The sequence below is a fragment of the Solirhodobacter olei genome, assembly GCF_004010155.1.
Classification (GTDB): domain Bacteria; phylum Pseudomonadota; class Alphaproteobacteria; order Rhodobacterales; family Rhodobacteraceae; genus Solirhodobacter; species Solirhodobacter olei.
The window spans coordinates 278,136-335,806 of sequence record NZ_RRYH01000003.1 but is presented as its reverse complement, the minus strand read 5'-3'; the positions used below and the strand labels follow the sequence as shown (position 1 = coordinate 335,806).

At 69.2% G+C, this 57,671-nt stretch carries 47 protein-coding genes (2 of these 47 cut by a window edge); 18 read left to right on the top strand and 29 right to left on the bottom strand.

Annotated features, from left to right (window positions below; all coding sequences use genetic code 11):
• Positions 1-1,776: the 5' portion of a bifunctional sugar phosphate isomerase/epimerase/4-hydroxyphenylpyruvate dioxygenase family protein gene (locus tag EIP85_RS03815; RefSeq protein ID WP_127900817.1), read on the bottom strand. The gene continues 111 nt to the left of window position 1, outside the view; 1,776 of the gene's 1,887 nt are visible here — the first part of the coding sequence; its start codon is at positions 1,774-1,776; its stop codon lies off the left edge, out of view.
• 130 nt (positions 1,777-1,906) lie between these two features.
• Here EIP85_RS03815 and EIP85_RS03810 point away from each other — a divergent pair, with 130 nt between their 5' ends.
• On the top strand, positions 1,907-2,578 hold the full coding sequence (locus EIP85_RS03810) for a GntR family transcriptional regulator (RefSeq protein WP_127900816.1): 672 nt from the start codon (positions 1,907-1,909) through the stop codon (positions 2,576-2,578).
• Between the two features lie 129 nt (positions 2,579-2,707).
• On the opposite strand, the gene EIP85_RS03805 is transcribed toward EIP85_RS03810, so the two are convergent.
• From EIP85_RS03805 to uvrA, 3 genes are all read right to left on the bottom strand, one after another.
• Complete coding sequence (locus EIP85_RS03805; protein WP_241559880.1) at positions 2,708-3,811, bottom strand: DUF475 domain-containing protein; 1,104 nt, start codon at positions 3,809-3,811, stop codon at positions 2,708-2,710.
• Positions 3,812-4,135: 324 nt separating this feature from the next.
• Positions 4,136-5,083, bottom strand: coding sequence for a 1-phosphofructokinase family hexose kinase (locus tag EIP85_RS03800; RefSeq protein ID WP_127900814.1), 948 nt, complete (start codon positions 5,081-5,083; stop codon positions 4,136-4,138).
• Between the two features lie 145 nt (positions 5,084-5,228).
• On the bottom strand, positions 5,229-8,105 hold the full coding sequence (uvrA, locus tag EIP85_RS03795) for an excinuclease ABC subunit UvrA (protein ID WP_127900813.1): 2,877 nt from the start codon (positions 8,103-8,105) through the stop codon (positions 5,229-5,231).
• Between the two features lie 266 nt (positions 8,106-8,371).
• Here uvrA and EIP85_RS03790 point away from each other — a divergent pair, with 266 nt between their 5' ends.
• A complete protein-coding gene (locus EIP85_RS03790; protein ID WP_127900812.1) occupies positions 8,372-8,740 on the top strand; it encodes a rhodanese-like domain-containing protein in 369 nt (122 codons plus the stop codon).
• Here EIP85_RS03790 and EIP85_RS03785 read toward each other — a convergent pair.
• The 7 genes from EIP85_RS03785 to EIP85_RS03755 form a co-directional block, all read right to left on the bottom strand.
• Positions 8,737-9,927: an MFS transporter gene (locus EIP85_RS03785; protein WP_127900811.1), complete on the bottom strand. Its 1,191-nt coding sequence runs from the start codon at positions 9,925-9,927 to the stop codon at positions 8,737-8,739. The two genes, EIP85_RS03790 and EIP85_RS03785, sit on opposite strands and share 4 nt — an antisense overlap.
• 40 nt (positions 9,928-9,967) lie before the next feature.
• On the bottom strand, positions 9,968-11,362 hold the full coding sequence (gene lpdA, locus EIP85_RS03780; RefSeq protein WP_127900810.1) for a dihydrolipoyl dehydrogenase: 1,395 nt from the start codon (positions 11,360-11,362) through the stop codon (positions 9,968-9,970).
• Between the two features lie 97 nt (positions 11,363-11,459).
• Positions 11,460-11,966 (bottom strand): GFA family protein, encoded by a 507-nt coding sequence (locus EIP85_RS03775; RefSeq protein ID WP_206615446.1) that lies wholly within the window; start codon positions 11,964-11,966, stop codon positions 11,460-11,462.
• A 57-nt stretch (positions 11,967-12,023) separates the two neighbouring features.
• Positions 12,024-12,596, bottom strand: coding sequence for a DUF924 family protein (locus EIP85_RS03770; RefSeq protein ID WP_127900809.1), 573 nt, complete (start codon positions 12,594-12,596; stop codon positions 12,024-12,026).
• A 60-nt stretch (positions 12,597-12,656) separates the two neighbouring features.
• Positions 12,657-13,934, bottom strand: coding sequence for an MFS transporter (locus EIP85_RS03765; protein WP_127900808.1), 1,278 nt, complete (start codon positions 13,932-13,934; stop codon positions 12,657-12,659).
• A 98-nt stretch (positions 13,935-14,032) separates the two neighbouring features.
• Positions 14,033-15,082, bottom strand: a complete 1,050-nt coding sequence (queA, locus tag EIP85_RS03760) for a tRNA preQ1(34) S-adenosylmethionine ribosyltransferase-isomerase QueA (RefSeq protein ID WP_127900807.1) — start codon at positions 15,080-15,082, stop codon at positions 14,033-14,035.
• On the bottom strand, positions 15,079-18,348 hold the full coding sequence (locus EIP85_RS03755; RefSeq protein WP_127900806.1) for a YhdP family protein: 3,270 nt from the start codon (positions 18,346-18,348) through the stop codon (positions 15,079-15,081). The genes queA and EIP85_RS03755 overlap by 4 nt, the downstream gene beginning before the upstream one ends.
• A 112-nt stretch (positions 18,349-18,460) precedes the next feature.
• Here EIP85_RS03755 and EIP85_RS03750 point away from each other — a divergent pair, with 112 nt between their 5' ends.
• The 4 genes from EIP85_RS03750 to EIP85_RS03735 all read left to right on the top strand — a co-directional run bounded on the left by EIP85_RS03750 (position 18,461) and on the right by EIP85_RS03735 (position 21,724).
• Positions 18,461-18,922, top strand: a complete 462-nt coding sequence (locus EIP85_RS03750) for a peroxiredoxin (protein WP_127900805.1) — start codon at positions 18,461-18,463, stop codon at positions 18,920-18,922.
• Entirely contained in the window at positions 18,919-19,743 is an 825-nt protein-coding gene (locus EIP85_RS03745; protein ID WP_127900804.1) for a ferritin-like domain-containing protein, read from the top strand. The genes EIP85_RS03750 and EIP85_RS03745 overlap by 4 nt, the downstream gene beginning before the upstream one ends.
• Positions 19,744-19,899: 156 nt before the next feature.
• Complete coding sequence (locus tag EIP85_RS03740; protein WP_127900803.1) at positions 19,900-21,243, top strand: DUF5930 domain-containing protein; 1,344 nt, start codon at positions 19,900-19,902, stop codon at positions 21,241-21,243.
• Positions 21,233-21,724, top strand: a complete 492-nt coding sequence (locus EIP85_RS03735) for a bactofilin family protein (protein WP_127900802.1) — start codon at positions 21,233-21,235, stop codon at positions 21,722-21,724. Before EIP85_RS03740 ends, EIP85_RS03735 begins: the two co-directional genes overlap by 11 nt.
• 154 nt (positions 21,725-21,878) lie before the next feature.
• On the opposite strand, the gene EIP85_RS03730 is transcribed toward EIP85_RS03735, so the two are convergent.
• The 9 genes from EIP85_RS03730 to EIP85_RS03690 all read right to left on the bottom strand — a co-directional run bounded on the left by EIP85_RS03730 (position 21,879) and on the right by EIP85_RS03690 (position 31,274).
• Entirely contained in the window at positions 21,879-22,664 is a 786-nt protein-coding gene (locus EIP85_RS03730) for a DUF2189 domain-containing protein (protein ID WP_127900801.1), read from the bottom strand.
• 177 nt (positions 22,665-22,841) lie between these two features.
• Entirely contained in the window at positions 22,842-23,969 is a 1,128-nt protein-coding gene (prfB, locus tag EIP85_RS03725) for a peptide chain release factor 2 (protein WP_127900800.1), read from the bottom strand.
• A 263-nt stretch (positions 23,970-24,232) separates the two neighbouring features.
• Complete coding sequence (locus EIP85_RS03720; protein WP_127900799.1) at positions 24,233-24,955, bottom strand: ABC transporter ATP-binding protein; 723 nt, start codon at positions 24,953-24,955, stop codon at positions 24,233-24,235.
• Positions 24,952-25,701: an ABC transporter ATP-binding protein gene (locus EIP85_RS03715; RefSeq protein WP_127900798.1), complete on the bottom strand. Its 750-nt coding sequence runs from the start codon at positions 25,699-25,701 to the stop codon at positions 24,952-24,954. The genes EIP85_RS03720 and EIP85_RS03715 overlap by 4 nt, the downstream gene beginning before the upstream one ends.
• Entirely contained in the window at positions 25,698-26,654 is a 957-nt protein-coding gene (locus EIP85_RS03710) for a branched-chain amino acid ABC transporter permease (protein ID WP_127900797.1), read from the bottom strand. Before EIP85_RS03710 ends, EIP85_RS03715 begins: the two co-directional genes overlap by 4 nt.
• A gap of 2 nt (positions 26,655-26,656) precedes the next feature.
• Complete coding sequence (locus EIP85_RS03705) at positions 26,657-27,523, bottom strand: branched-chain amino acid ABC transporter permease (RefSeq protein ID WP_127900796.1); 867 nt, start codon at positions 27,521-27,523, stop codon at positions 26,657-26,659.
• 103 nt (positions 27,524-27,626) lie between these two features.
• Positions 27,627-28,895: an ABC transporter substrate-binding protein gene (locus tag EIP85_RS03700; protein WP_127900795.1), complete on the bottom strand. Its 1,269-nt coding sequence runs from the start codon at positions 28,893-28,895 to the stop codon at positions 27,627-27,629.
• A gap of 415 nt (positions 28,896-29,310) precedes the next feature.
• Positions 29,311-30,051: a dienelactone hydrolase family protein gene (locus tag EIP85_RS03695; RefSeq protein ID WP_127900794.1), complete on the bottom strand. Its 741-nt coding sequence runs from the start codon at positions 30,049-30,051 to the stop codon at positions 29,311-29,313.
• A gap of 68 nt (positions 30,052-30,119) precedes the next feature.
• A complete protein-coding gene (locus tag EIP85_RS03690; protein ID WP_241559879.1) occupies positions 30,120-31,274 on the bottom strand; it encodes a glycosyltransferase in 1,155 nt (384 codons plus the stop codon).
• Between the two features lie 210 nt (positions 31,275-31,484).
• On the opposite strand from EIP85_RS03690, the gene EIP85_RS03685 reads away from it, so the two are divergent.
• Entirely contained in the window at positions 31,485-32,960 is a 1,476-nt protein-coding gene (locus EIP85_RS03685) for an ArnT family glycosyltransferase (protein ID WP_127900793.1), read from the top strand.
• Positions 32,961-33,011: 51 nt separating this feature from the next.
• Here EIP85_RS03685 and EIP85_RS03680 read toward each other — a convergent pair whose 3' ends face one another.
• From EIP85_RS03680 to EIP85_RS03660, 5 genes are read right to left on the bottom strand one after another with little or no spacing between them, the layout of a single operon-like run.
• Positions 33,012-33,593, bottom strand: a complete 582-nt coding sequence (locus EIP85_RS03680) for an amino acid synthesis family protein (protein WP_127900792.1) — start codon at positions 33,591-33,593, stop codon at positions 33,012-33,014.
• Complete coding sequence (locus EIP85_RS03675; RefSeq protein WP_127900791.1) at positions 33,586-34,401, bottom strand: UPF0280 family protein; 816 nt, start codon at positions 34,399-34,401, stop codon at positions 33,586-33,588. Before EIP85_RS03675 ends, EIP85_RS03680 begins: the two co-directional genes overlap by 8 nt.
• Positions 34,398-35,876, bottom strand: a complete 1,479-nt coding sequence (locus tag EIP85_RS03670) for a 6-hydroxynicotinate reductase (RefSeq protein WP_127900790.1) — start codon at positions 35,874-35,876, stop codon at positions 34,398-34,400. Before EIP85_RS03670 ends, EIP85_RS03675 begins: the two co-directional genes overlap by 4 nt.
• Complete coding sequence (locus tag EIP85_RS03665) at positions 35,873-38,608, bottom strand: molybdopterin-dependent oxidoreductase (protein ID WP_127900789.1); 2,736 nt, start codon at positions 38,606-38,608, stop codon at positions 35,873-35,875. The genes EIP85_RS03670 and EIP85_RS03665 overlap by 4 nt, the downstream gene beginning before the upstream one ends.
• Positions 38,605-39,438, bottom strand: coding sequence for an FAD binding domain-containing protein (locus EIP85_RS03660; RefSeq protein WP_127900788.1), 834 nt, complete (start codon positions 39,436-39,438; stop codon positions 38,605-38,607). Before EIP85_RS03660 ends, EIP85_RS03665 begins: the two co-directional genes overlap by 4 nt.
• 235 nt (positions 39,439-39,673) lie before the next feature.
• Between EIP85_RS03660 and EIP85_RS03655 the strand changes: the two genes are divergently transcribed.
• From EIP85_RS03655 to EIP85_RS03645, 3 genes are all read left to right on the top strand, one after another.
• Entirely contained in the window at positions 39,674-40,099 is a 426-nt protein-coding gene (locus tag EIP85_RS03655) for a MarR family winged helix-turn-helix transcriptional regulator (protein WP_127900787.1), read from the top strand.
• Between the two features lie 82 nt (positions 40,100-40,181).
• Complete coding sequence (locus EIP85_RS03650; RefSeq protein WP_127900786.1) at positions 40,182-42,227, top strand: hydantoinase/oxoprolinase family protein; 2,046 nt, start codon at positions 40,182-40,184, stop codon at positions 42,225-42,227.
• The gene (locus tag EIP85_RS03645; protein WP_127900785.1) at positions 42,224-43,903 is read left to right on the top strand and encodes a hydantoinase B/oxoprolinase family protein; all 1,680 of its coding nucleotides are present in this window, start codon (positions 42,224-42,226) and stop codon (positions 43,901-43,903) included. Before EIP85_RS03650 ends, EIP85_RS03645 begins: the two co-directional genes overlap by 4 nt.
• 283 nt (positions 43,904-44,186) lie before the next feature.
• On the opposite strand, the gene EIP85_RS03640 is transcribed toward EIP85_RS03645, so the two are convergent.
• Positions 44,187-45,521, bottom strand: coding sequence for an acetyl-CoA hydrolase/transferase family protein (locus EIP85_RS03640; protein ID WP_127900784.1), 1,335 nt, complete (start codon positions 45,519-45,521; stop codon positions 44,187-44,189).
• Between the two features lie 207 nt (positions 45,522-45,728).
• On the opposite strand from EIP85_RS03640, the gene EIP85_RS03635 reads away from it, so the two are divergent.
• The 5 genes from EIP85_RS03635 to EIP85_RS03615 all read left to right on the top strand — a co-directional run bounded on the left by EIP85_RS03635 (position 45,729) and on the right by EIP85_RS03615 (position 51,521).
• Positions 45,729-46,004, top strand: a complete 276-nt coding sequence (locus tag EIP85_RS03635) for a PepSY domain-containing protein (protein WP_127900783.1) — start codon at positions 45,729-45,731, stop codon at positions 46,002-46,004.
• Between the two features lies 1 nt (position 46,005).
• A complete protein-coding gene (locus EIP85_RS03630; protein WP_206615443.1) occupies positions 46,006-46,575 on the top strand; it encodes a cytochrome b/b6 domain-containing protein in 570 nt (189 codons plus the stop codon).
• A gap of 91 nt (positions 46,576-46,666) precedes the next feature.
• Positions 46,667-47,968, top strand: coding sequence for a histidinol dehydrogenase (gene hisD, locus EIP85_RS03625; protein WP_127900782.1), 1,302 nt, complete (start codon positions 46,667-46,669; stop codon positions 47,966-47,968).
• A gap of 271 nt (positions 47,969-48,239) precedes the next feature.
• Positions 48,240-49,874, top strand: a complete 1,635-nt coding sequence (locus EIP85_RS03620; protein ID WP_127900781.1) for an OFA family MFS transporter — start codon at positions 48,240-48,242, stop codon at positions 49,872-49,874.
• A 243-nt stretch (positions 49,875-50,117) separates the two neighbouring features.
• Positions 50,118-51,521, top strand: coding sequence for a cytochrome P450 (locus EIP85_RS03615; RefSeq protein WP_127900780.1), 1,404 nt, complete (start codon positions 50,118-50,120; stop codon positions 51,519-51,521).
• Here the strand turns inward: EIP85_RS03615 and EIP85_RS03610 are convergent.
• Both EIP85_RS03610 and EIP85_RS03605 read right to left on the bottom strand, forming a co-directional pair.
• Positions 51,499-52,320, bottom strand: coding sequence for an SDR family NAD(P)-dependent oxidoreductase (locus EIP85_RS03610; protein ID WP_127900779.1), 822 nt, complete (start codon positions 52,318-52,320; stop codon positions 51,499-51,501). The genes EIP85_RS03615 and EIP85_RS03610 overlap by 23 nt on opposite strands.
• Positions 52,321-52,330: 10 nt before the next feature.
• On the bottom strand, positions 52,331-53,107 hold the full coding sequence (locus EIP85_RS03605) for a hydroxypyruvate isomerase family protein (RefSeq protein WP_127900778.1): 777 nt from the start codon (positions 53,105-53,107) through the stop codon (positions 52,331-52,333).
• Here EIP85_RS03605 and EIP85_RS03600 point away from each other — a divergent pair.
• From EIP85_RS03600 to EIP85_RS03590, 3 genes are all read left to right on the top strand, one after another.
• Positions 53,106-54,083 (top strand): NAD(P)-dependent oxidoreductase, encoded by a 978-nt coding sequence (locus EIP85_RS03600; RefSeq protein WP_338325336.1) that lies wholly within the window; start codon positions 53,106-53,108, stop codon positions 54,081-54,083. The two genes, EIP85_RS03605 and EIP85_RS03600, sit on opposite strands and share 2 nt — an antisense overlap.
• Position 54,084: 1 nt before the next feature.
• Positions 54,085-55,074: a D-erythronate dehydrogenase gene (denD, locus tag EIP85_RS03595; protein WP_127900777.1), complete on the top strand. Its 990-nt coding sequence runs from the start codon at positions 54,085-54,087 to the stop codon at positions 55,072-55,074.
• Positions 55,075-55,325: 251 nt separating this feature from the next.
• The gene (locus EIP85_RS03590; RefSeq protein ID WP_127900776.1) at positions 55,326-56,711 is read left to right on the top strand and encodes a chloride channel protein; all 1,386 of its coding nucleotides are present in this window, start codon (positions 55,326-55,328) and stop codon (positions 56,709-56,711) included.
• 213 nt (positions 56,712-56,924) lie between these two features.
• Here EIP85_RS03590 and EIP85_RS03585 read toward each other — a convergent pair whose 3' ends face one another.
• Positions 56,925-57,671, bottom strand: partial view of a bifunctional metallophosphatase/5'-nucleotidase gene (locus EIP85_RS03585; protein ID WP_164871634.1) — the final stretch only. 780 nt of this gene lie beyond the right edge of the window; only the last 747 of its 1,527 coding nucleotides appear in the window; its start codon lies beyond the right edge, outside the window — the gene reads right to left on this strand; the stop codon is at positions 56,925-56,927.

Here is a 57,671-nt window from a genome sequence, read left to right as displayed (position 1 = left end):
GAAGAAGAACCCCTCGCCCCAGGTCCGGCTGTAAAGCTGGAAATATTCCCCCGCCTCGTCGCGGTCATAAAGGATATGCGCCGCCTTCAACCGCGCTACCAGCTCCGGCGCGAGCCCCAGCCGCGCCCCCAGATCGGCGTAGTAATTGGGCGAGATCTCCAGCGTCTCGAACCCGTTCGCCGCCAGCGCCTCGGCCGTGGCGAAGATGTCGTCGGTGCGGAACGCGATGTGCTGCACCGACGAGCCGAAACTTTCCGCCAGGAAATGCCCGGCAAGGGTGCGGGCGTTCTCCGCCCCGTTCAGCGTCACCCGGAAGGCGCCGTCCGGGCTCTCGATCGCCTGGCTGCGGACAAGGCCCGCCGGGTCGACCACATCCACCATCGGCGTCTTCGCCGTCTCGAAGATCGTGGTGTAGAACAGAAGCCAGGTCAGCATCTCCTCGTAGCGCATCGACTGCGCCACATGGTCGATCTCGACCAGGCCCACGCCGCGGTCTTCCCCCGCCTCGCGCTCGAACTCGATCTCCCAGACCCGGGAAAGGTCGCTGCGCTCATCGATGAAATGCAGCACCGACCCAGACAGCCCCCGGATCGCCGGAATGGCAAGTTGCCCCGGCGCAAGCGGCTGTTCGAACATGTCCGCGCCAAGCGCTCGCGCCCGCTCCAGCACGGCGCCCGCATCCTCCACGCGCAGCCCCATGTCGCAGACATTGGTACCGTGCAGCACGTAGGAGGCATGCGCGAACCCCTCCGTCTCGGTATTCACCACCAGGTGGATCGCGCCCTGGGTCCAAAGCTCCACCGACTTCGACACATGCCGCCCCGAGCGCCGGAACCCCAAGCCGCTGAGCATCCGCGCCAGCCCCTCCGCCTCCGCCGCCTCCGTGGCGAACTCGACGAATTCCACGCCCTGGACCGGCACCCGGTCGGGCATTTCGGGCAGGCTCAAAGCCGAGGCCGGCTCCTCCCGCCGTACCCGGTCAGCCAGCGCGATCAGCGAGCGTCGCCCATCCACCGCGATCGAGCGGGTCGAGGCGCCGCGGAACTGGTCGTTGAAGATCTCCAGGCTCAGCGTCCCGTCATAGCCCGTCGCCGCCACCGCCCGCATGAAGCCGGTGACGTCCAGATCGCCCTGCCCCGGCATGTTCCGGAAATGCCGCGACCAGTAGAGCAGGTCCATGTCGATCCGCGGCGCGTCGGCAAGCTGGACGAAGAAGATCCGGTCAGCCGGGATGCGCCGGATCGTCTCCGGGTCGATCTTGCGCGCCAGCGTGTGGAAACTGTCGAGGATCAGCCCGACATTGGCGTGATCCGCCCGCCGCACCACCTCCCAGGCGTCGCGGTGGTCGTTGACGTGCCGCCCCCAGGCCAGCGCCTCGTAGCCCACGCGGATGCCGCGCGCCGCGGCGCGCTCGCCCAGCTCCCGGAAATCCGCGGCCGCACGGTCGATGCCCCCCAGCGCCTCCGGAGAGACATTGGAGCAGACCAGCACCAGGTTCGCCCCCAGCTCTCCCATCAGGTCGAACTTCCGCTCCGCCCGCTCGAAGGCCCGCGCCCGCGCCTCGCCCGGCATCCCCTCGAAATCCCGGAACGGCTGGAACAGCGAAATCTCCAGCCCATGATCCCGCACCATCGCGCCGACCTCGCGCGGAGAGGCGTCGAAGGCCACGAAATCGGTCTCGAAGATCTCGATCCCGTCGAAGCCCGCGGCGGCGATTGCCTGCAGTTTGTCGCTCAGATCGCCCGAAAGCGACACGGTGGCTATGGAGGTCTTCATCGGGGCTCCCAGGATCGTTTTTCAGCCGCGAGGCCCGGCGCTGCGACGGATCGGCGCTCGCCAAGGCTGCCGGGCTCGGCTATGATCCCGAGACTATCATATGATGAAATCAAAAAGGAATGAGATTGTCATGAATCTCATCGACGCGAGCGCGAACCTTTCGGGCGAAATCCACGACCGGCTCCGCCGCGACATCATCTTCGGGCGTTTGGGTCCCGGCGAGCGGCTGAAGCTGGAGGGGCTGCGCGGCCGCTACGGGGTTTCCGTCTCCACCCTGCGCGAGACGCTCAGCCGCCTCGCCTCTGAGGGGTTCGTGCTCGCCGAGGGCCAGAGGGGATTCGAGGTCGCCCCGATCTCCGCCGCGAACCTGCGCGAAATCGCGACGCTGCGGGCGCTGCTCGAATGCCATGCGCTGGAACTGTCCTTCGCCGCCGGCGGCATCGACTGGGAGGCCGGCGTCGTCGCCGCGCATCACAAACTCGCGCAGATGGAGGCGCGTATGGCCACCGGCGATGACACCATCAAGGAAGAATGGAAGCGCTACGACTGGGAATTCCACCGCGCCCTGATCGCGGCCTGCGGCTCGCCGGAGCTGGTCGCGGTCCACAGCTCGGTCTTCGACAAGTACCTGCGTTACCAGATGCTCTGCCTCACCCATCGCGGAGAGATCGCCGCCGGCGAGCATCAGGCGCTGAAGGAGGCCGCGCTCGCTCGCGACGCCACCCGGGCCCGCGCGATCCTGACCGGGCATATCGAGGGCGGCGTCCAGCACTGCCTCGCCGTTGGCGGGCTGGAGATCTGACGACCCGACGGGTGCGCAGGGACTGCGCCCCCAGGTCCCGCGCGGAACCTTAGCCTTTGCAAAGGATGACCGTCGCCCCTCCGCGGATGGCCACTGTCCCGGCGGCGCCGTGCGCCCCGGGTCCGGGCCTCAGGATCCGTTGGACTGATCGGCGGCCCCGGCCTCGCACGCCCGCTCGCGCCCGCGCCGCCTGTGCCGGTCCTCTTCGCGCCGGTTGTGCCGAACCGAGGACCAGAGCGCCGCCGCGATCAGCAGCACGCCGACCCCGCCCGTCGCCATCTCCGACACGTCGATCTGCGTCTCCACGAACAGGATCACCGACAGGACGAGGATCGAATAGAAGGCCCCGTGCTCCAGATACCGGAACTGCGACAGCGCGCCCTTCTCCACCAGCATCACCGTCATCGACCGCACATACATCGCCCCGATCCCCAGCCCGATGGCGATCAGGAACAGGTCATGCGTCATCGCGAAGGCGCCCACAACTCCGTCGAAGGAAAAGCTCGCATCCAGCACCTCGAGGTAAAGGAACGCCCCGAGCCCGCCCATCGCCGCCATCCGCTGCGCGCCCTTCGGCCCGTCCAGTGCCTTCCCGATCTGGCGGACGACCGTGTAGCAGGCCAGCCCCGCGATGGAGCCCATCATGTAGCCGTCCACCCGGTCGCTCGGCAGCATCGAGGCGAAGCCGAGGATGACGATCAGCACGAAGGCCACCTCCAGCCCCTGAAGCGCGGCGCAGGCGCGCAGCCGGCACTCCAGCCGGGCGAACCAGTCGACCTCTTTTTGCTCGTCGATGAAATAATGCAGCGCCACCATCATCAGGAAGCTGCCGCCGAAGGCCGCGATCTGAAGATGCGCGCCCCTCAGCACATCCGCGTAATGGTCCGGCGCGAAGATCGCCATGTGCAGCGCCGTCAGCGGCCCGATCCCCGCCGCCACCGCGACGATGGCCAGCGGCAGGATCAGCCGCATCCCGAAGACGGCGATCAGGATGCCCCACGTCAGGAACCGCTTGCGCCAGATCGGGGCCATCCCGGTCAGCACATTGGCATTCACGATCGCATTGTCGAAGGAAAGCGAAATCTCCAGCACCGCCAGCGCGATGCCGACCACCAGGAAGCTCAGCCCGTCGTCCAGATGACCCTCGGACGCATACCCGATCCAGAACGAGGCGATGAGCCCCAGGACGGTCACGGCCAGCGCGCCTTTGAGGTATCCGAAGGTCGACGTCACATCATCCCCTGCTGCATCCCCTGAGGTCAGGGCCATCGCCGCTGCGACGGCTCTTGCTCCCTGCGGAAGCGCCCAAGGGGGAGGTAGGCATGCAACCGCCCTGCCGCAAGGCGCATTTCCCGATTGTCGGACAGATCTGTGGCACGGGTCCCACATATCGGACCGCGCGCGGGCGGATCCGCAATTCGAAACGCGGCCCGGAACGCGGTCGGATACGGTGACAAAGCGGTGCTTTTGCGGTATCCGCTTTTTCCTTCCTTTCCTAGCACTTGCCGGACGACCTTCAGATCTGCGCGCCGGCCGCCTCCGGCACCGCGCACCGCCTCAGACCGCCTGGGCCGGGCACTCCGGCAGAAGCCGCGCCACGTCCTCTGCCCGGCAGAGCCGCGTGGCCTCCGTCATCACCGCCGCCGCCGCCGCCGCATTGCCCATGCGAAGCGCCATTTCCAGCCCCTCGCCGCGTGCCACCGCCAGCGTGAAGGCCCCGACGAAACTGTCCCCGGCGCCGACCTTGCTGACCACCTCGACCTTGGCCGAGCGGGCATGGATCCGCCCCCCGGCCGAGGCCAGAACCGCCCCGTCGGCGCCGCGCGCGAGGATCACCACCTCGGCCACGCCGCGGGTTACCAGCTCCTCGGCGTAGGCGGCGCTTTCGGCAACGGTATCAAGCGGATAGCCGGCAAGGTCCGCGGCTTCCTCATCGTCCATCCTCAGGCACCAGGGCGCCGCGCCGCCGCCGCGCGCCAGCGCCCGCAGCGGCGCGCCGGAGGTGTCGACGATCAGCCGCGCCCGCCCCTGCAGCCGCGCCGCAAGCCGGGCCGGAAAGTCCTCGGGCACGCCCGGCGGCTGGCTGCCCGAAAGCACGACCAGCCCGCCCCCGGTCCCCGCCGCCCCGGCGATCGAGGCCAGCGCCTGGGCAACATCGGCCGGCCGCCATTCCGGCCCTGGCAGCACGAAGCGGAACTGCTCGCCGGTGCTGCGGTCGGCCACCGCGAGGCTCTGCCGCGTCTCCCCCGGCGCGGGCAGCGCAACGGTCGCAATTCCCTGCGTATTCAAGAGGGTAAGAAGCCTCTCCCCGGTCCCGCCCCCGACCGCGACCATGGCCCGGCTGGTCCCGCCCAGGAACCCGATCGCGCGCGAGACATTGGTCCCGCCGCCGCCCGGGTCGATCTCGGGCACGGCGCAGCGCAGCTTCGGCCCGGCCACCACGGCCGCGACCGAGGTCGTCAGGTCGATCGTCGGATTGAGCGTCACGGTGAGGATATCGAGCACGGATCGAGCCCCCTGGCCCCCTGGATTGCCCGGAAAACCTCTCCCATTCCCGGGGCGGATTCAATCCGCCTGCGGCGATTTAACCGCCCCGCCCCGGGGGCCGCGTCAGCGCCGGCACGCGGGGCTCGATGCCCCGCGCGCCGGCTTATTCCGCCGCCGCGCGCTTGGGCGAAAGCATCGGTTTCAGGTAGCGCCCGGTATGGCTTTCCTCGACCTCCGCCACCTCTTCCGGCGTGCCGGTGGCGACAATCCTGCCGCCGCCATCGCCCCCCTCCGGGCCGATGTCGATGATCCAGTCGGCGGTCTTGATGACGTCGAGGTTATGCTCGATCACCAGCACCGTATTTCCCTGCGCCACCAATTCATGCAGCACTTCCAGAAGCTTGCGGACATCCTCGAAATGCAGCCCCGTGGTCGGCTCGTCGAGGATATATAGCGTCCGCCCCGTCGCCCGCCGGGCCAGCTCCTTCGACAGCTTCACCCGCTGCGCCTCGCCGCCCGAGAGCGTCGTCGCCTGCTGGCCGACCTTGATATAGCCAAGGCCCACCTGCACCAGCGCGTCCATCTTCTCGCGGATCGAGGGCACGGCCTGGAAGAACGCCTGCGCGTCCTCCACGGTCATGTCCAGCACGTCGGCGATCGACTTGCCCTTGAACTTGATCTCCAGAGTCTCGCGGTTGTAGCGGTGGCCCTTGCAGGTCTCGCAGGTGACGTAGACATCCGGCAGGAAATGCATCTCGATCTTGATGACGCCGTCACCCTGGCAGGCCTCGCAGCGCCCGCCCTTCACGTTGAAGCTGAACCGGCCCGGCTTGTAACCCCGCGCCTTGGCTTCCGGCAGGCCCGCGAACCAATCGCGGATCGGCCCGAAGGCGCCGGTATAGGTCGCCGGGTTTGATCGCGGCGTCCGCCCGATCGGGCGCTGGTCGATGTCGATGACCTTGTCGAGATGCTCGAACCCCTTGATCGTCTCGCAGGGCGCCGGCGTCTCATGCGCGCCGTTCAGCCGGATCGCGGCGTTCTTGTAGAGCGTCTCGATGATCAGCGTCGACTTGCCGCCACCCGAGACGCCGGAGACGCAGACGAACTTGCCAAGCGGAACTTCGGCCGTCATCTCCTTGAGATTGTTGCCGGTTGCCTTGACCACGGTCAGCTTCCTGCCATTGCCCTTGCGCCGCTCCGCAGGCACCGCGATCTCCCGCGCGCCGGACAGGTACTGGCCCGTCAGGCTCGCCGGGTCGGCGGCGATCTCCTCCGGCGTGCCGTGGCTGACGACCTTGCCGCCATGCACCCCGGCCCCCGGTCCGATGTCGAAGACATAATCCGCGGTGCGGATCGCATCCTCGTCATGCTCCACCACCAGCACCGTGTTGCCCTGGTCGCGCAGGTTCTTCAGCGTGGTCAGAAGCCGATCGTTGTCGCGCTGGTGCAGCCCGATCGAGGGCTCGTCGAGCACGTAAAGCACCCCCGTCAGCCCCGAACCGATCTGGCTCGCCAGCCGGATCCGCTGGCTTTCCCCGCCCGAAAGCGTGCCGGCATTCCGGCTCATCGTCAGGTATTCCAGCCCGACGTTGTTGAGGAACCCCAGCCGCTCGCGGATCTCCTTCAGGATCGCCCGCGCGATCTCGTTCTTCTGCTTGGTAAGCGCGGCCGGGACCGTCTCGACCCAGGCATAGGCCTCCTTGATCGACATCTCGACGACCTGGCCGACATGGAGCCCGCCGATCTTGACCGCCAGCGCCTCGGCCTTCAGCCGGTAGCCGTGGCAGGTGCCGCAGGGCCGCGTGTTCTGGTAGCGTTCGAACTCCTCGCGGACCCAGGCGGAATCCGTCTCGCGGTATCGCCGCTCCATGTTCGGCACGACGCCCTCGAACACGCGCGAGACCTGGTAGACCCGCCCGCCCTCGTCGTAGCGGAACTCGATCTCTTCCTCGCCCGAGCCGTAGAGGAAGACCTGCTGCACCTTCTCCGGCAGATCCTTCCAGGCCGCGCGCTTGTCGAAGCCGTAATGGCGCGCAAGCGAGTCGATGGTCTGGGTGAAATAGGGGCTCTTGCCCTTCCGCCAGGGCGCGATCGCCCCCTTGCCGAGGCTCAGCGCCGCGTCCGGCACCACGAGGCGTTCGTCGAAGAACAACTCGACGCCCAGGCCGTCGCAGGCCGGGCAGGCCCCGAAGGGCGCGTTGAAGGAGAATAGCCGCGGCTCTATCTCCGGGATGGTGAAACCGGAGACCGGGCAGGCGAATTTCTCCGAAAACGTGATCCGCTCCGGCTCGGGCTGGCTGCCGTCCTCGGCCGGGCCGGGCGCCGTCTCCAGCACCGCAATCCCGTCGGCATGGTCGAGCGCGGTACGCAAGCTGTCGGCCAGCCGCGTCTCGATCCCCTCGCGCACCACGATCCGGTCCACCACCACGTCGATGTCATGGCGGAACTTCTTGTCCAGCGTCGGCGGCTCGTCCAGCTCGTAGAATTGCCCGTCCACCTTCACGCGCTGGAAGCCTTCCTTGCGCAATTCCAGGAATTCCTTGCGGTATTCCCCCTTCCGGTCGCGCACGATCGGGGCGAGCAGATAGGCGCGCGTGCCCTCTTCCATGCCCATGATCCGGTCGACCATGTCCTGCACCTGCTGCGCCTCGATCGGCAGGCCGGTGGCGGGGCTGAAGGGCGTGCCGACGCGGGCGAAGAGAAGCCGCATGTAGTCGTAGATCTCGGTCACCGTGCCGACCGTGGACCGCGGGTTCTTCGAGGTGGTTTTCTGCTCGATCGAGATCGCCGGCGACAGGCCGGAGATATGGTCCACCTCCGGCTTCTGCATCATGTTGAGGAACTGGCGCGCATAGGCCGACAGGCTCTCGACATAGCGGCGCTGTCCCTCGGCATAGATCGTGTCGAAGGCGAGCGAGGACTTGCCGGAGCCCGAAAGCCCCGTCAGCACCACCAGCTGGTCGCGCGGAATGTCCACGTCGATGTGCTTGAGGTTGTGCTCGCGCGCGCCGCGGACCTCGATGAACTTCTGCTCGGCCATGCCGGACCCCCGGGTTCCATCCGGCAAGACATAGGCGATGCCGGATGAGTCTCCAATCGAAAAACGTGAACTTAAGGTGAACAAAGCACCGCTTCGCGTATTTTCCGCTCACCCGCCGGTCCCGCCCTGCCCGCGCCGTGTCGCACCGATCACACATTCCACATTGTGAATATAAATTTACCCGCGGCGGTCCTGCCCCCCTTGATCCTCCCCTCCCGGCACGCCACCTTCCGCGCACCCCGACCCCGCTGCGAAAGGCATGCCCCATGTTCGGCTTCTTCAAATCCTCCGGCCCCGCCGTTCAGAAGATCGATCCGGCAGAGGCCGTGGCCCGCGCCCGGAAGGGAGAGCTGCTGGTGATCGACGTGCGCGACATCGGCGAGCTGCGCGCCACTGGCAAGGCCAAGGACGCGCTGCACATCCCGATGATGCTGCTTCGCACCAAGGCAGACCCGCAAAGCGACGAACGTGACAAGCGCCTCTCGGTCGAGAAGCCGGTGGCGCTCTACTGCGCCTCGGGCGGGCGCTCGCAGGCGGCGGCGAAGCAGATGCTCGCGATGGGCTATACCGAGGTCTACAACATCGGCGGCCTGGGCGACTGGCGCGCCGGCGGTGGGTTGGTGAACCCGGTCTAGACCGCGCTCCGGCGCCGCCGCGCCGCCATCCAGGCGTGCATGGCGATCCCGGCCACGCAGAGCGGCGCGACGAAGACCACCGCGCCGTTGATCCCCAGCCCGGCGATCAGCGCGGCAAGGATCGGCGTGCCGCTCGCCGTGCCCAGATTGCCCAGCTGCGCCACCGCCCCGGCGGCCCGTGCCCGGTCCTCGGGCGCGGCGTTCAGCTCGGGGATCGCCGCGAAGCTCGCCCCCTGAACCAGGCCCAGCGCCGCGCCAAGAACGAGGATCGCGCCGAAGGCGACCCCCGGTTCGCCCCAGAACACCCGCATCGCCAGCACCGCGAGAAGGCCAAGCGCAAAGCCCCCCTGCACCACGCGGACCGCCCCCACCCGCCGGATCAGCCAGACGCCCAGGCTCAGCGAGGCGATGATGCTGACCAGCGGCAGGGCGAAGGCCACCGCCTCCCGCCCGGCCCCGGCCAGCGGCGGCAGCAGGGTAAGAAGCGCCACGTAAGTCACTGTGTAGAAGACGAAACCCGCCGCGGGTGCCGCGACCGAGGGCGAACGGTAGATCGCCGCATGCAGCCCCGGCAGTTCCACCAGCCGCAACGCCCGTCCGCCGCGGGCATCAGCGGGCAGCATCGGCCAAAGGAGCATCGCGAAAAACGTCAGCCAGCCGGCATGCGCCAACAGCAGCGCCTGTAGCCCACCCAGCGCGAGGATCCCCGGCACCACCAGCGCTGTCAGCGCGAAGGAGACCCCGAAGAAGGTCGCCCACAGCGACATCGCCAGCCCCTGCCAGCGAAGCGGCGCGATCTGCGCGATCAGCACCGGCCCGGCGACGACGATGGCGAGCTGCGAAAGCCCTTCGGCCGCGCGCAGCGCCATCATCACCGGATAGGGCGGAAGGAACGCCTCCAGCGCCGACAGCACCGCGCCCAGAAGCAGCCCGGCGATCAGCGTGCGTCGAAGCCCCGCGCGCTCGACCAGCAGCCCCGCGGTGGTGCCAAGCGCCAGCCCGACGAGGCCGACGATCGAGACCATGAAGCCCATCGCCACCGGCCCCTGCCCCGGATAGGCCGCCGCGAAGCGGCCATAGGCCAGGCTGATCTTGCCGAACTGCGCGGCGGCACCCAGGCCGGCGGCCCAGATCGCGAGGATTTGCAGCGCCGGCAGAAGGCGCCTCTGGGCGGGTTCGGCCGGCATGGTCCCCTGCTCGGGTCTGGGTTTGGGTCTGGGTCTGGCGTCAGAAATGGATGGCGCGGCCGTAGGCGTCCAGCACGGCCTCGTGCATCATCTCCGAAAGCGTCGGATGCGGGAAGACGGTCTCCATCAGCTCGGCTTCCGTCGTCTCCAGCGTGCGGCCGACGATATAGCCCTGGATCAGCTCGGTCACTTCCGCGCCGACCATGTGAGCGCCCAGCAGCTCGCCCGTCTTGGCGTCGAAGACGGTCTTTACCATCCCCTCCGGCTCGCCCAGCGCGATCGCCTTGCCGTTGCCGATGAAGGGGAAGCGGCCGACGTTGATCTCGTAGCCCGCCTCCTTTGCCTTCGCCTCGGTCAGCCCGACAGAGGCGACCTGCGGATAGCAATAGGTGCAGCCGGCGATGGAGCCCGGGCGAACGGCATGCGGATGACCGCCTGCGACCAGCTCGGCCACCATGACGCCCTCGTGGCTGGCCTTGTGCGCCAGCCAGGGCGCGCCCGCGATATCGCCGATGGCATAGAGGCCGGGCACGCCGGTCCGGCAGTACTCGTCCACCACGACATGAGTGCGGTCGACCTTCACGCCGACCTTTTCCAGCCCCAGCCCCTCGACATTGCCGACGATCCCCACGGCAGAGATCACCGTGTCGAATTCCTTGGTCTCGGTCTTGCCGCCGGTCTCGATATGGGCCGTCACCTTGTCGGCCGCGCGGTCGAGCTTCTTGACGGTCGCCTTCTCGAGGATCGTCATCCCCTGCTTGACGAACTGCTTCTTGGCGAAGGCGGAGATTTCGGCATCCTCCACCGGCAGGATCCGGTCCATCACCTCGACCACCGTCGTCTCGGCGCCCAGCGTGTTGAAGAAGCTCGCGAATTCGATGCCGATCGCGCCCGATCCGATCACAAGCAGCTTCTTGGGCATATGCGGCGGCTGCAGCGCGTGCTTGTAGGACCAGACACGCTTGCCGTCGGCCTCGAGCCCCGGCAGGTCGCGGGCCCGCGCCCCGGTCGCCAGCACCACGGATTTGGCGGTCAGCTCCTCGGTGCCCTTCTCGGTTTTCACCGTCACCGCGGTCGGCGAGGTCAGCGTCGCCTCGCCCATCACCACCGTGACCTTGTTCTTCTTCAGCAGATGCCCGACCCCGCCCGAAAGCTGCTTGGCCACGCCGCGCGAACGTTTCACCACCGCGTCGATGTCGTAGCCGATGTTCTCCGCCTTCAGGCCAAAGTCCTTGGCCCGCTCCATCAGGTGGAACACTTCGGCCGACCGCAGCAGGGCCTTCGTCGGGATGCAGCCCCAGTTGAGGCAGATGCCGCCCAGATGCTCGCGTTCCACCACGGCGACGTTCAGCCCAAGCTGGGCGCCACGGATGGCGCAGACGTAGCCACCGGGGCCCGCCCCGATCACGATCATGTCGAAAGCCTTCGCCGGCATCGCATCCTCCCCTTCGGAAAAAGTAGTTGACCTTTAAACTAGTTCCCCTTGACGAGCAATGAAGCCTGCGCCGCAGGGCCCTTCGCTGAATGCATGGCTAGTCCGCCCCCGGTGGCCAGGCCTCGCCGACGATCCGCGCCCGGTCGAAGACATGCGGCGCGGAGGGCGTGCCGTCGGCTGCCGCCGCATGTTCCCCGAAGGCGTTGATGCCCGGCAGGATCGCCGAATCCGGCCGGGCCACGTCGAGATAGATCTGCTTGGAGCTCGCCGGATCCAGCCGGATCCAGGACGGATCATCGAAAGTGCCGGCATAGAGACCCGCAAAGCCCGGGAAGCGCTCGAAGGTCATGTAGAGCTTGGTGCCGCAGTCGGGGCAGAAATGGATGTGGACCAGCTTGCCACTGCCTTCCGAACGGTGGTCGTACACCTTGGGCTCCCCCCGCGTCACCGTCAGCGCGGACAGCTCGAAATTGGCGTTCGTCATCGGTCCGCCCCCGGTTGCCCGCTGGCAGAACCGGCAGTGGCAGATGGTGACGCGAACAGGCTCGCCCCGGGTCTCGTACCGGATCGCGCCGCACAGACAGCCGCCCTCGTGAGTGCTCATTGCCCCTCCTTGCCCTGCCGGGAGTGCTACCACGGCCGGCGCCGCGGCATCAGATGCTCAGCCGCCCAAATGCTTCACGATCGCGCCGTAGCCCCCGTCGTCCAGAAACGACGCCTCTTCCTCCGTCGTATCCCGGTCGAGCGCACCATTGCGGTGCGGGAAGCGGCCGAAGCGGCGGATGACCTCGCGATGGGCGCGGGCGTGCAGGTGGTTGTGATCGCCCGTCTCCGGCATCCGCTCCGCCATCAGGCCGACGCAGCGGTCCTGGTGAGAGAGATCCTCGGAATGCATGAAGGGCATGTAGAAGAACTGCCGCGCCGGCTCCGCCACCTCCAGGTCCCAGCCCTCCTCCAGCGCCTTCGCCGCCGCCGCCCGCGCCCGTGCGTCGGTCGCGAAGGCATCGGACTCGCCGCGGAACATGTTGCGGGGGAACTGGTCGGTCAGGATCAGGTAGGCCAACGCCGACCGCGGCCCGCTCAGCCAGCTCTCAAGCCTGCCGGCCGCCGCCGCGCGCCACGTCTCCTCGAAGCGCTCCCGGATCTCGGCATCCAGAGCCTTGCCCCCTGCGTACCAGCGCTCGGGCCCCAGCTCATCCAGCCAAAAGGCGAGAATCTCTTCGGGATCGGACATCGCGGCCTCCGCATTGCTGCCGCCCGAACCTGACAGGTTCCCCGACGGGGCGCAACGCGCTCAGCCCAGCGCCGCATCCTCCGCCGGCGCATCGGCCGCGCCCTCGGCCGCCTCCTGCGCCGCCTCCACCGCCACGCCCACGGCGAGCGCCGAGGCCGCCGGCGACAGCGGCGTGAAGCTGCCCGGCTGCTCCACCACCGCGTGCGGGCGCCGCGTCATCCGCCAGCCGGCATAAAGCGCCATCGCCACGAAGAGGATCGACATGAAGAGAAAGAACCCCGAGGGCCCGACCCCCGCCATCACCCAGCCGGTGATCATCGGCCCCGTGATCGCGCCCAGCCCGTTGACGAAGATCAGCCCGGCCGAGGCCGCGGCCATGTCCGGCCCTTCAAGGTAGTCGTTCACATAGGCCACCAGCAGCGAGTAAAGCGGGTTGGAGGTCCCCCCCATCAGCGCCGCGATGCCCGTCAGCACCCAGAAGCCCGGCGCGAAGATCACCGCCGTGGCCGTCACAACCGCGCCGATCACCGCCAGGGCCAGGATCAGCAACCGCCGGTCCATCCGGTCCGAAAGCCAGCCGATCGGATATTGGAACACCAGCCCGCCGACGTAGATCATCGCCACGAAGATCGACAGCTGGCGCACGCTCAGCCCCACCGCCGTGCCCCAGACCGAGGCCATGCCGAACTGCGCCGAGAAGACGCCGCCCAGCAGGAACATCGCCACGATGCCCAGGGGTGAGGTCTTGTAGAGCTTGCGGAAGCTCAGCGCTTCTGTCTTCTCGAAGGCCGGCGCGGCGGAGATCGACAGAAGGATCGGCGTGAAGGCGACCGAGACCAGCACCGAGGGGATCACGAAGAGGATGTAGCCCGCCGGGTCGGCGAAGTTCAGCAGCGTCTGCGCCGCGATGATCCCGATCATCTGCACGATGATGTAGAGCGACAGCGCCTTGCCCCGGTTCTCGTTGGTCGAGGCGTTGTTGAGCCAGCTCTCGGCGGTGATGTAGACCCCCGAGAAGGAGAAGCCGATCACCACGCGCTCGACGGACCAGGCGATCCAGTCGGGCGCCACGGCATACATGATCAGCACCGCCGAGATCAGCGATCCCAGCGCCGCGAAGACCCGCACATGGCCGACCCTGCGCAGCATCTCCGGCGTCATCCGGCTGCCGAAGAGGAAGCCGAGGAAATAGGAAGACATGACGACCGACATGTGCAGGGTCGAGATCCCCTCGATCCCGCCGCGGATGCCAAGGAGCGTGCCCTGCATGCCGTTGCCCAGCATCAGAAGCATGATGCCGAGAAGCAGGGCCCAGGAATTGCGCAGAACGGTCAGCATAGGATCTTATCGCCTTGTCTTGGCCCCTCCGATAGGCGCCCCGGCCCCGCCACGCTAAGGCGAGACCGACACAACCCTGTCGGGAAGCGCCCTTACTTTCAGGGCAGAAGCAACGAGGCGTCGCCGTAAGAGAAGAAGCGGTACCCTTCGGCCACCGCATGGTCGTAGATCCGGCGGATCCTCTCCTGCCCCATCAGCGCCGAAACCAGCATCATCAGCGTGGATTTCGGCAGGTGGAAATTCGTCATCAGCGCATCGGCCATGCGGAAGCGATAGCCGGGATAGATGAAGATTTCGGTCGTTCCCCGCCAGGGATGCAGCGTGCCGCCAAGATCGGCGGCGCTCTCGATCAGCCGAAGCGCCGTGGTGCCGACGGCAATCACCCGCCCGCCCGCCGCGCGATGGGCGTTGACGGCCGCGGCAGCCTCTTCGGTCACCTCGCCCCATTCGGCGTGCATCTTGTGGGTGGTCACATCCTCCACCTTCACCGGCAGGAAGGTGCCCGCGCCCACATGCAGCGTCACCTCGGCGAATTTCACGCCCCGCGCCTTCAGCGCGGCCAGAAGCGCGTCGTCGAAATGCAGGCTCGCCGTCGGCGCCGCCACCGCGCCGGCGCGCCGGGCGAAGACGGTCTGGTAATCCTCGTTGTCCTGCCGGTCGGCCGGCCGCTTGGCCGCGATATAGGGCGGCAGCGGCATCGCGCCCGCCTCGGCCAGCGCGCGGTCGAAATCCTCGCCCTTCAGGTTGAAGTCGAGCCGGATCGCCGTCTCGTCCCGCCCCTTCACCTCGGCAGAGAGCGCATCGGAGAAAACCACCACCTCGCCCTCGGCAAGCTTGCGCATCGGCTTGGCAAGCGCGCTCCAGCAGCCGTCTGCCTGCGGCTCCAGCAGCGTCACCTCGATCCCGGCGCGGCTCACCCCCTGCCCGGTCACCCGGTCGCGATACCCGCTCAGCCGCGCCGGGATCACCTTGGTGTTGTTCAGCACCATCAGGTCGTCCGGCCCCAGCAGCCCGGCCAGGTCGCGCACGTGCAGATCGTGGATGTCGTCGCCCTCCGCCACCAGCATCCGCGCGGAACTGCGCGGCCGCGCCGGCCGGGTGGCGATCAGCGCCTCTGGCAGTTCGAAATCGAAATCGTCCAGCTTCATTTCTTGTCCAGGCTCGGCGGCGGACCGCGGAACAGGTTGCGGAACATCCAGGGCGTCAGGATCGACAGCGGATTGACCGAGACCTTCGGATTGGCCGAGGTCCCGCGCAGGCGGTAGTTGAACCCGAAGAGCCCCTCGCCCGCCCCGGTCAGGATCGACCCGATCCCATTCAGGAAATAGATCGGCGAGATCACGCCCTGCATGTTGAACACATCCGTCTTCAGATCGAAGAGCCCCGCCGCCGAGATCCCCATGGAGGGCCCGATGGCGGAGCCCTTCGTCACGTCGATCGCATCCGGCGTCAAGCGGAAGTCGGCCTTCACCTGGGAAAAGCCGATGCCCGGCCCGTTGAGCTGGTCGAGCAGCCCGACAATGGAGATCGCCTCCAGAAGGTCGGCCAGCCCGGGCGCCTTCACCACCTTGATGTTCTGGATGTCGAGATGGCCGTTGTACTGCCCCGGTTCCTTGCGCGGGATCAGCGTCAGGTCCAGCGTCCCGCCCCGGCCCTTGTCGAAGACCCCCGCCGCCCCGATCGTCGCCCCCGCGTCCGCGGCGCGGATGCGCACCGCGGTGCCGTCGGCAGAGGGGACCACCGTGCCCTGCACCTGCGCCTTGCCGTTGACCTGGGCGCCGAATGTGCCGTTGAAGCCGCCGAGCGTGGTGAAATCGCCCTTGAACCCTGTCAGCACGATCCCCTGCGACACGATCAGCTTGTCGAGCGACAGCGTGATCGGCACCGCCAGCCCGCGCGTGGCGCTCCTTCGGAAGGTGGCGTGGCGCAGGTCGATCGTGCCGCCCTTCATCGTCACCGCGACCCCGGCCTTGCCCCGGCCGATCAGGTCCACCGGCCCGTCAAGCCATCCGCCCAGCCGCACCCGTGCCAGCCGCACCGCGTTGAGCGTCCCGTTGTGGTTCAGCACCACCCGGCCCGTCGCATCGAGCCCCGCGCCCCTGAGCTCCAGCTTGTCGATCGAGACCGGCTTGCCCAGTCGGCCGGCCACCACCAGCGTCCCCTTGGCACCCTCGGGCTTGGCCCAGCCCAGCTCCGGCAGGGCGAGGCCGACCCCGGCAAGGTCGGAGGTCAGCTTGAACGTGCCGCCGCCCTTGGTCAGGTCCGCCTCGATATGGCCCGCGCCATGGCCGGTGACCGCGCCCTTGGGCAGGCCGATGTGGAACTCGTCCACGAAGGCCTGCGACATCTCCACCGTGCCGCTCAGATGGCTGGTCTTGCCTTCGCCGGGGGCAAGGCCCTGGCTCCAGGTCACATCGACCGGCAGCACGCCCATCTTGCCCTTGCCGGAGATCTGGATGCGGTCGTTGTCGACGCTGACGGCAAGGCTCGGCGCGGTCAGCACTCGGCCCTGGACGATCTTGGCGCTCCTCACATCCGAAAGCGTTCCGGTCACGTTGTAGGTGACATCCGGCAGCTTGATCTGATCGGCCAGCGGCAGCTTGATCGTGGCGTTGAGATCCGCGGTCCCGTCGGCCAGATCCACCGGCTGGCCGGCCTTGGTCAGGAACCGGAACGGCGGCTGGTCCAGCAGCGACAGCGCCGCCGTGATCGAGGAATGGGTCTTCAGCGTGACCACCGCCGGCGGCGGCTTCACATCGATGTCGGGCACCGCAAAGACCGATCCCGCAACATCCACCGATCCGCCCTGCGGCGCGTCGATATGGCCCTTGTCGACCACCATCGTATAGGTCTTGCCCTCGATCGTGGCATAGCCCCGGCCGGACCGGATCGGCGGCAGCGTCTTGATGAAGCGAACATCGGCGTTGGAGAAATCATAGCCCAGCGACAGGACCGGCGCCTTGTCCTGCGCCGGGTCGAGCCGCAGCGCCGCATGGACGTTGAACAGAAGGCCTGTCTGCACGTTCTCCGACAGCCACTCCCGCGTCTTCGGCACCAGGAAGACCGGCCAGAGCGCCAGCAGGTCGGTGTGGCTGATCTGGTTCAGCTGGGTGTCGAGCGCCACCTTCCAGCCCTCCGGCGTCGCCGCGAAATCGCCCGAGGCGAGGATCCGCCGCGGCCCCTCCATCAGCATCAGCTGGCCAAGCTGCAGGTTGAACGGCTCCAGGTTCAGCTTCAGGTCGATCTCACCCCTGGAGAATTGCACCGGCTGCTCGAAAAGCCCCTTGGGATCGACCATCACCTGGGTCAGGTTCACCTGCCCTACCAGCGTCTTGGGCAGCCCGTTGACCATGTCGCGCAGATAGGCGTGCGCTGTGGCCCGGACGCGGAGCGAGGCGCTCTGGATCGACATCTCGGTGAAATCGACCTTCTGGGCCGCCGGGTCGTAGCGGAAGGCCAGCGTGCCGCTGTCGAAGCCGATCGGCGGCGTCCCCGCATTGACCTTGACCGCGCCCTTCCCGAAGTTGAGCGAGCCGCCGATGCCGCTGATCTGGCCGTCGCCACCCACGCTGGCCCGGAAATCGCCGGAGATCGGCGCGCGCACGACCTTGAGGAAGGCCAGCGCGGGCGCCTCGGCGGCAATGTCGGCGCCGTCGACATTCTCGACCCGGACCGACATGCGCGCCTCCGGCGTGGCCTTGCGGCTGACGAATGTCACCACCGCCCGGGCCGGATCGCCCTCCGGGTTGGCCAGCCCGAAGCCCAGCTCGATCGAGACCTGCCGCGCATCCTGCACCAGCGCCAGCCGCCCGTCGCCGACCTGCCAGACCCGATGCGCCCGCGCGTCGTTCAGGCTGAGGCTCAGCGCATCGGCCCGGATCCGCTTCAGATGCGCCAGAAGCGGGGTTTCAAGCGCATGATCGATCTCGGCCAGAATGCCTCCGATCGAGGGCACGCGCCGCTGCGCCGCGCCCAGACCCTTGCCCAGGCCTATGTTCAGGCTTCCGTTGGCGTTCCTCTGCAGGCTCAGCCGCGCGCCCGAGACGGTAAGCGTGCTCGGCGCCAGCCGCCCCTGCAGCAGCGCCGCCAGCGACAGCGAGGCCCGCACCTCCGGCAGGTCGGCCAGGTCTCGCCCCCCGGGCTCGGTCAGCCGCACATTGGCCAGCCGCACCCGCGGCAGCCCGTCGGTGCCGATCAAGAGCTGCGCGCCGCCAATATGCAGCTTCGCCTGGTCGCCAAGCCGCGCGTTCACCCGCGCCTCGACGCCCTGCACCAGCCAGCCCGGCGCCACCAGCGGCTTGCCGGTGACCACGAGCAGGCCCACCGCCGCCACGGCAAGCATCAGCGCCAGGCTCAGAAGCGCCCAGAGGCCCAACCGGCCGCGCCGCTGTATCTCGCTGGCTGCCTCGCTCATCTCTTCCCCGGGTGGTGTCCGGCCCACCCTGACCATTGCTGCTCGTCTTTATCTTTGTCCGAAACCAGCTAAAACACCAAGTTGCATCACCTGACTGTCAAAAGAGGCTGCCATGCTCGAAATCGGCGGAACCGCGCCCGACTTCACCCTGCCGCGCGATGGCGGCGGCACCGTCACCCTGTCCGCCCTGCGCCCGAAGGCGGTCGTCCTCTACTTCTACCCGAAGGACGACACCCCCGGCTGCACCACCGAGGCGCTCGACTTCACCGCCCGCGCGGCAGAGTTCGAGGCCGCCGGCGCCGTGGTCATCGGCATTTCCAAGGACCCGGTCGCATCGCACGACAAGTTCGTCGCCAAGCATTCGCTGGGCATCGCGCTCGTCTCCGACGCCGAGGGCGACACCTGCGAGGCCTATGGCACCTGGGGCGAGAAGAAGATGTACGGCAAGACCTTCATGGGCATCACCCGCACCACCGTGCTTGTCGACGGCGCCGGCAAGGTCGCGCGCGTCTGGCCCAAGGTGAAGGTCGCAGGCCATGCCGACGAGGTGCTGGAGGCGGTGCGCGCCCTGTGACCCTCCCGCTTGCAGAACGCGCGGCCGAGGTGCTCCGCACCGCCGACGGCCGCGCCAAGACCGCCCTCAGCCTCCGCCACGCCGCCGAATGGCAGGCGGCGCGTGCCGCCGGCGCCCCTTTCGCCACCGGCACGGCCACCCCGCCCGCGCGGCCCGCAAGGCCGGAAAAGCCCGACCTCCTCGCCCCGCGCGACGTCCCCCGCCGCCGCCCCGGCTCGCCCGAGGGGCGCATCGCGCTTCTCCACGCCGTCGCCCATATCGAGCTGAACGCCGTCGACCTGCACTGGGACATCATCGCCCGCTTCGGCCACGTGCCGATGCCGCCCGGCTTCTACGACGACTGGGTCAAGGCCGCGGCGGAGGAGAGCAAGCACTTCAACCTCGTCTCCGACTGCCTCGAACGGCTCGGCAGCCATTACGGCGCCCTGCCCGCCCATGCCGGCATGTGGCGCGCGGCCGAGGATACGGCCGAAGACCTGATGGGCCGCCTCGCCGTCGTGCCGATGGTGCTGGAGGCGCGCGGCCTAGACGTCACCCCGAACATGATCGAGGTCTTCCGCAAGCAGGCGGACGCGGAGACGGTCGCAGCCCTCGAGACGATCTACGCCGAGGAGGTCGGCCACGTCGCGTACGGCTCCAAATGGTTCAACTTCCTCTGCGGCCGCGAGAACCTGGACCCGAAGGACGTGTTCCACACGCTGGTGCGCAAATACTTCCACGGCGCCCTCAAGCCCCCCTTCAACGAGGAGAAACGCGCCGAGGCCGGCCTGCCGCCCGATTTCTACTGGCCGCTCGTCGAGCGCGGGGACGACGCGGAATAGGCGAGGTTTCGCCAACCGGCGCTCCCAGGTGCCGCAGCCCCCGCCGGGGCGGCCCAAACGGGTTGCGACCGGGCCGTTCCCGACGCTATTGACGTTCCATGCGCCCGGCCCGGCAGGGGCCGCCGCGCGAGGATGGGAAACGACAGGGCAAGATCAGTGGTCGGACGGATATCGCATCGCCTCGGCACGGCGCTTGACCGCGTCCTGCCCGAACAGCGCCTGTTCCTCCGATCCGATACCGAGACCCGCTTCGTCCGCCTCCGCCCGTCGACCCAGGCCTTCGTGCTGACCGGCGCGGCCCTCCTCGTCTGCTGGACCATCTTCGCCACCGCCGTCGTGCTCGTCGGCGCGCTCTCCGCTGGGGATGCCCGCCACCAGGCGATGCTGGAGCAGGCCAATTACGAAACCCGCCTGAACACCCTTGCCCATCAGCGCGACACCCGCGCGGAAGAGGCCTCCTCCGCCCAGGCCCGCTTCAACACCGCGCTGAGCCAGGTCTCGCAGATGCAGTCCCAGCTCCTGGGGTCCGAGGACCACCGCCGCGAGCTGGAGACCGGGATCGAGGTGATCCAGAAGACGCTCCGCCGCACAATCAAGGAACGCGACGACGCGCGCGACGCGGTGACCCAGCTGAAGGCCCAGCTCGCCCACGCCACCGGCGCCGACCGGACCGTGGCGGGCCGGGCGAAGGACGTGGGCTCCACGCTCGACGTGCTCTCCGCCCAGCTCTCCGACACCGCCGCCGCGCGCGACGCCGCCATCGCCAAGGCCGCCGTGGCCAATGCGCAGGCCGACAAGGCCCGGCTCGACACCCGGCTGATCCAGCAGCGCAACGCGCTGATCTTCTCCAAGCTCGAACGCGCCGTCGCCACCTCGATGGCCCCGCTCGACAAGATCTTCCGCTCCGTCGGCCTCGACCCGAAGAAGGTGATCGCCGAGATCCGCTCCGGCTACGCCGCCGGCCAGGGGGGACCGCTGACGCCGATCGCCCAGCCCGGCAAGGACCAGCAGGGCGCGCTCGACATCGACCGCGCCAACCGCGTGCTCGACGGCCTGCGCAAGGTCAACGACTACCGCCTGGCCGCGCTGCGGATCCCGCTCGGCCTGCCGCTCAGGACGGCCTTCCACTATTCCTCGCCCTTCGGCTACCGCAAGGATCCGTTCACGGGCAAGGGCAGCGTCCATCCCGGCCAGGACCTCGCCGGGGCCTATGGCTCACCGATCTACACCTCCGCTGACGGTGTCGTGATCCATGCCGGCTGGGACGGCGGCTATGGCCGCGAAGTCCTGATCCGCCACGCCTTCGGCATCGAAACCCTCTACGGCCACATGTCGCAAATCCGCGTAAGCGTCGGCCAAAGGGTCTCGCGCGGCCAGCGGATCGGTGATATGGGCAGTTCTGGACGCTCGACCGGACCCCATGTCCACTATGAAATCCGCGTCGGCAACAAACCCGTCAATCCGACCCCCTATATCAAGGCAGGGAGCTATGTTTTCTAAAAGCAGGATCAACGAACCCGGGCCGAAACAGGCTAGCGAAACCGAGAAACCGGCGGAAGCCGCACCCGCCGCGCCCCGCCCGATGGGAGAGCTGACGCCGACGACGCCGAAGGCCAAGCCCGCCCCCTCCGTGCTGTCGTCCGACCTCACGATCACCGGCAACATCAAGACCACCGGCGACATCCAGATCGAAGGCGTCGTCGAAGGCGACATCCGCGCGCATCTGCTGACCGTCGGCGAAGGCGCGACGATCCGGGGCGAGATCGTGGCCGACGACATCGTCGTGAACGGCCGCGTTGTGGGCCGGGTGCGCGGCCTGAAGGTCCGCCTGACCTCGACCGCCCGCGTCGAAGGCGACATCATCCATAAGACCATCGCGATCGAGAGCGGCGCCCATTTCGAAGGCTCCGTGCAGCGCCAGGACGATCCGCTGGCCGCCTCCACCAAGGCGATCGCGGCGCCCAAGGCCTCGAACGCCTGAGGCAAGGCCGATCCGGCATCAGGGCCCGGAGGCGTGCGGCTGATCGCCAGCGCGCCCCGGGCCCTCGCATTTCCGCCTGCCCGTTCCTCCGCCCTCCCCGGGCGTCCTCGCGCGGTGAAGGGCCCCGCCCCCGTCAGGCCGCGACGGGCGCGTGTCACCGAACGGCCAGCGCCGCCCGGTAGATATGCCAGCTGGCATGTCCCAGCACCGGCAGCACGATGAACAGGCCGAGGAACGCGGGCACCATCCCGACGAAAAGCAGCAGCGCGATCGCCAGGGCCCAGACCGCCGTCGGCGCCGGGTTCTGGATCACCACGTTGACCGAGGTAATCATCGCGCTGACGAAATCGATCTCGCGGTCGAGGATCAGCGGCAGCCCGACCACGGTGGTCGAGAACAGCACCGCCGCGAAGCCCGCGCCGACCACGCTGCCCACCGCCAGCATCGCCAGCCCGTCCCCGCTCAGCAGCACCCCCAGCGGATCGCTGGAGACGTTGACCATGGCCGAAAGCCCCAGAAACAGCGCGAAGATCGTGTGGGCGACGAAAAGCCAGAGCAGGAACAGGAACAGGATCACCACCGCCATCGCCGGCACCTGCCGGTCCTTCTGGCGCAGCACCACGCCCAGCACCGCGCCCCAGCGCAGCGGCTCCCCCGCCTCGAGCCTCCGCGACACCTCGTATAGGCCGACGGCGGCGAAGGGTCCCAGGATCGGGAAGCCGATGGCAAGCGGGAAGATCAGGATCTCGCGCCCGACCCGCTGCAGCGCGTAGAGAAGCACGAAGCCCCCCGCGACATAGACCGCCGAGAAGAACAGCCCGAAAAGCGGCGCCCGCCTGAAATCGCGCCACCCAAGGCGCAGTGCATCCGTCAGGGTATGGAGCGCGATCATCTGCACCCGCGGCACCGGCGAAGCCATCGGCGACTGAGACTGCGTCATCCTCCCCCCTTCCTCCTTGCCTCAGGCTAGGGGAGGCCGTGCCACACGGCAATATCCCGCACGCGGGACTGTCTTGCGCCGTGATCCGATCTCAGGCCTTTCGGCAACGCCAGGGCCCGCCGACCCGATCCCGCCGCGGTTCCGCAGCAGGCCTTGGGCCAGGCGTCCGTTCCGGCCTCAGGCCTCGCCCTGCGCGTCGGCCCGGCTCTTGCCCGCGACCTGCTGCGCCAGCGTCGCCGCCATGAACTGGTCGAGATCGCCGTCCAGCACGCCCTGCGTGTCCGAGGTTTCCACCCCGGTCCGCAGGTCCTTCACCATCTGGTAGGGCTGCAGCACGTAGGAACGGATCTGGTTGCCCCAGCCGGCATCGCCCTTGGCCTCGTGCTGGGCGTTGATCTCGGCATTGCGCTTGTCGAGTTCCAGCTGGTAGAGCCGCGCCTTCAGCGCGTTCATCGCCACTTCCCGGTTCTGGTGCTGCGACTTCAGCGAGGAGGTCACCACGATCCCCGTAGGCAGGTGGGTGATCCGCACCGCCGAGTCGGTCTTGTTGACGTGCTGGCCGCCGGCGCCCGAGGCCCGCATCGTGTCCAGCCGGATGTCCTTGTCGGCGATCTGGATGTCGATCGTGTCGTCCACCACCGGGTAGACCCAGACCGCAGAGAAGGACGTGTGGCGCCGCGCCGCCGAATCGTAGGGCGAGATCCGCACCAGCCGATGCACGCCGCTTTCCGACTTCAGCCAGCCGTAGGCATTGTGGCCGCTGATCTTGTAGGTCGCGGACTTGATCCCCGCCTCTTCGCCGGCGCTCTCGTCCAGAAGCTCGACGCTGTAGCCGTGCTTCTCCGCCCAGCGGACATACATCCGCGCCAGCATCGAGGCCCAGTCGCAGCTCTCGGTGCCGCCCGCGCCTGCGTTGATCTCCAGGAAGGTGTCGTTGCCGTCGGCCTCGCCGTCGAGCAGCGCCTCCAGCTCCTTGCCCGCGGCGCGTTCCCGAAGCGCCTTCAGCGCCGCCTCGGCCTCGGCCACGACCTCGTCATCTCCTTCCGCCTCTCCGAGCTCGATAAGGCCCGTGTTGTCCTCAAGCTCGCCCTTGATCGACTTGTAGGTAGTGACCGCGTCCAGCAGCGTCTGGCGCTCCCGCATCAGCTTCTGCGCGCGGGTGGGATCGGACCAGAGGTCGCCATCCTCGATCAGCGCGTCGAACTCCTCCAGCCGGTGCGGCGCCGTCTCCCAGTCCATCCGCTGCGCCAGAAGCGCCAGCGATTTCTCGATGGCTTCGACGACATTCTGCATCTCGGCGCGCATCGCCCTCTCCCCGGTCCTGGTTCCAGCCGGTCAGATAACGTCTCGCCCGCCGGGGGGCAAGCGTGGCGGGGGCCGCGAGGCCCCTCCCCCCGGGCCGGAAACAGCGGGCGCGCGCGCCATCGGGCCCTGCCCCTCCTCACCGCCCCCCCCGGCGTAGGGTGCGCATTGATTGCGCACCGCACCACACCGCCCGCCCTGAAACAAAAAGTGCCGGGCCCGAAGGCCCGGCACAGGTCCGGCGGGTCGTCACCCCCGCCTAGGGATCAGATTTCCCAGGTCTCGGCGCTGACGCCGGCAAGCTCCTGCAGCCGCGCCTCGTCGGCCGACAGCTCCGCTGCCGTGCCCTCGAAGGCGATCTCGCCGTCGTTGAGGACATAGGCGTAGTCGGCGACCTCCAGCGTCATCCGCACGTTCTGCTCCACCAGCAGCACCGACATCCCCGCCTCGCGCATCCGCACGACGATGTTGAAGACCTCGCGCACGATCAGCGGCGCCAGCCCCTGCGAGGGTTCGTCGAGGATCAAGAGCTTCGGGTTCAGCAGAAGCGCCCGCGCGATGGAGAGCATCTCCTGCTCGCCGCCCGACATCTGCCGGCCCTTGTTGTTGCGCCGTTCCTTCAGCCGGGGGAACAGCTCGTAGACCGTGTCGATGGTCCACGGGCCGGGACGGTCGGCGGGCACCTTCAGGTTCTCCTCCACCGTCAGGCTGGGGAAGATCTTCCGCCCCTCGGGCACGAAGCCCACGCCGAGCCCGGCGATCGCGTAGGGCGGCAACCGGGTCGTGTCCTTCCCGAAGATCTGGACATTCCCCTCCCGCGCCGGGGTGAGGCCGACGAGGCTTCTCAGCGTCGTCGACTTCCCCGCCCCGTTGCGGCCGAGGATGGTGGTGATCTTGCCCTCGGCCACCTTCAGGCTCACGCCATGCAGGATGTGGCTCTTGCCGTAATAGGTGTGCAGCCCATCGGCCGTAAGTGCGTAGCCGGTCATGCCGCCCCCCCAAGATAGGCCGCCTGGACCTTTGCGTTGGCCGTGATTTCCGCCGGCGTGCCTTCGGCCAGCGGGCGGCCTTCGGCCAGCACGGTGATCTTGTCGGCCAGGTTGAAGACCACGCGCATGTCATGCTCGATCAGCACGATGGTCATGCGGCTCTCGCGGTGGATCCGCTTGATCAGCCGGGCGACGGCATGGGTCTCGTCATCGCCCATCCCCGCCGTCGGCTCATCGAGCAGCAGAAGCCGCGGGTTCAGCGCCAGCGCCATCATGATCTCGGTGGCCCGCTGGTCGCCGTGGGACAGCTCCCCCGCATAGCGATGCGCGATCCGGGAGAGCCCGCCCTCCTCCAGAAGCTGGTCGATGCGCTGCCGCACGCCGGACCTCTGCGAGGCCGACATCCGGGCTTTCATCGACAGGCCCGCCGCGGTCTCGACGGGGATGCGGATGTTCTCGCTCACCGTCAGCTCCGGGAAGATCTCGGTGATCTGGAAGGTCCGCGCCATGCCAAGCTTCACCCGGTGCGTCGGGTCGATCCCCGCCAGGTCCTTGTCCTCCAGCAGCACCCGGCCCGTGGTCAGGCCGAGCATCCCGGTGATCAGGTTGAAGAAGGTGGTCTTTCCCGCGCCGTTCGGCCCGATCACCGCCCGGCATTCGCCCGGCTCCACCGTCATCGACACCCCGTCCACGGCAACCAGGTTGCCGAAGTGCCTGGAGACGTTCTCGACTTTCAGGAAGCTCATTCCACAGCCCTCCGGCGCAGCATGCCCATCACGCCGCGCGGGAAGAACAGCACGACGGCGACGAAGACGAGGCCGATGAAGAATTGCCAGTAGTCGGAGACCAGGCTCGAAAGGTAGTCCTGCAGCACCACGTAGATCGCGGCGCCCACAAGCGGCCCCCAGAAGCTGCGCATCCCGCCCAGCACACACATGATCACGAAGATCCCCGACTGGGTCCAGTAGAGCGAGTGCGGGTCGACGAAGTTGTTCTGCAGCGCGAAGAGCGCACCGGCCAGCGCCATGAAGGTGCAGGAGACCAGCCAGGACATCCAGATGTGGAAGTTGACGTTGATCCCGATGAAGCGCGTCCGCCGCTCGTTCTCGCGGATCGCGATCAGCGTCCGTCCGAACGGGCTGTGCAGGATAGACGCCATCAGCCCCACCGCCAGCGCGAAGATCACCAGGGCGAAGTAGTAGAAGTGGATCGCCGAATCCATGATGTTGATCTTGAACAGGCCGAGGTCGATGTTCTGCCTGTGCCAGTTGGTCAGCCCGTCGTCGCCGCCGGTCACCGTGTTCCAGCGCACGGCGATGAAGTAGAAGACCTGCCCGAAGGCGATCGTGACCATCGCGAAATAGACCCCGCGACGGCGCACGATCAGCGGCCCGATCAGCGCCGCGGCGACCGCGCCGGCCAGCACGCCGACCAGAAGCCCCAGCGGCGTCGAGGCGTCGAGGTAACGGATCGTCATCCCCACCCCGTAGGCGCCAAGGCCGAAATAGGCCGCATGGCCGAAGGAAAGCACGCCGGTATGGCCCAGAAGGAAGTTCAGCGCCATCGCGGCCAAGCCCATGATGACGACCTGGGTCCCGAGTTGCGTATAGCCGCCGATCGCGTTCATCCACGCCGGCATGGTGATGAGCAGCACCCAGATGACAATGTTGAGCGCATTCTGCCTGAGATCGAATTTCATGGTCAGAACCGCCCCTCTTCACCCAGCAGGCCCTGCGGCCGCACCAGAAGGACAAGCGCCATCATCACGTAGATCACCGCCTCCGAAGCCGGCGGCCAAAACACCGCGGTCATCCCCGAGGCGACGCCGATCAGAAGCCCGCCCAGCAAAGTCCCGGTCAGGCTGCCGAGGCCGCCGATGATGATCGCGACGAAGCTCGGCATCAGGACCGAGCCGCCGATCGTCGGCTGCAGGCCCAGCTGCCCCGCGGCCAGCACCCCGGCCAGACCGGCGAGGTAGATGCCGATGCCGAAGTTCAGGTTGCGCAGGATCCGCACGTTCACGCCGAGGACGGACACCGTCTCGAGGTCCAGCGTCCCGGCCCGGATCCGCAGGCCCAGCCGGGTCTTGCTCATGATCCAGAACAGACCGCCGACCGCGATCGCGACCAGCGCCACCATGAACATGCGGTACCCGGTCAGGAAGAAGTAGTTCAGCGACAGCGGCTGCATCAGCCAGCCCGGCACCTGGTAAGGCACGCTCTGCGCGCCCCAGATGAAGCGCGAGCCGTCCTCGAACATGAAGGCCAGCCCGAAGGTCAGCAGCAGCGAGTAGAGTGGATCGCGCCCATAGACCCGGCTTATCAGGAATTTCTCCACGATCAGGCCGATGATCGCCGTGAAGATCGGGGCGAGGACCAGCCCGCCCCAGAAGCCGACGTAGGGCGCCAGCGTATAGGCAAGATAGGCACCTACGGTCAGAAACCCGCCGTGCGCGAAGTTGATCACGTCCGACAGGCTCATGATCAGCGAAAGCCCGATCGCCATGAGCGCATAGAATGCGCCGATGATCAGGCCGTTCGCCACGTTGAAGAGGATGAGTTGCGTCATACGTCCAGCGCTCTGATGTTGCGAACCGGCCCGCGATGCAAACGCGGGCCGAGGACAGCCGTTTTCTGGAAATGAGGGGCCCCGCAGGGCCCCCCTCGGTGGATCAGGCCTTCGGCCAGTCCTGGTGGCACATGGTCTCCGCCAGCGTCGGCGAAACCTTCTTGCCGTCCACGACCTGGTCGACCACGAACAGATCCTCGGGATCGGACGCGCCCTTCGACTGGGCATGGCCGACATAGAGGTCGCCGATCATCTGGTTCTGCCCGGCGCGGTAGAACGCCCCGTCCGGCATCAGCGCGATCTCCGGCGGCAGTTCGAAGCCCTGCATCGCGCGCGCCATCTTCACGGCGTCGAGCGAATTGGCCTTCTGGGCCGCCAGCGCGCAGGTCCAGATCGCGGTATGGCCGAAGTAGTGGCGCGCGGTCGGCACATGGCCGCCGGTCCGCTTGCGCGTCTCGGCCACGAAGTCGGCGACATGCGGCACGTTCGGCTGGTTCCAGTACCATTCGAAGACCCAGGTGCCGACCCGGGCTTCCGGCGGCAGGCCTTCCAGCACTTCCAGCTCCTGCTGGGCGCCGGCCAGGTGGAAGCGCTTGTTCAGCCCGAACTGCACCGCCTGCTTCAGCGCGTTCACCGCGTCGTCACCCGCCTGCAGGAAGATGATGACGTCCGGATTGGCCGCCTGCGCCTTGATCAGGTAGGACGAGAAGTCGGTGGTGCCGAGCGGGGTCAGCGCGCCGCCGACCTTGGTCACGCCAAGCTTCTTGCCCGCCGCCTCGAGGCCCGCCTGCAGCGTGTGGCCGAAGGCGTAGTCCGGCGTCAGGTAGTACCACTTCTTGCCGGCCTTCTTGACCAGCGCCGAGGCCACCGCGTTGGCTTCCGTCTGCGTGGTGTTGCAGACCCGGAAGGTGCTCCAGTGGCAGTTCTTGCCGGTGACCGAGTCGGTATGGCCGCCCGGCACGACATGGAACACGCGCTTCTCGTTGGCCACGTTGGCGATCGCCTGGGCCAGGGCGGAGTTCACGTTGCCGATGATGAAGTTGACCTGGTCGCGGTCGATCAGCTTGCGCGCCTTCTGCACGGCCACGCCGGCGTCGCCCGAGGTCGAGTCCTCGATCAGCAGTTCCACCTTGCGGCCGAGAATGCCGCCCTTGGCATTGATCTGGTCCACCGCCATCTGGGCGCCGGTCTGCTCGTTCTTGCCGAGCGCCGCATAGGTGCCCGTCAGCGGGTTATCCATGCCGATCCGCACGACATCCGCGGCACGCGCCAGCTGAACGAAGGGCGAGGCAAGCTGCGCCGTGCCCAGCACGGCCCCCGCCTGCAGGAGCCGCCGACGTGTCGGGTTCCAGGAATTTCCATCTGTCGTCATAATCCACCTCCCATGGACCGGTTGATCATTCCCGGCGCGATACAGGGCGCCGGATGTCGGGTATCTGACGAAGACCGGCCGAACTGGTCAACTCGCTTGGCCAATTCGACCTCTTCTCCCCAATCCGACGCATACCGTCTTTTGGCCGCCATGCCAGAAGTTTTTTGCATGGCGGCCATTCCGTCAGCGCAATTTAACGTAGATCACGGAAAGTTGATTGACAATGAGGCCTATCGTTTGAGCACATGCAGAAACGTCGGGCACCCGCCCGGACCGGGCATCCGCCCCTCCTCCGGAGGCCCGCCCGGGATGGTAGCGGTAACAAGAAAACGCGCGCAGCCGGGGGCCGCGCACGCCTACCTGGTCAACAGGACTGACCAATATTCCGCGAAAGATTCCCCGCGGGGCGACGGCCTCAGCCGAGGGTCTCGTCGAAGAACACCCCGAGCCGGCGCCAGTGCCGCTCCGCCCCCGCCTCGTTGAAAACGGAATGGTCGGAGACGCACCAGCCATGGGCGCAGCCGGGGTAGTTCTCCAGCGCGTAATCGACGCCCGCTTCGCGCAGCGCCTGCGCCAGCAGCGCGGATTGCGCGGGCGGAAAGCTGCGGTCCTCGCCGGCCATGCCAACATAGACCCGGGCCTTGATCTCGCCCGCCCGGCGATGCGGGCTGTCCTCCGCCTCCGAGGCGAGGTTGCCGCCGTGGAAGCTCGCCGCCGCCCGGACGCGGCCGGGATATTCCGCCGCCGCCGTCAGCGCCCGCGCGCCGCCCATGCAATAGCCGACGGTGCCGACGGGCCCGGTCGCCCCGGCCTCGGCCAGCGCGTCGAGGAAGGCGCCGCTGTCCTTCGCCGTCATCGCCTGGCTGGTGCCGCCGATCAGCGCCATCAGCTCGGCCCGCTTGGCCTCGTCGCCAAAGGCGGTGGCCGCGTCAAAGGGCCCGTAGGTCCCGGCGCGGTAGAAGAGGTCCGGCACCAGCACCGCCCGCCCCGCCGCAGCCATCCGCTCCGCCATCGTGTCCAGCGCGGCGCGCGGCCCGAAGGCGTCCATGTAGAGGATGACGCCCGCCCTGGCCGCGCCGATCCCGCCCTCCGGCAGGAACAGCCCGGCCGGGGCCGCGCCGTCTTCCGTGGTGATCCTGATCTCGCGTTTGGGCATGGCTCGCTCCTGTTCCGCTACGTGTCGCGGACAACCTGTAGCGCGCCCCCGGGGCTGTCCAGTCCCCCTCAGCGCGCCCGCCAGGTGACGATCAGGCTGGCCCAGAAGTTCCAGAGCGCCCCGATCCCGGCCCCGGCAAGGCTCGCCGCGATCCAGCTGTTCAGCATCGAATAGGTGGCGTCGGCGGTGCCGATATTGGCCACGGCCCCCAGCGCGCAGACCGCATAGAAGGAGAACAGTCCTCGCAGGAAGGCCCGCCCCCGCAGCCGCCGGTCGCGCCAGGTGACGGCGTTGTTCAGCATGTAATTCGTCGTCATCGCGACCAGCACGCCCATCGGCTGCGCCACCACGAAGCCCTCGCCGGCCAGCGCCATCGCCGCGCGAACCACGGAAAGTTGAATCACCACCCCGGTCGCGCCGACCATCAGGAACAGGATGAAGCGGATCGGCAGCAGCCCCCCGGTCAGCCGCGCAAGCAGCAGCCCCAGGAACTCCAGCGTCACCGCCCCGTCGAGCTTCGACTCCCCCGCAACGCGCGGGCGGAACGTATAGGGCAGCTCCAGCACCCGCCACCGCCCGCCAGAGGCGGAAAGCATGTCGGCCAGGATCTTGAACCCCTGCTTCTGCAGATCCAGCACCACCTCGTTGAAGGCGCCGCGCCGGACCATGAAGAAGCCGCTCATCGGATCCTGCGCCTCGATCCCCAGAAGCCGTCGCGCCACCCCGTTCGCCCGGCCCGAACCCCATGCGCGCAGCCGCGAGAGGCCCGAGCCATTCGACCCGCTCGCCACCCGGCGCGAGCCGATGACGAGCTGCAGCTCCGGATCGGACTCGAGCGCGCGGAACATCCGCGGCAGCAGGCCCTCGTCATGCTGCAGGTCGGCGTCGATCACCGCCACGAGCGGCGCAACGGAAGAGAGGATCCCCTCGATACAGGCTCCGGCCAGCCCGCGCCGCCCGATCCGCTGGTGCAGCCGCACGCGCGCGTCCTGCCGCGCGACCGCCCGGACCTCGCGCGCCGTGCCATCCGGGCTGTCGTCGTCGACAAAGACGACCTCCCAGGCAATCCCCTCCAGGGCCACGGCCAGCCGCTTGACCATCGGGCGGACGTTCTCGCGCTCGTTATAGGTCGGCACAACCACTGTCAGCGCCGGCGCGGCGGGCGCGGTGGAAGCCGCCGACACGGCCGGGGTATCGAAAGAGTTGGCGGCGAGATCGGTCACGAATGGGGGGCTCCTGGCAGAAACAGCCCGCTTCTAGGCAGCGCAAACCCCCTGTCGCAAACCCTTATTTTCGCGTCCGACAAAAAATAGGCGGCCAAACCGGCGCTTTCGTCAGCCTGCCGTCAGACTGGCCCGAACCTCGTCAGCGGCCCGTCAGCAGGCCCGCGCCAGACCGCGGCGACCCGACAGCGGAGAAAGACAGAAAGACCCATGCCCAGCGACCAGACCCTCGGCCGGATAGAGGCCCCGACCGCCCCCGCCGCCCTGCCTCTTCCGCCCGTCGCCTGGACCGCGCTCGTCTTCCTCGCGCTTCACTTCGCCCTCGCCCTGGCGATCCCGCTGGTGGAGGACGAGGCCTATTACGCCCTCTGGGCCACGGTGCCCTCGGCGGGCTATTACGACCACCCGCCGATGATCGCCTGGTGGATTGCGGGGGGAGAGGCGCTTTTCGGCGCGACCCGCCTCGGCGTGCGCCTCCTCCCCATCCTCGGCTTTGCCGCCACAACCATGCTGGTCGGCCGCATCGCCCTGCTGGCCGGCGGCAACCGCCGCACCGCGCGCGCGGCGGCGCTGATGCTGAACGCCACGCTGCCGATCCTCGCGCTCGGCTTCACCGCGACACCGGATGCGCCCTCCGTCTTCTTCTGGGCGCTCACCGCCTGGGCGGTGATGGAGGCGCAGGCGGCGACGGGTCCACGCATCGAGACCGCGCAGTGGTGGCTCCTCGCCGGGCTCGGGGCCGGGCTGGGGGTGCTGTCGAAATTCACCAACCTCTTCCTCTGGCTCGGCCTCGCGGGCTGGCTGGTCGCCACGCCCCGGGGCCGCCGCGCGCTCCGCCGTCCGGCGGTCTGGGCCTCTGCGGGCCTCGCGCTGCTCGTCCTCGTACCGATGGCGCGCTGGAACTTCGCGCATCACTACGCCGGTCTCACCCGCCAGTTCGGCCGGCTCGACGCCGCCGCCCCGCCGCACCCGACCGGCCTTCTGGGCTACGTCGTGACGACGGTGCTGCTGACCACGCCGCTCATCTTCGCCGCCGCCTGCTTCGGCGCCCTGCGTGCGAAGGGGGCCGCCCGCCTGCTTCTGTGGCTCAGCCTGCCGCTGCTGGCCTACATGGCGCTCCACGCGATGCATGCGAAGGTGCAGGCCAACTGGCTCGCGCCGCTCTACCCGATGGCCGCCGTCCTCGCCGCGCTCGGCTTGCGCACCCGCACGCGCCGGGCCACCTGGATCGCCGCCGGCAGCGGCCTCGCCCTCGGGGCGCTGGCCCTGACGCTGGCCTTCCGCCCCGGCGTGCCGGTCTTCCCCGGTCGCAATCCCCCGAACGAGACCAAGGGCTGGACTGCCTTCACCGCCGACATCGCCAACGAGGCCCATGACGCAAAGGCCCGCTGGATCGCCACAGACGCCTATGGCCTGACCGGCTCACTCACCTGGTACATGACCGACCTGCCGGTCTGGTCGCTGACCGGCGCCCGGCGTTACCTGTTCCGCGGTCCGCTGCCGAAGGCGCTCTGCGCCGAGCCCGCGCTCCTCGTCACCGTCGGCGCCCCGGCCCCGGCAAGCCTGGCCCGCTTCGCAAGCCACGGCGCGACGGTTCCCCTCGCCCGCCGCTCCCGAGGCGCCGTGATCGAGCGCTACACGGCCACCCCGGTCGAGGGTCTGAGGGACTGCCGTACCCGCCCCTGACCCCCGGCCCCCGGCCCGAAACAGCGGGCGCAGCTCGCCGGGCCAGCGCCCCTACCGCAATCCGTCGAGCCCCTTCACATCCGCGACGGCAAGCCCGCCCATCCGGTCATGCACCCGCCCGCCGCGCGACATGGCGAGCGCGAACATCAGCTCCCCCGCCTTCGGCGCATCCGGCAGCCCGACCTCCATCGCGTCGAAATGGCTTCTCACATAGGCCGCGTTGATATGGCCAAGCGGGATGTCGATCCGCGTCCCCGGCCCGCCCACCTTCATCGAGGACGGCACGATCGCCTTCGCTTCTCCCAGCCGCTCGCGCATCGAATAGCCGCCCGGCACATGCCAGAGCGCGGAATGCTCCAGCTCGCCCGCCTCGCCCGCCATGGCGGCCTTGCCGTAGCCGTCGATCCCCTCGATCCCGCCCATCGCCTCGATAAGGCGGTCCGTCATCATCAGCCCGAGGGGCTTAAGCGCCTCCATCCCCGGCGCCAGGTCCTCGACATAGGCCCCGGCATAGGGGTTCGCGACCACAGCCACGATCGCCGCCCGCCGCCGCGGCAGCTTGGCCACCGGCCCGCCGTCGTGATGGATGTCCTCGACGAAGATCATGGTCTTGCGGATCGGAAAGTCAGGCATGGTTGAGCTCCTTCAGCGCCGTGGCGCAGGTCTGGTCGTTCAGGGCCAGGAAGGCCGCGCCGATCAGCCCCCCCGCCCGCATCTCTTCGGCCACCGCCAGCCCGCGGACCAGCGCCTCGGCCACCTCGCCGGGCGAAAGCCGCCCCACGCCCACCGTCACCGGCCGCGCGCCGAGGTCACTGTCCGGCGCAAGCTCGCAGGCGGGCCGCCGCGCGATCCCGGGATGGCCCGGCAGGTCTACCGCGTTGGCGATCAGCGTCGCCGCCACATCGGCCGCGGCCGCCGTCCCGGCGATCACCGTCACCGCGTCGGCGATCCCCAGCGAATGGCTCCGCCCCCGCCAGCCCGACGTCGCGACCCCGCGCCAGGGATCCGCGGCCGAAATCTCCACCCGGCCACCCGCCATCGCGGCCGTGAAGCGTTCCGCCCCGGTCAGATGCAGCGCAATATCCCCGCCATCGTTCACCCATGCCTTTTCCAGGCCCGTAACCCCGGCCATCGCGGCCAGGATCTCGTCGGCCACCGCCCCGGCGACCGCCGCCATCGGCGTCACGAAGACCGGCAGATGCGGCAGGCACGCCGCCTCCATCCGCCGCGCCACCGGACCGCGAAGCACCCCCGTCCCCGCCGGCTGCCGCAGCACCGGCAGCTCGGCCACCAGCTCGTCCAGCACCGTCGCGAACCGGGCCGAGGCCCGCGCGTAGGCCGCCTCGCGATGGCCCGCGTCGGCCTCCACGATCAGGTCGATCGGCCCGTGCTGCAGATGCAGCCGCCGTCCGTCGGGCAGCCTTGCCGCCACCGCGCTCATGGCCCGAGCGCCCGGACCGCGCTGCCGTAGTCGCCGCCCTTCGCCAGCACATCCGCAAGGCTCCGCACCGCCGCGTCATGCCCGCCGATCGCGCGGTAGTCGTCCCGCGCCATGGTGAACTCCAGCGGCGCCACCAGGGCCGGCGTCGGCACCGATCCGAAGGCCCCCTCCGGCACCTGCATCACATCGACCATCATGGTGATCCCGCCGCCCGGCCAGATGTAGCACGGCGCCCCGCCGCAGGAGACCTTGACGCGTCCCGCCTGCACCGCCCGGGTCAGCCGCACCGGGTTCCGCGTCACCCCCGAGCGCAGCGACCCGCCGGAGCCCGCGACGAACATCACGGTGCAAAGCGCCGGCTCGCAGTTCTCCGCGATCAGCGCGACCGAGGCGCTGAGCGCCTCCGGCATCTCCCGCGCCACCGGGCGCAGATCGGCGTCAAGCTCGTAGAACCCCGAATGCTCGCCGGTGGTGGAGACCATCAGCAGCGTCAGCCCCGGCCGCGCGCCCTTGGCCGCGCGCCACTCGCCGAGGATCGCCAGCGGGTCGGAAATATCCGTGCCGCCCCAGCCGAGCCCCGGTCCCGCCACCCGGAAATACCGCCCCGGGGTGGAGCGGTGGCCCAGGATCCTGATCCCGGTATCCGGCCAGCCCAGCACCTTGCCCGCCTGATGCTCGCTCACGACGCCGGTGATATGGTCGTCGACCACCACCACCTCGTCGACCAGGCCCTGCCACTGGCTCGCGAACATCCCGATGGTGGCCGATCCGCAGCCGACCCGCATCCGCGCCTCCGGCACCCCGTCGACCACCGGCGCCTTCCCGGCCTCGACGATGAGCGTCGCGCCGCCCTCCACCGACAGCTCCACGGGCTTGCGGTTGCAGAGGTCCATCAGCGTCGAAAGCGTCGCCCGCCCCTCCGCCTTCGTGCCGCCGGTGAGGTGATCGACGCCCCCCAGCGACAGCATGCGGGACCCGTATTCCGAGGTCATCACCAGACCCACCGCCTCGCCCCCGGCCCGGACGACCGAGGCCTCCTCGCCGATATGCCGGTCGGTGTCGATCTTCACCTTCACGCCGCAATAGGAGTAGATCGCCTCGGTGACGACCGTGACCGTGTCGACCCCCTCGATCTCGCGGCTGACGATGAAGGGCGCGGGCTTGTAATCGGGATAGGTCGTCCCCGCCCCGATGGCGGTGATCTCCAGATCGCCGCCCGCCCCGGCCCCGGCCTCACCCGCCAGAAACGGCCGGATCTCGTCCCCCGCCGCCAGCCGCCGGTCGAAGACGGTCAGCGGATCGACCCGGATGATCTGTCCCGCCTCGTTGGCATAGCGGTCGCAGGCCCCGGCCTGACCCTCGGCGATGTAGCACATCACGGGGCAGGCATCGCAGCGGATCTTCTCCGCCCGCACCCGGCCCTCATGCGGGGTGCCGCCCGAGGTATCGCCGCGCAGGTCCGGCGCCTCGCTCATTTCGCGGCCTCCTGCCCGGGCGCCCGGATCGCCGCCAGCACCCGGTGCGGCAGCGCCGGCAGCCGCGTGATGCGCGCGCCCGAGGCATGGCGCACCGCCGACAGGATCGCCGGCGCCGTCGGAATGAGCGCATGCTCGCCAAGGCCCTTGGCGCCCAGGGGCCCCTCCGGGTCCGGCACCTCGATCAGGATCGGCACGATCTCCGGCATGTCGCCCACGGTGGGGATCAGGTAGTCGTGCAGGTTCTCCGTCCGCCCCGGCACGTAATCCTCCATCAGCGCCATCCCGAGGCCCTGCGCGATCCCGCCCGCGATCTGCCCCTCGGCCAGCATCGGGTTGATGACCCGGCCAAGGTCATGCGCCGCGGTGATCCGCGTGACCTTCACGGTGCCGAGCTCCATGTCCACCTCGACCTCCGCCATCTGCGCGCCGTAGCCGTAGACGGCATAGGGAGAGCCCTGCCCGTTCTCGTCCAGCGCCAGCGTCGGCGGGTCATAGCTCTCCTCAACAGAGAGCACATAGCCCCGCGCATCCTCGGCAAGGCCCGCCAGCGCGATCTCCGCCGTCCCCGTGGCATCGCTCACCAGCACCCGGCCCGGCCCGAAGGCGATCCGCGCCTCCGGCCCCTTGTTCGTCCGCCCGAGGATCGCCGCGCGCAGCGCCTCGGCCGCCCTCAGCGCCGCCTTGCCGGTGACCACCGTCTGGCGCGAGGCAGAAGTCTTGCCCGCATCCGGCGTCAGCGCGGTATCCGGCCCGATGAGTTCGATCGCCGACAGCGCCACGCCCAGCCCGTCCGCCGCGATCTGCGCGATCACGGTGTTGGAGCCCTGCCCGATATCCGTCGCCCCCTGGTGCAGCCTCAGCCGCCCATCCCGCGTGATCCCGATCCGGATCGTCGAGGGGTTGGGCAGCGCGGTGTTCCCGCACCCGTACCAGCAGCTCGCCACCCCGATCCCGCGGCGGCTGCGCCCGCCCCCCGCGTTGAACGCCTCGACCTCGCCCAAGGCCTCCGCCCAGCGCGGCGCCAGCGCGTCGAGGCAGGCGCCGATGCCGACGCCCCGCATCTCCTGCCCGCAGACGGAGGGCCCGCCCTCCGGCAGCGCATTGACCTGCCGGAAGGCCAGCCGGTCCATCCCCAGCCGCCCGGCGAGGTCGTCGTAGAGAAGCTCCTGCAGCAGCGCCGCCTGCGGCACGCCGAAACCCCGGAACGCGCCGCAGACCGGGTTGTTGGTGTGCAGGGCCACTGTCTCGGCCAGGTAATTGGGCGTCAGGTACGGGCCGGAGGCATGGACCGGCACCCGGTTTGCCACCGTCGGGCCCCAGCTCGCATAGGGCCCGGTGTCGAAGGCGCCCTGAAACACCATCCCCGTGACGCGTCCCGCCGCATCCGTCCCGATCCGCCCGGTCATCCGCGCCGGATGCCGCTTGGTGGTCGATTGCAGCGATTCCGCTCGCGAATAGACCATCCGGCAGGCCCGCCCCGTCTTCAGCGCCACCAGCCCGATCAGCGGCTGCAGCGACAGGTCCAGCTTCGAGCCGAACCCCCCGCCGGTGGCCGAGGGGATGATCCGCACCCGCTCCGCCGGAAGGCCGAGGACGCGGGCCACATCCGCCCGGTCCATCCCCGGCGCCTGGGTGCAGGCGCGGATGGCGAGCACGTCGCCCTCCATCCAGGCCACACCCGCCTCCGGCTCGATATAGGCATGCTCGACAAAGGCGGTGCGGACCTCGGCCTCCGCCACGACCGCCGCGCCCGCCAGTGCCGCCTCCGGCGCACCCCGCGCCACCCGGCCGCGCACCAGCACGTTCTGGGACCGCGACGGCAGCACCGGCCGCCCGCCGATGGCCGCGCCCGGATCGGTGATCGCCTCCAGCGGCACCCAGCTCACCGGGAAATCGCCCAGATCGAGCGCCGCCATCATCTCCGCCTCGCCCGCGACGACCGCGACCGCCTCGCCGCGGAAGCGCACCTCGCCTTCCGCCAGCGCCGGCTGATCGGCGAAATCGGGGATCACGCCGAAGCTGTTGATCCCTTCGATATCCGCGGCGGTGAACACCTCGACGCCGCGCGCCGCGGCCCAGCCCGCCAGGTCGCCGAAGGAAAACCGCGCCGCGAAATGGGGCGAGCGCACCGCGCGGGCGACCAGCGCCCCCTCCGGCGCCGCATCGGCCCCGAAGGCCTCCGCCCCCGTCACCTTCGCCCGCCCGTCGAGCCGCTCGACCCGCTGGCCCACCGCAGCACCCGCCTCCGGCACCGGCCCGGCCGCGCCCTGGCCCACCGCCACGACCGCATCGACGATCGCCGCGTAGCCCGTGCAGCGGCACAGAACGCCCGCCAGCGCGTCTTCCACCTGCGCCCGGCTCGGCTGCGCCACCGCGTCCAGCAGCACCGCCGCCGCCATCAGCATCCCCGGCGTGCAGATCCCGCATTGCGCCGCCCCGTGGCGCAGAAAGCTCTCCTGCAGGGCCGAGAGCCGCTCTCCCCCCAGCCCCTCGACGGTCTCGACATTCCGCCCCACGGCCTGGCCGAAGGGCATCAGGCAGGCGCAGACCGCCGCGCCGTCGACCCGCACCGTGCAGGCCCCGCAATCGCCCGCGTCGCAGCCGACCTTGGTGCCGCGGAGCCCCAGATCCTCGCGCAGGACCTCCGAAAGCCGCCGCGCGGGGTCCGCCGCCACCGCCACCCGGGCGCCGTTGACCGTCAGCTCCACCATATCCGCCCGCCGGTTCATGCCGCCCCTCCCGTCAGCCCGGCCACCAGCCGCCGGATCAGCACCACCGAGGCCTCGGCCCGATAGCCGGCCTCCGCCCGCAGGTCGCTCAGCGCCGAGAGCGCCGGCACTACCAGCCCCGCCTCGACGCGGTCCGCGGCCTCCGCCACCGGCAGCCCCGCCAGCGCCGCCTCCAGCGCCGGCAGCCGCACCGCCACGGGCGAACACGCCCCGACAGAGAACGCCGCCTCCGCCACCCGGCCCCCGGCCACGTCGATCCGCCCCGCCGCCATGACGATGGAGATCACCAGCGAGGACCGCGCCCCGAGCTTCAGGAACGCCCCGCGCCCCGCCGGCTCGGGCACGATCACCGCCGTCAGGATCTCCCCCTCCGCCAGCGCCGTCCTCCGCGGCCCGGTGACGAACTCCGCCAGCGCCATCTCCCGCCGCCCGGCGGCAGAGGCGAGCTCTACCCTCGCGTCGAGCGTCAGCAGCGGCGGCACCCCGTCGGCCGCCGGAGAGGCGTTGCAGAGATTGCCGCCCACCGTTCCCGCGTTCTGGATCTGGATCGCCCCGACCTCGCGCGCCGCCGCACGGAGCCCGTCGAAGGCGGGCGGCAGCGCGGCGCCCGCCACCTCGGCCCAGCGCGTCACCGCCCCGATGCGCCAGCCCCGGTCGGTCCTCGTGATCCCCGAAAGCCCCTCGACCCCTGTCAGATCGAGCAGCGCCCCCCCGAGCGCCGGCCGGTCCGTCGCCGGGAAAAGATCGGTGCAGCCCGCAAGCGGTTTGGCCCCGCGCCCGGCAATCGCCAGCGCCTCCTCAAGGCTGCGGGGCCGGACATACTCGGCCAACTCTGCCTCCCCGGTCAGATATTCATTAGCATACAAACATTATCCTGCGTCCGCCTCCCCCGCCCTGTCAATTCAAAATGGCACCCGCGGGCCCGGGCCCGCCGTAGGGTGCGCATTCATTGCGCACCTTGCCCCGGCGTCCACGCCTTCCCCCGGCCTCCTCACCACCAAGCCCACACCGCCCGCCCCCCCAAATCCGCTTGCACAAACCCGCCCGGGGCGGGATCATTCCCGCATGGATCATACACCGCCCGACGATTATCAGCTCGACATCCAGGTCGGCTTCCTCCTGCGCCGGGCGAACCAGCGCCACTTGGCGATCTTCGCCGCGCAGCTCCCCGGCCTCACCCCCACCCAGTTCGCCGCCCTCGCCAAGCTCTGCGAGCTCGGCCCCATCTCGCAGAACGCCCTCGGCCGCGCCACCTCGATGGACGCGGCGACGATCAAGGGCGTGGTCGACCGCCTCCGCCACAAGGGCCTCGTCGCGGCCCTGCCCGATGCCGCCGACCGCCGCCGCCTCGTCCTCGCCCCCACGCCGGAGGGCAAGGCCGCCTACGCGAGGGCCCGCCCCTCCGCCCATCGCATCACCAGCGAAACCCTCGCCCCCCTGACCGAGGACGAGGCCGAGACCTTCCTCGCCCTCCTCACCCGGCTCGGCTAGGCCCGCCCCACCCCGCCAGCCCCGTTGACAGGCGCCCCGCCGCCGGGCATCGTTTGTATGCGAACAATCTCCGGAGGCAGCCATGGCCGAGGGCCAGCTGATCGGCGTCGACGTCGGCGGAACCTTCACCGACCTGATCCTGACGGACCCGCAAAGCGGCGCCGTCCGCCTCGCCAAGGTCCCGACCACGCCGGAAAACCAGGCCCACGGCGTGCTCGCCGCGCTCACTGCCGCCGGCGCCGACCTGCCCGCCACGGCGCTGATCGTCCACGGCACCACCACCACGACCAACGCGGTGCTGGAGCGGAAACTGGCGAAGACCGGCCTGATCACCACGCAGGGCTTCCGCGACATCCTCGAGCTTGGCCGCCGCACGCGGCCGCAGGCCTACGGCATGACGGGCAGCTTCACGCCGGTCATCCCCCGCAACCTCCGCCTCGAGGTGCCAGAACGGATGGACGCCACCGGCCACCCGCTGATCCCGCTTGACGAGGCCGCGGTCGAGGCCGCCGGCCGCCAGCTCCTCGACGAGGGCTGCGTCTCCGTCGTGGTCCATTTCCTCCACGCCTACGCGAACCCCGCCCACGAGCGGCGCGCGGCAGAGATCCTCGCCCGTTTCTGGCCCAACGCCCATATCACCACCGGCCATTCCCTCCTCTCCGAAAGCCGGGAATTCGAGCGCGGCGTGACAGCCGCCGTCAACGCCTCGGTCCAGCCGCTCCTCGAACGCTACCTCGCCCGGCTGACCGGCGAGCTGGCCCAAGGCGGCTACAGGGGCGAGGTGCTGGTGATGAACGGCAACGGCGGCATGGTCTCCGCCCTCACCGTCAGCCGCGAGGCCGCCAAGACGGTGATGTCCGGCCCCGCCTCGGGCGTCATGGCCGCCGCCTATACCGGCCGCCGCGCAGGCCTTGCCAACCTCATCACCTACGACATGGGCGGCACCTCCACCGACGTCGCCCTGATCCGCGGCGCAGAGCCGCCGGTCTCGAACGAGATCGAGATCGAATACGCCATGCCGATCCACGTCCCGATGGTCGACGTGAGGACCGTCGGCGCGGGCGGCGGCTCCATCGCGCGCGTCACCGCCGCGGGCCTGCTGGCCGTCGGCCCCGAAAGCGCCGGCGCCCAGCCCGGACCCATCTGCTACGGGCGCGGCGGAACGGAGCCCACGATCTCCGACGCGAACCTGCTGCTCGGCCGCCTCGACCCGGCTAAGTTCACCGCCTCCGCCACCCCCCTCGCCGCCGTCGAGGCCGCCTTCGCCGAAAAGCTCGGCAAACCCCTGGATCTCTCCGCCCTCGACGCGGCAGAGGCGGTGATCCGCCTCGCCAACATTAGGATGGCCGGCGCGATCCGCATGGTCTCCGTCTCGCTCGGGGCCGACCCGCGGGATTTCACGCTCTTCGCCTTCGGCGGCGCGGGCCCCCTCCACGCAACGGCGCTGGCGCGTGAACTCGGCATCCCCCGCGTCCTGATCCCGGCCCGCCCGGGCATCACAAATGCGCTCGGCTGCACCGTCGCCGACCTCCGCCACGACTTCGTCCACACGCTGAACACGCCCCTCGACACCCTTGATATGGCGCGGCTTTCCGAAACGCTGGAAGAGCAGGCCACCGAAGGCGAGCGCCTGATCCGCGCCGAACCGGTCGCCCTGCGCGCGCTCCGCCGCCTCCATTCGGTCGACATGCAGTACCGCGGCCAGACCCACCTCCTCCGCGTCCCGCTCGACGGGCCCGAGATCACCCGCGAGGCCCTGCTCGCCCGCTTCGAGGAGGTCTATTACAACCGCTTCCGCATCCGCCTGCCCGGTGCCGCGGCGGCGGTGGTCAACGCCAACACCTCGGTCATCGGCACCCGCGCCGCGCTCGACCTCTCCACCCTGATCGACCCCGCCCAGCGCCGCGCCACCCTGGCAGAGGCGCAGACCGGCACCCGCCGGGTCCGCTTCGCCGGCGCCTGGCACCAGACGCCGGTCTACTGGCGCGACCACCTGCCCGCCGACGCGGCGCTGACCGGCCCCGCGATCCTGGAGCAGATGGACACCACCACCGTCATCGAGCCCGGCGACCGGGCCGGGACCGACGCCGACGGCAACATCCTCATAACGCTGGGAGGGGCGGCATGATCGACCCGATCACGCTCTCGGTCATCGAGGCCGGCCTGCAGCAGGTCTGCGACGAGATGGACCTCACCTTCTCCCGCGCCGCCTTCTCGCCGGTGATCGCCGAGGCCAACGACCGCTCCGACGGGATCTACGACGCCGCCGACGGCAGCCTGATCGCGCAAGGCGCGGGCGGCCTTCCGGTCTTCGTCGGCACCATGCAGGCCTCCACCCGCACGCTGATCGCCATGATCGCGAAGGGAGAGGCCGCAGCCCCGAAACCCGGCGACATCTACATCGTCAACGACCCCTACCTCGGCGGCACCCACCTGATGGACGTGCGCTTCGCCAAGCCCTTCTACCGGGGCGGAAAAATCTTCTGCTGGCTGTCGAACACCGGCCACTGGCCCGACACCGGCGGCGCGGTGCCCGGCGGCTTCTCCGCCTCGGCCACCTCTGTCGAGCAGGAGGGCCTGCGCCTGCCCCCGGTGCGCCTCTTCAAGGAAGGCACGCTCGACGCCGAGATCTACGCCATCATCTGTTCCAACATCCGCGTCGCCTCGCAACGCATCGGCGATGTGAAGGCGCAGGCGGCGGCGCTGATGGTGGGAGAGGAGCGCCTCTCCGCCCTGATGGACCGCTATGGGGACGACACCGTGGCCGGGGCCATTGCCGAGCTGCGCCGCCGCGCCGCCCGCCAGATGGAAAGCTTCATCGCCGAGATACCGGAGGGCCGCCACGAGGCCACCGCCTGGGTCGACAGCGACGGCGTGGTGAACGAACCGCTCGCCATCCGCCTTGCCGTCACGCGGCAGGGCGAGGGCCTCCGCTTCGACTTCACCGGCTCCTCCGCCCCCTGCACCGGACCGATGAACTCGGTCAGGGCCACAACCCTCTCCTCCGTCTACCTCGCCATGCGCCACATCTTCCCCGAGGTCCCGATCAGCGCCGGCGCCTTCGAACCGCTGGAGGTGACGGGCATCGAGGGCACCTTCCTCGACGCGCATTACCCCCGCCCCGTCTCCGGCTGCGCGGCCGAGGTCTCCCAGAGGATCGCGGAGGCCGTCTTCGCCGCACTCGCCCCGGCCCTGCCGAAGCGCGTCACCGCCGCCCCTGCCGGCACCTCGGGCAACTTCGCCCTTGGCGGCCACGATCCGGAAACCGGGCGCGACTTCGTCATGTACCAGCTTTCGGGCGGCGGCTACGGCGGCGCGGCCTCGGGCGACGGCATCTCCAACGGCTGCTCCACCATCGGCATCTCCAAGGCGCCGCCGGTCGAGATCATGGAGCAGCAGTTCCCCGTCCTCTACCACCACTACCGCCTGCGCGAGGGCTCCGGCGGCGCGGGCGAGCACCGCGGCGGCTTCGGGCTCGACTACATGGTCGAGCTTCGCCGTGGAGAGGCCCGCGCGAGCTTCGTTATGGACCACGGCCGCTTCGGCCCCCAGGGCGCGCTCGGAGGCTCCGACGGCGCGGTGAACGAGGTCACGGTCTGGCAGAACGGCACCCCGATCACGCCCGAGCATCTGTCGAAGGCCCAGGACATCCCCCTGAAGCCGGGAGACCGCGTCGAAGTCCGCACCCCCGGCGGCGGCGGCTACGGCAATCCCGCCCGGCGAGACCCCGAGGCCGTCGCCCACGACCTCGCCATGGGCTATTACTCCGAGGCCGAGTTGAGAGCGCTGTTTCCCGGCCAATAGCGAGGCTGACGCCTCCGGCGTGACGGCGGGCGCTCCCTGACCCTCCTCACCGCGATGACCGGTAGGGTGCGCATTCATTGCGCACCACTCCGTCGGGTCGAACCCGTTGCGCAAACCACCCCACCACCGTCCCGAAATACGGTACATTACGGTGTCAAAGCGGTGCGAAAGCTGTGTTGAATCGGCACCCCGTTTTTCAAGCCACAACAGCGGCTTGCGCAGCAAGGCTCAGGCCGCCGCCCCGGCCGCCCGTCCGCCCCGGCACCCCCCGGTTAACCGATTTTCAGAAAAACCCCCGCGGGATCATCCGAGCCTCGTAGGCCTCCCGCTCCAGCTCCTCGCGGAAATCGGGATGGGCGATGGAGATCAGCGCCCGCGCCCGCTCCGGCACCGACTTCCCCTTCAGGTTCACCATCCCGTATTCGGTCACCACATACATCATGTCCGTCCGCGGCGTCGTCACCGTATTCCCCGGCGTCATCCGCGGCACGATCCGGCTTTTCCTGACCCCGTTCCGCTCATAGACCGACGACAGGCACATGAAGCTCTTGCCCCCCTTCGAAGCATAGCTCCCCCGCACGAACTGCAGCTGCCCGCCGGTGCCCGAGATCTGCCGGTGCCCGTCGCTTTCCGAGGCCGCCTGTCCCTGCAGGTCGATCTGCGTGGTGTTGTTGATCGCCACCGCGTTGTCGTTGAGCATGATCCGGTGCGGCAGGTTGGTATGGTCCACCGGCTGGAAGTCGAAATCCGCATTGCGATCAATGGCATCGTAGAGAATCTTCGAGCCGAGCCCGAAGGTCGCCACGATCTTCCCCACGTCGATCTGCTTTCTCGCCCCGGTGATGAGGCCGGCCTTGTAAAGCTCCACGATCCCGTCCGTCAGCATCTCGGTATGGATCCCGAGATCCTTGATCCCGGCCTCTGCGATCAGCCCGCAGACGGCGTTCGGCATGCCCCCGATCCCGATCTGCAGGCAGGCCCCGTCGTCGATCTCGGCGCAGATCTGGCGGGCCACGGCGCGGTCCACGTCGCAGGGCGGCGGGTTCGGCAGCTCCGGCGCAGCGCGGCCGTCGCCGGGAATGATGTAGTCGACCTCCGAGACATGCACCCCGGTCTCCGCCCCCATGACGTAGGGAAGCCCCTCGCATTCCTCCACGATCACGCAGCGCGCCCGCTCGATCACCGCGTGATGCCAGAGCGTCCCGCAGGAGAAGTTGAAATAGCCGTTCTCGTCCATCGGGCAGGTCTTGATGACGACGATGTCCACCGGGTCGATGAAGCGCCGGTAGTAATCCGGGATTTCTCCAAGATTCACAGGCATGTAGTGGGAGACCCCGCTGTCGTGCTTCTTCCGGTCGTAGCCGGAGAAATGCAGACTCACCCAATGGACATGCGCGCCCTCCGGGTCCGCCTCCACGATCGCGCGCGGCCGGACGGTCAGGCAGGAGCGCACCTTGATGCCGGAAAGCTCGCCGACCCTCTTCGCCAGGGCCGCATCGAAGGCGTCCGGCTGGTTCACGATCGCGCCGTAGTCCAGCCACATGCCGGGTTCGACCATCGCGGCCGCCGCCTCGGCCGTGATCCGCCGCGCCGGGGCGGCCGCCTCGCGCTTGATCATCCGCAGTCCTCCCATGGGCTGTCTGATGCTGCCCCGATGCGTCGAGTTTCCCCGGCTGGCAAGAAATTGCAACGTATTTCACCCGCCCCCGAACGCGTCAGGAAGCTGACAGCCCGCCGCAGATATCCCGCCCCCGGGACGGCCATAAAGGCCGCCTGACAGGCAAACCCGGCGGACATTTCCGCCCTTAAATCTTTGGAGAATTCCATGCTTCGTACCCTGATCGTGACCGTCTCCATGGCCACCCTCGCGGGTCCCGCACTCGCCGGCGGAATGTGCAGCCACGCCCCGGCATCCAAGTTCCAGCCCAAGACCACGCTGACGAAGAAGCTCCACGCCCAGGGCCTCAAGGTCCGCCGCATCAAGACCGAGGGCGGCTGCTACGAGGTCTACGCGCTCGACGGCCACGGCAAGCGCGTCAACGTCGCCTTCAACGCCGAGACGCTGGAGAAGGTCGACAACGCCGAAGCCGGCGAGGGCTGAGGTGCCCCCGCACGATCAGACGCGCCAGGCCTCCGGCCTGGCGCGGGTCTGGGACCCCTTCGTCCGCCTCTTCCACTGGTCCCTGGTGACGAGCTTCGTCGTGGCCTACCTCTCGCATGAGGGGGGGCTTTCCGCGATCCATCACTGGGCGGGCTACGCGGCGGGCGCGCTGGTGCTGATGCGGCTCCTCTGGGGCGTCGTCGGCACGCCCTACGCGCGGTTTTCCCAGTTCGTGCGCCATCCGGCCGTGATCCTCGCCTATCTCCGCGACATCGCGACCGGGCGCGAGGCGCGCTACATCGGCCACAACCCGGCCGGCGGCGCGATGGTGGTGGCCCTGATGCTGGGGATGCTCGCCACCGCGCTCACTGGCTGGATGGAGACGACCGACGCCTATTACGGCATCGCCTGGGTGCAGATCCTGCATTCTCTGTGCGCGCACGGATTGTTGTTGCTGGTGCTGATGCACCTCGCCGGGGTGCTGCTGGCCAGCCGCAGGCATGGCGAAAGCCTGATCCTGGCCATGATTACAGGCAAGAAACGCGCCCCCGGGCCAGAGGACGTGGGCTGAACCGGCGCGACCGGGGGCGGAGAAATCACTGGACATCCGCCCCCGGATCGCTACCCACACGCCCGAGCAGTCGCGGCAGCAGGATCCCAGAATGACCGAAAGCTTCCCGAAGCGCAGCCTGCCGCGGACCGACGCGGCAGAGCAGGCATCCCCCAACTCCGCCGCCCAGACGGTCGCCCAGACCGCCGCCCGCATGCTGGCCGAGATCGAGGCCGGCGGCGAGGAAGCCGCCCTTGCCCATGCCCGCAAGCTCGACGGCTGGCAGGGCGAGATCGTTGTGCCCGATGATGCGATCGAGGCCGCCTGCGCCCGCGTCCCCGCCGACCTGCGCGACGCGATCGACTGGGCGCATGAAAACATCACCCGCTTCGCCGAAGCTCAGCGCGCCACGCTGACCGAGATGGAGGTGGAACTGCGCCCCGGCCTCTTCGCCGGCCAGCGCCTGCTGCCGGTCGCCGCCGCCGGGGCCTATGTGCCGGGCGGGCGCTACAGCCATATCGCCTCGGCGCTGATGACGGTGACGACCGCACGCGTTGCCGGCGTGCCGCAGATCTCCGCCGTCTCGCCGCCGCGCGCCGACGCGCCGGCCGGCGTGCCCGACGCGATCCTTTATACCCTGAAGCTCTGCGGCGCGACGAAGGTGCTCGCCATCGGCGGGATCCAGGGCGTCGCGGCGCTGGCCTTCGGCCTCTTCGGCCTGCCGAAATCGGACATGATCGTCGGCCCCGGCAACGACTACGTGACCGAAGCCAAGCGCCAGCTCTTCGGGCGCGTCGGCATTGACATGCTGGCCGGGCCGACCGACGTGCTGGTGGTGGCCGATGCCACCGCCGACCCCCACACCGTGGCGCTCGACCTCGTCGGCCAGTGCGAGCACGGACCGAACACGCCGGTCTGGCTCGTCACCGACAGCCCGGCGCTGGCCGAGGCCGTGGCCCGCGAGGCCCCGGCCTGCATCGCCGCCCTGCCAGAACCGAACCGCTCCGCGGCCGCGCTTGCGTGGGAGGGGCTGGCACAGATCATCACCGTCCCCGACCGCGCCGCCATGGTGGCCGAGGCAGACCGCATCGCGCCCGAGCACCTTCACGTCCAGGCGGCGGATCTCGACTGGTGGAAGGCCAGCCTCAACGCATACGGCTCGCTCTTCCTCGGGCCCGAGGCGACCGTGGCCTTCGGCGACAAGGCCTCCGGGCCGAACCACGTGCTGCCGACCTCCGGCGCCGCGCGCTACACCGGCGGGCTTTCGGTCCACAAGTTCCTGCGCACCGTCACCTGGCAGCGCGTCGCGCCGGAGGCGCTGCCGCGCCTCGCCGACGTCACGGCAAGGATCTCCCGCCACGAGGGCATGGAGGCGCATGCCCGCACCGCCGACCTGCGGTTGAAACGGGGCTGAACCGCCACGCCCCGCCGCCGGGGCTCCGCCCCGAAATCTCCTAACTGAGTTCCGCGCCGCGCGCCCGCCAGGGCTGCGCGGCCGAAGGCATTTCCGCACCCGCCAGGGCAAAATCCCCACAACTTTCCGTTACACTTCATGGATTGGAGATAATATTTGACCAATTCGTGAGGTCGGTTAAAAATTCCGCCGCGGCAGTCCGCCGCGACACCCCTGGGAGGCGCGGGCATCGCCCGTCGCGGGGTGCAATCTGAACGGGAGGGGACAGACCATGGCTACCATGGCAACGGACGGTGCGCCGTCCTCGTTCATGTCGCGCGAAAGTATCATCGCGGGCCCCGGCTATAACCGCTGGCTCGTGGTACCTGCCGCGCTCTGCATTCACCTGTGCATCGGTATGGCTTACGGATTCTCCGTTTTCTGGCTGCCGATGTCGAAGCTGATCGAACATCCGGCGGCAAGCTGCACCGGCATGGGCTTCATCGGCATGCTGACCACGACCCAGTGCAACTGGTCGGTTCCGGCCGAAACCCACGTGTTCGAGACCTTCATCGCCATTCTCGGCATCTCCGCCGCGATCTGGGGCGGCTGGCTGGAACATGCGGGGCCGCGCAAGGCGGGCTTCATCGCGGCGCTCTGCTGGGGCGGCGGCATGGCGCTCGGGGGCTTGGGTGTCATGTGGCACCAGCTCTGGCTGTTCTACCTCGGCACCGGGGTAATCGGCGGCGTGGGCCAGGGGCTGGGCTACATCACCCCAGTCTCCACCCTGATCAAATGGTTCCCCGACCGGCGCGGCATGGCGACGGGCTTTGCCATCATGGGCTACGGCGGGGGCGCGATGATCGGTGCGCCGCTCGCCGTCTGGCTGATGAAGGACTTTGCCGCCGGCGGCACCCAGGGCGTCTGGGAAAGCATGGTGATCCTCGGCCTGATCTACTTCGTGGTCATGGCCATCGGCGCCTTCTCCTTCCGCGTTGCCCCCACGGGCTGGCGGCCGGAGGGCTGGTCCGAGGCCGACGCGGCCAAGGCCAACGCCATGATCACCAGTCGGCATGTCCACCTCGACAAGGTACTCGGCACGCCGCAGTTCTGGCTGATCTGGCTGGTGCTCTGCCTGAACGTGACCGCCGGCATCGGCGTGATCTCGATGGCGAGCCCGATGCTCCAGGACGTTTTCGGCGCCCACCTGCTGGGCAATGGCGGCGCGGGGATGAGCCCGGATGCGCAGAAGGCTGCGATCGTCGCGGCAGCGGCGGGCCTGGTGGGTCTCATCAGCCTCTTCAACTCGCTGGGGCGGCTGTTCTGGGCCTCGCTCAGCGACAAGATCGGGCGAAAGACCACCTATTACTGCTTCTTCGTCCTCGGCATCGTGCTCTACGTACTGCTGCCGACCTGGGGCCACATGGGCGTCGCCAGCCTCTTCGTGCTGTCGATCTGCATCATCCTGACGATGTATGGCGGCGGGTTCTCGACCGTGCCGGCCTATCTGGCCGACATCTTCGGCACCCAGATGGTCGGCGCCATCCACGGTCGGCTGATCACGGCGTGGTCGGCGGCGGGGATCATCGGCCCGATGCTGATCGCGGGCGTCCGGCAGTACCAGCTCGATCATGGCGTGGCGCATAACCTGGTCTACGACCGGACGCTCTACATCATGGCGGGGCTGCTGTTCCTCGGGCTGATCTGCAACGCGCTGGTCAAGCCGGTCCATGACAAGCACTTCATGGACGAGGAGGAGCTGGGCCGAGAGCGCGCGCTGCAGCACGACAAGACCGGCGGCGCGGCGGCAGCCACGGCCGCGCGCGGGTCCTTCGGCACGACGGGCGTGATCTTCTGGCTGGCGGTCGGGATCCCGTTCCTGATCGGCGTCTGGATCGCCCTGGCCAAGGGTGCGGCGCTGTTCTAGGCCGCCGCTGATTGGAAAAGATCGCGCCGGGCGGGAAACCGCCCGGCGTCTCCATTTTCTGACCCCAGGCCAGAAACCAGGGCGCGTTACGCGCCGCCGGGCCAGCACCCGGCACCGCGGGCCGCGGCCAAGACGACCGCCTCTCCCTCAGCGGACCATTGAAACACATTCCGTTTTGTGCATGATTTATCATACGACCCCGAGCGCAGGCGCTGCGGGGCACTTGGGGGAGACCGGCTGCGCATGACGGACTGCACGCCCCTGTCACGGGACCGGAGCTGGCCCGGCATCGCGGCGCCCGCGCGGCCATATCCGGCGCCGCTCTTTCTCTACCATTTCGTCCGCAATCCGCTGCGCTGCCTGCCGCGCTCGGTCTATGAGGAGCCGATCGTCCCCTACCGGATCGGCGCGCTCCGAACCGCCTGGGTCACCGACCCGGATCTGACCGAGACGATCTTCCTCTCCCACCACGCCGCATTCCCCAAGCCGCCGCTGGAGCAGCGCGTCTTCTCCGATCCGCTGGGCAAGAGCATCCTGACCTCCCAGGGCGAGGACTGGCGCTGGCAGCGCCACGCCGTCTCCGGCCTGTTCCGGCACGAAGACATCCTCGGCTATGTCCCCGGCATGGCCAGCGCGGCCGAGGCGCTGCTCGCCCGCTGGCACGGCACCGGCGCCGGCCCCCGCCGGATCGACCACGCCCTGACCGGCGCCACCTACGAGGCGATCTCCACCACCCTCTTCGGCGGCGAGGCCCTGCCCGAGGGTCGCGCCATCCAGACAGCCGTCGACCACTATCTGAACGCCACGAGCTGGGTCATCGCCGCCACACTGGCTGGCCTGCCGGACTGGTCCTGGCACCCGGGCCAGGGCCGCATGCGCCGGGCAAGCCAAGCCATGCGCGCCGCCGTCGAGCGGCTTCTGGACCGCTGGCAGGCGGGCGGCGACCTCGACGGTCGGCACCTCCTTGGCAAGCTCCTCGCCGCGGAGGAGCCGGGACGGGACGGCGGCATCTCGCGCGAGCGGCTGGTCAACAACCTGCTGACCTTCCTCAACGCCGGCCACGAGACTACCGCCAAGGCGCTGATCTGGACGCTCTACCTGCTCGCACAGGAGCCGGTCTGGCAGGACCGCCTGCGCGAGGAGGCCTTTGCCATCGCGGGCACCGGCCCAATCGAAGGCCGGCATATCGACCGGCTCAGCCTTACCCGCCAGGTCTTCGAGGAGGCGATGCGCCTCTACGCTCCGGCGCCGGTGCTGACGCGGCTCGCCGCCGAGGACTGCGACCTCGGCGGGGTCCGGCTGAACGCCGGCTCCGTCATCTTCATCCCGATCTGGGCGGTCCACCGCCACCGCAGACTGTGGTCCGAGCCGGAGATGTTCCGCCCCGAACGCTTCGCCCCCGATCTGCGCGGCACGATCCGGCGCACCCAGTTCATGCCGTTCGGCTTCGGCCCGCGGATCTGCATCGGCACCGCCTTCTCGCGCACCGAGGGCGTGGCCATGCTGGCCACGCTCCTGCGCGGCGCGCGGTTCGACTGGCCCGGCGGCCCGCCGCCCGAGCCGCTGGCGCGCGTCACGCTCTGGCCGAAGGGCGGCCTCACCCTGAACGTCACGCCGCTCGGCGCTACTTCTCCAGCCAGATCTTGAACGCCTCGCCCCAGTCCTCGTGCCAGCGCGACAACGGCGGCCGGTTCTCGACGATGTCGCCCGCCGCCCAGAGGATGCGCTTTTCGTCGGTCGCCCGGTCGACCTCGTTATCCGGGCAGAGGATGTAGAAATCCGGGCCCTTCAGCGCGTCGAAGAGGAAGGCCACCACCTGCTCCGGCGTCCAGGCGCCCGCGGGTTTCTCGGTCCGCCCGTTCGCGGTCAGCGGCGTGAAGACGAAGCCCGGGATGAAGAGCCGCGCCTCGACCCGGCACCCGTCTGTGTTCCTGAGCGCATGCTGCAGCGCCTCCGTGAACGCCTTCACCCCGGCCTTGGCGACGTTATAGGCCGGATCGCCCGGCGGCGTCGTGATCCCCTGCTTGGAGCCGGTATTCACGATCAGCCCCGGCCCGCCCGCCGCGATCATCCCCGGCGCGAAGACCTGGCTGCCGCGGATCACCCCCTTCAGGTTCACGTCCAGGATCCGGTCCCAGTTCCCCTCCGCATCGAAGATGGAGGAGCCGGGCTGAATCCCCGCGTTGTTCATCAGAACGGAGACAGGCCCGTGCCGGCTTGTCACCGCGGCCTCCAGGGCCCGCAGCTCCGCCAGGGAGCCGACATCGGACCCCATCGCGATCCCGCCCGCGACCTCGGCCGCCGCCGCGTCGAGCCGCGCGCCGGGCAGGTCGACCAGCACCACCCGCATGCCCTCGGCCGCCAGCCGCTTCGCCGCCGCCAGCCCGATGCCGGAGGCCGCCCCCGTCACCACCGCCAGATTTCCCTTCGCTATCGCCGGATGCATTCTTTCCTCCTCAAACCTCACGGGCGCGGGCCAGCCAGCCCAGCCCCTCTTCCGTCCGCCGGGCCGGGCGGTATTCGCAGCCCACCCAGCCCGCATATCCCAGCGCGCCAAGCTCCCCCAGAACGCGGAAATCGTCCAGCTCTCCCGTCCCCGGCTCCGCCCGCCCCGGGACGGAGGCAATCTGCACATGGCCTATGAGGTCTCGGTAGCGCTTCAGCCCCGCGATCACATCGCCATGCAGGATCTGCCGGTGGTAGATGTCGAATTGCAGCCGCACGTTGGGCCGCCCGAGCGCCGCGATCAGCTCCGCCGCCCGGTCGAAATCGTCAAGGAAATAGCCCGGCATGTCGCGCCCGTTCAGCGGCTCGACCAGCAGCTCGATCCCGGCCGCGCCAAGTGTATCCGCAGCCCGGCCCATCGCCCCGCGCCAGGCCGCTTCTGCCGCCGCATCACCGGGCGGCGCGATCCCGCTCATCACATGAACACGCGGCACGCCTGTCGCCTTTGCATAGTCCCGCGCCGTCTCGACCGAGGCCATGAACTCCGCCTCCCGCCCCGGCAGCGCGGCGAGGCCCCGCTCGCCCGCCGCCCAGTCCCCCGGCGGCGCGTTGATCAGCGCCAGCGGCAGGCCGGCCTCCGAAACGAGAGCTGCCAGCCTCTCCGCCGGCAGCTCGTAGGGAAAGAGCACCTCCACCCCGTCGAACCCCGCCCCGGCCGCGGCGCCAAACCGCTCTTCCAGCGGGCGCTCGGTGAACAGCATCGTGAGATTGGCGGCGAAGCGCAGCATGGTCCTCCTCCGGCGCCTTGCCTTCCGGCGCCGTGTCGCGATGATAGCCGCCGGGGCCGGGAAGGCCAGAGCGGGAGGTAAGAGGATGAGCGCAGAAAAACCACGCATCGGATTCGTCGGCGTCGGCCTGATGGGCCACGGCATGGCGAAGAACCTGGTCGAGAAGGGCTTTCCCCTCACCGTGATCGCCCACCGCAAGCGCGAGGCGGTAGAGGATCTCGTCTCCCGCGGCGCCACGGAGGCCAAAAGCCTCGTGGATCTCGCCCGCGCCTCCGACATCGTCTTCCTCTGCCTCACCGGCGCGCCGGAGGCGGAGGCCACGGTCCGTGCCATGGCCCCCGGCCTCGCCGCCGGATCGACCATCGTCGACTGCTCCACCGGCGAGCCCGGGGTGACCCTCGCTCTCGCCGCCGAGATGAAAGCGCAGGGCGTCTCCTACGCCGACGCGCCGCTCTCGCGCACCCCCAAGGAGGCCTGGGAGGGCACGCTCGACTGCATGGTCGGCGCGGCAGCGGACACTTTTGCCCGGATCGAACCGGCGCTCGCCGCCTTCGCGGGCAAGATCGTCCGGGTCGGCGAGGTCGGCGACGGGCACAAGATGAAGCTTCTGAACAACTTCATCTCGCTCGGCTATGCCGCCCTCTATGCCGAAGCGCTGACGCTGGCGAAGAAGGCCGGCATCCCGGTCGAGAAATTCGACAACGTGATCCGCGGCGGCCGGATGGATTGCGGCTTCTACCAGACCTTCATGGGCTATGCGCTGGAGGGTAACCGCGAGGCGCACCGCTTCACCATCTCCAACGCATGGAAGGACCTGCGCTACGTCGAGGCGATGGCCAATGGCGCCACGATGGCCGCGCCCTTGGCCTCGGCCGCGAAGATGAGCTTCGCCGGCGCCATGGCCACCGGCGGCGACGGACCGGAAGACTACGTCCCCCATCTCGTCGATTTCATCGCCCGCGCGAACGGAGCCTGACATGCACGTCCTCATCATCGGCGCGGCCGGCATGGTCGGCCGAAAACTCACCGCCGAACTGCTCTCCCATGGCGGCATCCGCGGCCATGGCATCGACCGGCTGACGCTCGCCGATATCGTCGAGCCGCCGCAGCCGGAAACCGACTTGCCGGTGAAGGTGCTGGCCTGCGACCTTTCCGACCCGGCCACCGCCCCGTCCCTCGTCGCCCGCCGCCCCGACGTGATCTTCCACCTCGCCGCCGTCGTCTCCGGCGAGGCCGAGGCGGATTTCGACAAGGGCTATGCCATCAACCTCGACGGCACGCGCTACCTCTTCGAAGCGATCCGGGCCGAAGGCGCGAAGGAGCCCTATTGCCCGCGTGTCGTCTTCACCTCCTCCATCGCCGTCTTCGGCGCGCCCTTCCCCGACAAGATCGGCGACCGCTTCCTGCTGGCCCCGCTGACCAGCTACGGCACCCAGAAGGCGATCGGCGAGCTCCTGCTGAACGACTATTCCCGCCGAGGGTTCCTCGATGGGATCGGCATCCGCCTGCCGACGGTGGTGATCCGGCCCGGCAAGCCGAACAAGGCCGCCTCGGGCTTTTTCTCCTCCATCCTGCGCGAGCCGCTGGTGGGGATGGAGGCGACGCTCCCGGTCCCGCGCGAGACGCGGCACTGGTTCTGCTCCCCCCGCGCGGCGGTGGGCTACCTGACCCATGCCGCCACGCTCGACACCGCAGAGCTCGGCGCCCGCCGCTGCCTCAGCGCGCCCGGCCTCTCCGCCACCGTGGCCGAGGAGATCGCGGCACTGGAGCGGGTCGCCGGGCCCGCGGCGGTGAAGCTGATCCGCGAGGCGCCGGACGAGGCCGTGGCCCGCATCGTTGCGGGCTGGCCGCGCGACTTCGACACCGCCCGCGCCCGCGACCTGGGCTTCCGGCCGGACGCCAGCTTTGACGCGATCATCCGTCAGCATGTCGAGGAGGAGCTCGGCGGTCGGATCGGCGGGGCCTGATCCCGCCCGCCATCCGAAAAGTGACTTGACGTTACCGCGCAGAGATTCGCGCCCCCTGGAAGCGTCTTCGCCGCAGCGCAGAACCAAGAAGGCAAGGGCTGGGCCAAAATGCCGCAGCCCCGGCCCCTGGGGTCGGTTTACCCCCTCATACCCCCGGTTTTCGCACCCATTCCCGGCACGCCCCGGCAAAGGGGGTTGCAGCCAAGCGGCCAAAGGTGCATCGGCTTCGCAGGCAATGACGGAGGGTCGCAATGGCCGGGCAGCGGTACGGGCGTTTGAGGGTTTTGCGGCGGTCGCGGGCCCTTGTGGGCTCGTCGCGACACTGGCGCGCGCGGCTGGTGTTCTGGGTCGGCGCACTTGCCATCGGCGTGATCTCCTCGATCTTCGCCAGCGTCGCCGACATGGCCCAGAAGGTTTTCGAGGGCATCACCGGCGGTGGTGGCTGGCATTCCTACATCCCGATCGTGCTGACCCCCGTGGTCTTCCTGGCCTGCGCCATTGCCACCAAGCTGCAGTTCGAGGGCGCCCAGGGGTCCGGCATCCCGCAGGTGATCGCGGCCCGGCACCTGCATGAGGACGAGGAGCGCGGCGGCTACCTGACGATGAAGGTGGTGATCGGCAAGGTCGTGATGACCATCCTCGCACTCTGCGCCGGCGCCTCGATCGGCCGCGAAGGCCCGACCGTTCAGATCGGCGCGGCGATGATGCTGAAGGTCGCCAAGATCGGCCGGCTGGTTCATGCCCGCGGGCTGATCCTCGCTGGCTCCGCCGCCGGGATCGCCGCTGCGTTCAACACGCCGCTCGCCGGGGTCGTCTTCGCGATCGAGGAGATGAGCCGCTCCTACCAGGCCCGCACCAACGGCATCGTCCTTTATACCGTGATCATCTCCGGTATCTCGGCGCTCGCTCTGGTCGGCAACTACACCTATTTCGGCACCTATCACGGGATCGCCGCGCAGTTCACCACCTTCCCGGGCGACTGGCCGCTGATCGTCACCTGTGGCGTGGTCGGCGGCGCGCTCGGCGCTCTGTTCTCCGGCGGGGTGCTGTTCATCACCAAGTCGCTGCGGCGCTGGCGCAGCGTCGCGCCGCTCTGGAAGGTCGCCGCCGTGGCGCTGACCGCCGGCCTCCTCGTCGCCGGGATCGGCGTCGCCACCGGGGGCGCGACCTTCGGCACCGGCTATTCCCAGGCCCGCGGCGCGATCGAGGGCACGGCGCTGCCGTCGACCTTCTTCATCACCAAGTTCATCGCCACCATCGCCTCCACCCTCTCCGGCATCCCGGGCGGCCTCTTTGCCCCGTCGCTTGCCGTAGGCGCGGGGCTCGGCTCCACCATCGGCACGATCCTCGGCTCCAGCGTCGGGCTGGCGGCGGTGCTTGGCATGGCGGGCTATTTCGCGGGCGTCGTGCAGGCGCCGATGACCGCCTTCGTGATCATCGTCGAGATGACCGACAACAACGCCAACCTGGTGCCCATCATGGCCTCCGCGATGATCGGTTTCGGGGTCTCCCGGATGATCTCGCCGGCGCCGCTCTATCACGGCCTGTCGCGCGACTTCACCGCCGACGCGATCCGCCGCCGCCGCGCGGAGAGCACGGCCCCCGCGCCGGAGACAGCGACCCCGGCCGTCTCCTGACGCGGGATGGACGGAGCCGCGACCAGGCATCCACGATCACGAGCCATGCCGGGCAACCGACATGGCTCTTTTCATGAGCCCCCCGCCCAATGCGTGGTGCGCAGCACCACCGGGCAGCGCCCGACCGCCCGGAGGGGCGGGCACTGCCCTCCTTCGCGGCCAGAGGATCGGGCGGGCAGCACAGCCCCGCCCTGTCGCACCTGAGCGACGTCCTCAGCCACCGACCTTCTTGATCCGCCCGTCGACCTGCTCGGTGACATGGCCGACCTTCTCGATGAAGGTCATCACGTCATTGGCCATCAGCCCGCCGGCGGTCGCGTTCACCACCACCTTGCCGCCGCCCAGCGCGGTATAGCCGTCCCCGCCGTCCAGCATGTAATCGTTGGTCGCGACCTTGTAGAGCTTGGCCTTGTCGAGGGGCTGCCCGCCCACCTTGACCGAGGCCACGCGCGAGCCCGGCGGCGCGCTCGGGTCCCAGACCACGTTCATGCCGGAGATCTGCGGGAACCGCCCCGCACCGTTCTCGACCTGGCTGAAGCCGTTCTCCAGCGCGGCGAGCACCTGGCTGCCCGGGATCTCGGTCACCACCGTCTTGTTGCCGAAGGGCAGCTCGGTCAGCACATCCTTGCGGGTAAGCTTCGTGCCCGGCTCGTAGACCTTGTCGCCCCGGATCCCGCCGCCGTTGGTGATGGCGATGTCGGCGCCGGTGGCCACCTTCATCGAATCCGCGACCAGATCGCCCATCGAGCTCTCTTCGCTCCGCACCACGTTGCGCCGCGAGTCCAGCTTCACATCCGTCACCCCGATCACCACGCCGAGGTTCTTGTCGAGCTTCTTCTTCAGCCCGTCGATCACCTTCTGCGTCTCGGGATCGGGCTTCACCGTGGCGGTATCGACGAAGCGGAAGTCCGGCGTCCACTTCACCACCTTCTTGCCGTTCTTCTCGCTCACCGTGATGTT

What these genes read in the sequence shown, in the direction of transcription:
- EIP85_RS03590 (WP_127900776.1), top strand. Translation starts at nt 55,326, where the DNA reads ATGGCCGGGCAGCGGTACGGGCGTTTGAGGGTTTTGCGGCGGTCGCGG.
- EIP85_RS03600 (WP_338325336.1), top strand. Translation starts at nt 53,106, where the DNA reads ATGGTCCTCCTCCGGCGCCTTGCCTTCCGGCGCCGTGTCGCGATGATA.
- EIP85_RS03700 (WP_127900795.1), bottom strand. Translation starts at nt 28,895, where the DNA reads ATGACGACAGATGGAAATTCCTGGAACCCGACACGTCGGCGGCTCCTG.
- EIP85_RS03785 (WP_127900811.1), bottom strand. Translation starts at nt 9,927, where the DNA reads ATGCCGGCCGAACCCGCCCAGAGGCGCCTTCTGCCGGCGCTGCAAATC.
- EIP85_RS03650 (WP_127900786.1), top strand. Translation starts at nt 40,182, where the DNA reads ATGGCCGAGGGCCAGCTGATCGGCGTCGACGTCGGCGGAACCTTCACC.
- lpdA (WP_127900810.1), bottom strand. Translation starts at nt 11,362, where the DNA reads ATGCCGGCGAAGGCTTTCGACATGATCGTGATCGGGGCGGGCCCCGGT.
- EIP85_RS03735 (WP_127900802.1), top strand. Translation starts at nt 21,233, where the DNA reads ATGTTTTCTAAAAGCAGGATCAACGAACCCGGGCCGAAACAGGCTAGC.
- EIP85_RS03675 (WP_127900791.1), bottom strand. Translation starts at nt 34,401, where the DNA reads ATGAGCGCGGTGGCGGCAAGGCTGCCCGACGGACGGCGGCTGCATCTG.
- EIP85_RS03685 (WP_127900793.1), top strand. Translation starts at nt 31,485, where the DNA reads ATGCCCAGCGACCAGACCCTCGGCCGGATAGAGGCCCCGACCGCCCCC.
- EIP85_RS03715 (WP_127900798.1), bottom strand. Translation starts at nt 25,701, where the DNA reads ATGAGCTTCCTGAAAGTCGAGAACGTCTCCAGGCACTTCGGCAACCTG.
- EIP85_RS03695 (WP_127900794.1), bottom strand. Translation starts at nt 30,051, where the DNA reads ATGCCCAAACGCGAGATCAGGATCACCACGGAAGACGGCGCGGCCCCG.
- uvrA (WP_127900813.1), bottom strand. Translation starts at nt 8,105, where the DNA reads ATGGCCGAGCAGAAGTTCATCGAGGTCCGCGGCGCGCGCGAGCACAAC.
- EIP85_RS03720 (WP_127900799.1), bottom strand. Translation starts at nt 24,955, where the DNA reads ATGACCGGCTACGCACTTACGGCCGATGGGCTGCACACCTATTACGGC.
- EIP85_RS03755 (WP_127900806.1), bottom strand. Translation starts at nt 18,348, where the DNA reads ATGAGCGAGGCAGCCAGCGAGATACAGCGGCGCGGCCGGTTGGGCCTC.
- EIP85_RS03620 (WP_127900781.1), top strand. Translation starts at nt 48,240, where the DNA reads ATGGCTACCATGGCAACGGACGGTGCGCCGTCCTCGTTCATGTCGCGC.
- EIP85_RS03775 (WP_206615446.1), bottom strand. Translation starts at nt 11,966, where the DNA reads ATGAGCACTCACGAGGGCGGCTGTCTGTGCGGCGCGATCCGGTACGAG.
- denD (WP_127900777.1), top strand. Translation starts at nt 54,085, where the DNA reads ATGCACGTCCTCATCATCGGCGCGGCCGGCATGGTCGGCCGAAAACTC.
- prfB (WP_127900800.1), bottom strand. Translation starts at nt 23,969, where the DNA reads ATGCGCGCCGAGATGCAGAATGTCGTCGAAGCCATCGAGAAATCGCTG.
- EIP85_RS03670 (WP_127900790.1), bottom strand. Translation starts at nt 35,876, where the DNA reads ATGAGCGAGGCGCCGGACCTGCGCGGCGATACCTCGGGCGGCACCCCG.
- EIP85_RS03750 (WP_127900805.1), top strand. Translation starts at nt 18,461, where the DNA reads ATGCTCGAAATCGGCGGAACCGCGCCCGACTTCACCCTGCCGCGCGAT.
- EIP85_RS03615 (WP_127900780.1), top strand. Translation starts at nt 50,118, where the DNA reads ATGACGGACTGCACGCCCCTGTCACGGGACCGGAGCTGGCCCGGCATC.
- EIP85_RS03765 (WP_127900808.1), bottom strand. Translation starts at nt 13,934, where the DNA reads ATGCTGACCGTTCTGCGCAATTCCTGGGCCCTGCTTCTCGGCATCATG.
- EIP85_RS03605 (WP_127900778.1), bottom strand. Translation starts at nt 53,107, where the DNA reads ATGCTGCGCTTCGCCGCCAATCTCACGATGCTGTTCACCGAGCGCCCG.
- EIP85_RS03810 (WP_127900816.1), top strand. Translation starts at nt 1,907, where the DNA reads ATGAATCTCATCGACGCGAGCGCGAACCTTTCGGGCGAAATCCACGAC.
- EIP85_RS03705 (WP_127900796.1), bottom strand. Translation starts at nt 27,523, where the DNA reads ATGACGCAACTCATCCTCTTCAACGTGGCGAACGGCCTGATCATCGGC.
- queA (WP_127900807.1), bottom strand. Translation starts at nt 15,082, where the DNA reads ATGAAGCTGGACGATTTCGATTTCGAACTGCCAGAGGCGCTGATCGCC.
- hisD (WP_127900782.1), top strand. Translation starts at nt 46,667, where the DNA reads ATGACCGAAAGCTTCCCGAAGCGCAGCCTGCCGCGGACCGACGCGGCA.
- EIP85_RS03610 (WP_127900779.1), bottom strand. Translation starts at nt 52,320, where the DNA reads ATGCATCCGGCGATAGCGAAGGGAAATCTGGCGGTGGTGACGGGGGCG.
- EIP85_RS03655 (WP_127900787.1), top strand. Translation starts at nt 39,674, where the DNA reads ATGGATCATACACCGCCCGACGATTATCAGCTCGACATCCAGGTCGGC.
- EIP85_RS03710 (WP_127900797.1), bottom strand. Translation starts at nt 26,654, where the DNA reads ATGAAATTCGATCTCAGGCAGAATGCGCTCAACATTGTCATCTGGGTG.
- EIP85_RS03640 (WP_127900784.1), bottom strand. Translation starts at nt 45,521, where the DNA reads ATGATCAAGCGCGAGGCGGCCGCCCCGGCGCGGCGGATCACGGCCGAG.
- EIP85_RS03790 (WP_127900812.1), top strand. Translation starts at nt 8,372, where the DNA reads ATGTTCGGCTTCTTCAAATCCTCCGGCCCCGCCGTTCAGAAGATCGAT.
- EIP85_RS03665 (WP_127900789.1), bottom strand. Translation starts at nt 38,608, where the DNA reads ATGAACCGGCGGGCGGATATGGTGGAGCTGACGGTCAACGGCGCCCGG.
- EIP85_RS03730 (WP_127900801.1), bottom strand. Translation starts at nt 22,664, where the DNA reads ATGACGCAGTCTCAGTCGCCGATGGCTTCGCCGGTGCCGCGGGTGCAG.
- EIP85_RS03680 (WP_127900792.1), bottom strand. Translation starts at nt 33,593, where the DNA reads ATGCCTGACTTTCCGATCCGCAAGACCATGATCTTCGTCGAGGACATC.
- EIP85_RS03770 (WP_127900809.1), bottom strand. Translation starts at nt 12,596, where the DNA reads ATGTCCGATCCCGAAGAGATTCTCGCCTTTTGGCTGGATGAGCTGGGG.
- EIP85_RS03645 (WP_127900785.1), top strand. Translation starts at nt 42,224, where the DNA reads ATGATCGACCCGATCACGCTCTCGGTCATCGAGGCCGGCCTGCAGCAG.
- EIP85_RS03635 (WP_127900783.1), top strand. Translation starts at nt 45,729, where the DNA reads ATGCTTCGTACCCTGATCGTGACCGTCTCCATGGCCACCCTCGCGGGT.